45 protein-coding genes and 1 tRNA gene (2 of these 46 running past the window's edge) are annotated in these 57,671 nt (G+C 55.8%); 22 read left to right on the top strand and 24 right to left on the bottom strand.

The features are described from left to right. The 11 genes from rpe to CA54_RS09970 all read right to left on the bottom strand — a co-directional run. Positions 1 to 314 carry the 5' portion of a ribulose-phosphate 3-epimerase gene (gene rpe, locus CA54_RS10020; RefSeq protein WP_146370637.1) on the bottom strand. Its footprint begins 391 nt before the window's first position, so the window shows 314 of its 705 coding nt (coding positions 1-314); the start codon lies at positions 312 to 314; its stop codon lies beyond the left edge, outside the window. 551 nt (positions 315 to 865) lie between these two features. Beyond that, the gene (gene gap / locus CA54_RS10015; RefSeq protein ID WP_146370636.1) at positions 866 to 1,888 is read right to left on the bottom strand and encodes a type I glyceraldehyde-3-phosphate dehydrogenase; all 1,023 of its coding nucleotides are present in this window, start codon (positions 1,886 to 1,888) and stop codon (positions 866 to 868) included. 774 nt (positions 1,889 to 2,662) lie between these two features. Next, on the bottom strand, positions 2,663 to 4,315 hold the full coding sequence (locus CA54_RS10010) for a hypothetical protein (RefSeq protein ID WP_146370635.1): 1,653 nt from the start codon (positions 4,313 to 4,315) through the stop codon (positions 2,663 to 2,665). Beyond that, a complete protein-coding gene (locus CA54_RS10005) occupies positions 4,316 to 5,251 on the bottom strand; it encodes an ABC transporter ATP-binding protein (RefSeq protein ID WP_146370634.1) in 936 nt (311 codons plus the stop codon). Positions 5,252 to 5,254: 3 nt separating this feature from the next. Continuing rightward, on the bottom strand, positions 5,255 to 5,650 hold the full coding sequence (locus CA54_RS10000) for a GntR family transcriptional regulator (protein ID WP_146370633.1): 396 nt from the start codon (positions 5,648 to 5,650) through the stop codon (positions 5,255 to 5,257). A 104-nt stretch (positions 5,651 to 5,754) separates the two neighbouring features. Continuing rightward, complete coding sequence (locus CA54_RS09995) at positions 5,755 to 6,852, bottom strand: sialate O-acetylesterase (protein ID WP_146370632.1); 1,098 nt, start codon at positions 6,850 to 6,852, stop codon at positions 5,755 to 5,757. Positions 6,853 to 6,890: 38 nt separating this feature from the next. Continuing rightward, a complete protein-coding gene (locus CA54_RS09990; protein WP_146370631.1) occupies positions 6,891 to 7,463 on the bottom strand; it encodes a cob(I)yrinic acid a,c-diamide adenosyltransferase in 573 nt (190 codons plus the stop codon). Between the two features lie 12 nt (positions 7,464 to 7,475). After that, on the bottom strand, positions 7,476 to 10,232 hold the full coding sequence (locus tag CA54_RS09985) for a HEAT repeat domain-containing protein (protein ID WP_146370630.1): 2,757 nt from the start codon (positions 10,230 to 10,232) through the stop codon (positions 7,476 to 7,478). A gap of 155 nt (positions 10,233 to 10,387) precedes the next feature. After that, positions 10,388 to 11,341, bottom strand: a complete 954-nt coding sequence (locus CA54_RS09980) for an aldose 1-epimerase (RefSeq protein ID WP_146370629.1) — start codon at positions 11,339 to 11,341, stop codon at positions 10,388 to 10,390. 238 nt (positions 11,342 to 11,579) lie between these two features. Next, positions 11,580 to 12,146, bottom strand: coding sequence for a YqgE/AlgH family protein (locus CA54_RS09975; protein ID WP_146370628.1), 567 nt, complete (start codon positions 12,144 to 12,146; stop codon positions 11,580 to 11,582). 189 nt (positions 12,147 to 12,335) lie between these two features. Then, positions 12,336 to 13,184: a 3'-5' exonuclease gene (locus CA54_RS09970; protein ID WP_146370627.1), complete on the bottom strand. Its 849-nt coding sequence runs from the start codon at positions 13,182 to 13,184 to the stop codon at positions 12,336 to 12,338. Between the two features lie 190 nt (positions 13,185 to 13,374). Here CA54_RS09970 and CA54_RS09965 point away from each other — a divergent pair, with 190 nt between their 5' ends. Then, positions 13,375 to 14,439 carry an AAA family ATPase gene (locus tag CA54_RS09965; RefSeq protein ID WP_146370626.1) on the top strand — a complete coding sequence of 355 codons (1,065 nt, stop codon included), beginning with the start codon at positions 13,375 to 13,377 and terminating at the stop codon, positions 14,437 to 14,439. A gap of 53 nt (positions 14,440 to 14,492) precedes the next feature. On the opposite strand, the gene CA54_RS09960 is transcribed toward CA54_RS09965, so the two are convergent. Continuing rightward, positions 14,493 to 15,785: a PcfJ domain-containing protein gene (locus CA54_RS09960; protein ID WP_146370625.1), complete on the bottom strand. Its 1,293-nt coding sequence runs from the start codon at positions 15,783 to 15,785 to the stop codon at positions 14,493 to 14,495. Between the two features lie 254 nt (positions 15,786 to 16,039). Here CA54_RS09960 and CA54_RS09955 point away from each other — a divergent pair, with 254 nt between their 5' ends. The 6 genes from CA54_RS09955 (at position 16,040) to CA54_RS09930 (ending at position 23,601) form a co-directional block, all read left to right on the top strand. Next, the gene (locus tag CA54_RS09955) at positions 16,040 to 17,491 is read left to right on the top strand and encodes a hypothetical protein (RefSeq protein WP_146370624.1); all 1,452 of its coding nucleotides are present in this window, start codon (positions 16,040 to 16,042) and stop codon (positions 17,489 to 17,491) included. Between the two features lie 117 nt (positions 17,492 to 17,608). Further along, positions 17,609 to 18,580 (top strand): alpha/beta hydrolase, encoded by a 972-nt coding sequence (locus CA54_RS09950; protein WP_146370623.1) that lies wholly within the window; start codon positions 17,609 to 17,611, stop codon positions 18,578 to 18,580. Between the two features lie 336 nt (positions 18,581 to 18,916). Beyond that, positions 18,917 to 20,479, top strand: coding sequence for an AAA family ATPase (locus CA54_RS09945; RefSeq protein ID WP_146370622.1), 1,563 nt, complete (start codon positions 18,917 to 18,919; stop codon positions 20,477 to 20,479). A gap of 119 nt (positions 20,480 to 20,598) precedes the next feature. Continuing rightward, positions 20,599 to 22,374, top strand: a complete 1,776-nt coding sequence (locus CA54_RS09940) for an ABC1 kinase family protein (protein ID WP_231963022.1) — start codon at positions 20,599 to 20,601, stop codon at positions 22,372 to 22,374. A gap of 374 nt (positions 22,375 to 22,748) precedes the next feature. Further along, the gene (locus CA54_RS09935; protein ID WP_146370621.1) at positions 22,749 to 23,240 is read left to right on the top strand and encodes an ATP-binding protein; all 492 of its coding nucleotides are present in this window, start codon (positions 22,749 to 22,751) and stop codon (positions 23,238 to 23,240) included. A gap of 31 nt (positions 23,241 to 23,271) precedes the next feature. Then, positions 23,272 to 23,601 (top strand): STAS domain-containing protein, encoded by a 330-nt coding sequence (locus CA54_RS09930; protein WP_197532345.1) that lies wholly within the window; start codon positions 23,272 to 23,274, stop codon positions 23,599 to 23,601. 53 nt (positions 23,602 to 23,654) lie between these two features. Here the strand turns inward: CA54_RS09930 and CA54_RS09925 are convergent, their stop codons facing one another. Then, entirely contained in the window at positions 23,655 to 24,575 is a 921-nt protein-coding gene (locus CA54_RS09925; RefSeq protein ID WP_146370619.1) for an alpha/beta hydrolase, read from the bottom strand. A 114-nt stretch (positions 24,576 to 24,689) separates the two neighbouring features. Further along, the gene (locus tag CA54_RS09920) at positions 24,690 to 27,023 is read right to left on the bottom strand and encodes an alpha/beta hydrolase family protein (RefSeq protein WP_146370618.1); all 2,334 of its coding nucleotides are present in this window, start codon (positions 27,021 to 27,023) and stop codon (positions 24,690 to 24,692) included. 284 nt (positions 27,024 to 27,307) lie between these two features. Between CA54_RS09920 and CA54_RS09915 the strand changes: the two genes are divergently transcribed. From CA54_RS09915 to CA54_RS09905, 3 genes are all read left to right on the top strand, one after another. After that, positions 27,308 to 29,008, top strand: a complete 1,701-nt coding sequence (locus tag CA54_RS09915; RefSeq protein ID WP_197532344.1) for a serine/threonine-protein kinase — start codon at positions 27,308 to 27,310, stop codon at positions 29,006 to 29,008. Positions 29,009 to 29,299: 291 nt separating this feature from the next. After that, entirely contained in the window at positions 29,300 to 29,953 is a 654-nt protein-coding gene (locus CA54_RS09910) for a type III secretion system chaperone (protein WP_146370616.1), read from the top strand. A 422-nt stretch (positions 29,954 to 30,375) separates the two neighbouring features. Next, a complete protein-coding gene (locus tag CA54_RS09905) occupies positions 30,376 to 30,954 on the top strand; it encodes a hypothetical protein (RefSeq protein ID WP_146370615.1) in 579 nt (192 codons plus the stop codon). 26 nt (positions 30,955 to 30,980) lie between these two features. On the opposite strand, the gene CA54_RS09900 is transcribed toward CA54_RS09905, so the two are convergent. Further along, complete coding sequence (locus tag CA54_RS09900; RefSeq protein WP_146370614.1) at positions 30,981 to 31,772, bottom strand: SDR family NAD(P)-dependent oxidoreductase; 792 nt, start codon at positions 31,770 to 31,772, stop codon at positions 30,981 to 30,983. Next, complete coding sequence (locus CA54_RS09895; RefSeq protein ID WP_146370613.1) at positions 31,769 to 32,869, bottom strand: sialidase family protein; 1,101 nt, start codon at positions 32,867 to 32,869, stop codon at positions 31,769 to 31,771. The genes CA54_RS09900 and CA54_RS09895 overlap by 4 nt, the downstream gene beginning before the upstream one ends. Before the next feature lie 209 nt (positions 32,870 to 33,078). Here CA54_RS09895 and CA54_RS09890 point away from each other — a divergent pair, with 209 nt between their 5' ends. From CA54_RS09890 to CA54_RS09880, 3 genes are all read left to right on the top strand, one after another. Continuing rightward, positions 33,079 to 33,552 carry a MarR family winged helix-turn-helix transcriptional regulator gene (locus CA54_RS09890; RefSeq protein ID WP_146370612.1) on the top strand — a complete coding sequence of 158 codons (474 nt, stop codon included), beginning with the start codon at positions 33,079 to 33,081 and terminating at the stop codon, positions 33,550 to 33,552. A 65-nt stretch (positions 33,553 to 33,617) separates the two neighbouring features. Next, positions 33,618 to 34,316, top strand: coding sequence for a pirin family protein (locus CA54_RS09885; RefSeq protein ID WP_146370611.1), 699 nt, complete (start codon positions 33,618 to 33,620; stop codon positions 34,314 to 34,316). 64 nt (positions 34,317 to 34,380) lie between these two features. Beyond that, positions 34,381 to 34,818: a DoxX family protein gene (locus CA54_RS09880; protein WP_146370610.1), complete on the top strand. Its 438-nt coding sequence runs from the start codon at positions 34,381 to 34,383 to the stop codon at positions 34,816 to 34,818. A 51-nt stretch (positions 34,819 to 34,869) separates the two neighbouring features. On the opposite strand, the gene dapA is transcribed toward CA54_RS09880, so the two are convergent. Beyond that, on the bottom strand, positions 34,870 to 35,757 hold the full coding sequence (dapA, locus tag CA54_RS09875) for a 4-hydroxy-tetrahydrodipicolinate synthase (protein WP_146370609.1): 888 nt from the start codon (positions 35,755 to 35,757) through the stop codon (positions 34,870 to 34,872). Between the two features lie 335 nt (positions 35,758 to 36,092). Between dapA and CA54_RS09870 the strand changes: the two genes are divergently transcribed. The 3 genes from CA54_RS09870 to CA54_RS09860 all read left to right on the top strand — a co-directional run bounded on the left by CA54_RS09870 (position 36,093) and on the right by CA54_RS09860 (position 39,846). Further along, complete coding sequence (locus tag CA54_RS09870; protein WP_197532343.1) at positions 36,093 to 37,286, top strand: S1C family serine protease; 1,194 nt, start codon at positions 36,093 to 36,095, stop codon at positions 37,284 to 37,286. A 296-nt stretch (positions 37,287 to 37,582) separates the two neighbouring features. After that, positions 37,583 to 38,008 (top strand): hypothetical protein, encoded by a 426-nt coding sequence (locus CA54_RS29230; RefSeq protein ID WP_197532342.1) that lies wholly within the window; start codon positions 37,583 to 37,585, stop codon positions 38,006 to 38,008. A 209-nt stretch (positions 38,009 to 38,217) separates the two neighbouring features. Then, on the top strand, positions 38,218 to 39,846 hold the full coding sequence (locus tag CA54_RS09860) for a tetratricopeptide repeat protein (RefSeq protein WP_146370607.1): 1,629 nt from the start codon (positions 38,218 to 38,220) through the stop codon (positions 39,844 to 39,846). A gap of 260 nt (positions 39,847 to 40,106) precedes the next feature. Here the strand turns inward: CA54_RS09860 and CA54_RS09855 are convergent, their stop codons facing one another. Continuing rightward, the gene (locus CA54_RS09855; protein ID WP_146370606.1) at positions 40,107 to 41,903 is read right to left on the bottom strand and encodes a DNA methyltransferase; all 1,797 of its coding nucleotides are present in this window, start codon (positions 41,901 to 41,903) and stop codon (positions 40,107 to 40,109) included. 631 nt (positions 41,904 to 42,534) lie between these two features. Between CA54_RS09855 and CA54_RS09850 the strand changes: the two genes are divergently transcribed. From CA54_RS09850 to CA54_RS09825, 6 genes are all read left to right on the top strand, one after another. Beyond that, complete coding sequence (locus CA54_RS09850) at positions 42,535 to 43,926, top strand: sigma-54-dependent transcriptional regulator (protein ID WP_146370605.1); 1,392 nt, start codon at positions 42,535 to 42,537, stop codon at positions 43,924 to 43,926. A gap of 404 nt (positions 43,927 to 44,330) precedes the next feature. Next, positions 44,331 to 45,821: a M81 family metallopeptidase gene (locus tag CA54_RS09845; protein WP_146370604.1), complete on the top strand. Its 1,491-nt coding sequence runs from the start codon at positions 44,331 to 44,333 to the stop codon at positions 45,819 to 45,821. 275 nt (positions 45,822 to 46,096) lie between these two features. Continuing rightward, on the top strand, positions 46,097 to 48,703 hold the full coding sequence (locus CA54_RS09840; RefSeq protein ID WP_146370603.1) for a PSD1 and planctomycete cytochrome C domain-containing protein: 2,607 nt from the start codon (positions 46,097 to 46,099) through the stop codon (positions 48,701 to 48,703). Between the two features lie 2 nt (positions 48,704 to 48,705). Further along, complete coding sequence (locus CA54_RS09835; RefSeq protein ID WP_146370602.1) at positions 48,706 to 50,157, top strand: DUF1501 domain-containing protein; 1,452 nt, start codon at positions 48,706 to 48,708, stop codon at positions 50,155 to 50,157. A gap of 384 nt (positions 50,158 to 50,541) precedes the next feature. Beyond that, positions 50,542 to 50,754, top strand: a complete 213-nt coding sequence (locus CA54_RS09830; protein WP_146370601.1) for a hypothetical protein — start codon at positions 50,542 to 50,544, stop codon at positions 50,752 to 50,754. 474 nt (positions 50,755 to 51,228) lie between these two features. Then, positions 51,229 to 51,402, top strand: coding sequence for a Lacal_2735 family protein (locus tag CA54_RS09825; RefSeq protein ID WP_146370600.1), 174 nt, complete (start codon positions 51,229 to 51,231; stop codon positions 51,400 to 51,402). Between the two features lie 11 nt (positions 51,403 to 51,413). On the opposite strand, the gene CA54_RS09820 is transcribed toward CA54_RS09825, so the two are convergent. The 6 genes from CA54_RS09820 to CA54_RS09795 form a co-directional block, all read right to left on the bottom strand. After that, the gene (locus CA54_RS09820) at positions 51,414 to 51,812 is read right to left on the bottom strand and encodes a DUF2177 family protein (protein WP_146370599.1); all 399 of its coding nucleotides are present in this window, start codon (positions 51,810 to 51,812) and stop codon (positions 51,414 to 51,416) included. 404 nt (positions 51,813 to 52,216) lie between these two features. Continuing rightward, positions 52,217 to 52,813 (bottom strand): SOUL family heme-binding protein, encoded by a 597-nt coding sequence (locus CA54_RS09815; protein ID WP_146370598.1) that lies wholly within the window; start codon positions 52,811 to 52,813, stop codon positions 52,217 to 52,219. A 132-nt stretch (positions 52,814 to 52,945) separates the two neighbouring features. Continuing rightward, positions 52,946 to 54,109 (bottom strand): fasciclin domain-containing protein, encoded by a 1,164-nt coding sequence (locus tag CA54_RS09810; RefSeq protein WP_146370597.1) that lies wholly within the window; start codon positions 54,107 to 54,109, stop codon positions 52,946 to 52,948. A gap of 201 nt (positions 54,110 to 54,310) precedes the next feature. Further along, complete coding sequence (locus CA54_RS09805; protein ID WP_146370596.1) at positions 54,311 to 54,766, bottom strand: SRPBCC family protein; 456 nt, start codon at positions 54,764 to 54,766, stop codon at positions 54,311 to 54,313. A gap of 2,064 nt (positions 54,767 to 56,830) precedes the next feature. After that, positions 56,831 to 56,915: transfer RNA gene (locus CA54_RS09800), tRNA-Leu, on the bottom strand. A gap of 457 nt (positions 56,916 to 57,372) precedes the next feature. Continuing rightward, a protein-coding gene (locus CA54_RS09795; protein WP_146370595.1) for a DinB family protein crosses the window boundary here: on the bottom strand, positions 57,373 to 57,671 show its 3' portion. The gene runs 199 nt beyond the window's last position; only the last 299 of its 498 coding nucleotides appear in the window; the start codon falls outside the window, past its right edge; the stop codon is at positions 57,373 to 57,375.

The following is a 57,671-nucleotide window of genomic DNA, read 5'->3' as shown; positions in this document are numbered from 1 at the left end:
GCTTCAATATGAATTGTGATGGAGTCGCAGCCGGCCGCGACATAGTCATCCAAATACCGCTCCGGCTCGGAAATCATTAAATGGGCATCGAATGGCAACTCAGTCAATTCACGCAGCCGCTGTATCACCATCGGGCCATAAGACAGGTTGGGAACGAAATGCCCATCCATCACATCCAAATGCAACAAAGGAACATCCGCCGATTCCAACAGCTCCACCTCTCGGTGAAGGTTGCCGAAGTCACATTTCAACATCGACGGCGCAATCAGTGGGGCGCTCTTGAGCAAGTTAAGAAAGGTGGTTCTGCGAGTCATATCAATAAATCAATTATTCGATCAAACCGAGGGATCATCAAGCTCTGCGTCAAGCAATCGGGTCAGAGCGGATTCTGGGGCAATTACGCGGTCGGGCACAGACGGTGCAAACCGGTCCTCAACAACAGGAGGTTTCGAGTTGGATGCGACTCAAGTCATTTGCCGCCGCATGGACACCCAGAAGTTCCCGTTTTGTCGGCATCTTCCCGCAACGTGTCTACGGCGTGACGGATAGTGTCTCTCCTAGCCAGAAACTTGTAACCCAGGAGAGAGTCTGCCTCCAGAAATGTAATGAAAATGCTGTCGCGATTTTCCGCTACTTGAACGCGGACCAACCGCACCGACCAGCAGGACTTCAGAATCGGGTATTCTGACCGTTGTCACGCCTGACGTCCAGCGAAATCACCGATTCGCACCCGCCGACTGATGGGATATTTGCGTAACCACAGTATATAAAAAGACTTGCGACACAGAGGAGTTTTGCGTCTCATCCTCCGTGCCGCAAGGAATTTGGCGAAACCCGCAGCAAATCGCAGCCGCGGACGTTTCGACTACAGTTTCGCAATTCTGGCAATCAGGTCCGAGGTCCTGCAGGAATAGCCGGTCTCGTTGTCGTACCAAGACAGGACTTTGACCATGTTCCCGCCCAGTTCGGTCGTCCAGCTCGCATCGAAAATGCTGCTGTGACGATTGCCGACGATGTCGCTGGAGACGATGGGATCGGTATTGTATTCCATGATCCCTTTCAGCGGTCCTTCGGCGGCTGCTTTCATGGCCGCGTTGATGTCCTCTTTGGAGGCCTTTTTGTCCAACGTGGCGACCAAGTCGGTCACACTACCGGCCGGCACAGGCACCCGCAGGCTCAGGCCAGTCAATTTGCCCTTCATCGCCGGCAGTACAATGCCTACCGCTTTGGCGGCGCCGGTGGTGGTGGGAATGATGTTGATCGCCGCCGCACGTGCCCGCAACGGGTCGGCGTGCAACTGATCCGAAACGCGTTGGTCGTTGGTATAAGCGTGCACGGTCGTCATCAGCCCTTCGGAAACACCGAAGTTTTCGTGCAGCACCTTCACCATCGGGGCCAAACAGTTCGTCGTGCAACTGGCGTTCGAGACGCAGTCGTGTTCCGACGAAAGTTGATCATCGTTCACACCAAGCACACAGGTCAAATCCGGTGCGTCTTTGCACGGCGCGGAAATGATCACCTTGCGGGCACCGGCTTCCAGATGGCTATCGAAACCCGGTTTTTCCGCCGTTTGGCGATTTGTGAAAAATCCGGTCGATTCCAATGCGACTTCGACACCTTCTTTTTTCCACGGCAAATTCCGCGGATCCCGTTCGCTGCAAATCAGCACTTTCTTGCCGTTGACGATCAGCGACTGCCCCTCGCACTCAACAGTGCCGGGGAATCGGCCTTGGACGCTGTCGTATTTCAGCAACCATGCCAACTTCTGCGGATCGCCCAAATCGTTAATCGCGACGACGTCGAATTCCTCGGGTCGTGAAGCCAACTCGCGAAACACAATCCGCCCGATCCGACCAAAACCGTTAATTCCAACTTTTACTGCAGCCACGACGGCCTCTCTTTCTGATAGAACTCTATTTCCGTTGAATTGCTGAAACCAACCGGCGCGTCATGCGCGAATTTGCGACGTCTCACCGCAACCGCAGCGGTCAGTCCGCCCGGCGACGAGCCTCGCTGAGGATCCAGCCATTCTCATGGACCAGTACCCGCACAGCTGAGTCTCAGCGTAAAAAATTCAAGACACTTCCATATCATTATTCTCCCCCATCCAAGAGGGAGATTTTGCGCGCTCGACCCATTGCACGCTTTGCACAAGGACCGAGAAATCATCATTGGGGAAGATCGCTGGCCGTCCGGCCCTCGTCTTATTCCGAGAATCGCGGGCGCTTTTTAATGATCCGCGACTTCACCGCAGTCACGGCGTTTCCGATTCGTCACACACCCAGGGCGATCATCACCGCAGCTGTGCAAAACCGGTGCCCGTAATCCGCCGTCTCAGGGTTCCGGCGGCAGGGTGAGATTATACTGGTGCCGGAAATCATCGACAAGGAAGCAGCATGACTGGCCGGTGATATCCCGTAACATCCTCAGGATGACGCAAAGAAATCGCGCGTAACTCACTATTCAGTAAAGCGTTACATTCATCGCGGCCCGGCAACTCTAGTCAGACGGCACAAGTGGGGCGCGGCAGGTTGCCCCTTGGTCACCTCGCACATCGACGATTGCCGACAATCACCGTGAGTTTTCAACACCCGCCCCACAGCCACTTCCCCGGTGCTCATAGTCACAGCAATCGCTTGCCAAATTTGGTGAAATCGAGGCGTTAACGGTGTCGGTTCCAAGACAAAGCCGGCACCGCGAGAAGCAAGCGGTTGATCGGTAGCAGCAGTGTCGTTGCCAACATGATTTCAACACCCGTCACGATCTTGACTGGCAAAATCCAATAGAGAAACGCCACTACCACGGCCCAAATCGCCAACCAAACCCAAACCCACCTTTGCAGCACGGCTGCGGACAACAAGCGACTTTTTAAAATCCCCCGCACTACGAACAGAGCTGCCGTCAGTTTGATCGTTACCAGACTGACCACAATCCAACCGGCATTACTCCAGAAGGTGGGAATCTCCGGTGGCCAATTCACGGAGGAATAATGTAAAGCGGCATAGATGCCGCCTAAAAAACCGCCGCCGACCAGGATGCCCATCACCCCTTCCAGCCACCGTCGTCCGCACAGTTTGACAAACAAGGCTTGCACGGACAGCAACCACGTCAGTCCCAGATAACCCGTGACGGCAAATCCCGCTAGCGCGACGATCTGTAGCGGAGAAAATGCATCGGTCAACTCCTGCCAATTAGTCAGCCCTCGTGTCTGCGGCCCGCGGATCAAGATCGTGACAACAATTCCGAGCACCGCAATGCCACATGACGCGGAACAAGAAACCAGGGCCGCTTGCATCTTGGCCCCCACAAATCCCGCCGAACTGAGTGGTCGCGCGGCAAGGAACGGCGACATTTCGACCTGTTCCCGCCGCAATGCCACGCTGCCCAGTGACATACCGGCGATACATGCGATGTAGGGAGGGACCAACAAGATCAGCAACAAAAAACTGCCACGGCCAATGTCCAATACGGACATCAAGGACAAAACAAACACGCTTCCCAATGTCACATACACCACTAACCGCCCAGACCGCCGCCATTCCAGCCAACGTTGTGCAGCGTATGGTGATGAAAACTGTCGATACTGATGGGGCTTCTTCACAGTCGAGATGCCTGTCCGCAAAGTCGCAGTGCGCCAATGCAGGACATCGCCCCGCCGTGAACGGCCCACGGAGATCACGGCGACCATATACGCCAAGGGCAAGCTCCCGCCCAAGACGACCGCCGTCATCCAGAGCGGCACACTCCCTTGAGCTGCGAGCGCGACGCCAGTGGGAATGCCGGCAAGCACCGCGATTGCCGCCAATACCCGCATCAAGACCAGCGGAAACGTAGTCCACAAAACGGCCTGCAACCAGGCAAGCATGGCAGCCAGCATCAAGGCAATCAAAACCGACCACGCAATCCAATCGGTCACGCGCATGGCCGGCGCAATTCCAATTGCAGAGAGAGTCTGCGGCAACACAAGCCCGGATGTTGTCAGCCAAAAAGCGGCCAGGGTCAAGCCCCCCAAAACCATTGGCCAACCAGCCAACGCCCGGGATGAGACTGGGAGCGTGAACAAGTAGGTTGGAAAGGCGGATTCCTTGACGAACACGTCGGCGCGATCGCTATAAGAAAACACCAGCAATAGATACAACAACACCAGCAACAGCGGGCCAAGAGTAATCGCCGCTATCGCCGGGTGCCACGTCTCCCCGGCTATCACCAAATGCGCAATGGAAAGCGCAATCAAATAGATGCTGCCGCCGGTGGTGACAAGTGGGTAATGCCGCCAAAACTGCCAAGCAAAGGCTCCTGTGGGCGAGGACACCATTTAAGTCGCCTCCCGAATGGTTGCCAACGGTGGCTCGCTGCCGGCGTGCGCCACAAAGATTTCATCCAGCGACAGTTGCTTCTCCTCAACGATCTCACCGCCGGCCATGGTGGCGGCTGCCTGGAGTTCGTCTCCTTGCCCGCGGTAAATCGCCGTCCATTCATAGCCGCCCCCCGCCCATCCGATGGCGTCTGGCAACACGGGTGGGACGTCCTGCGGTCCCTGAAAGCGGACCGTCACACGGCGAAACTTTGCTCGCATTTCGTCGAAAGTCCCACTGTACAACAACCGTCCCTGGTGCAGCATGGCGATGTGATCGGCAACCCGTTCGACTTCGTCGAGTAGGTGCGATGAAAAAATTACCGTCCGTCCCTCCTCGGAAATCGTGCGGATGATCGCTGCCAGAATGTCACGGCGGACGATGGGATCCAAACCGGACGACGGTTCGTCCAAAACCAGAATCTCTGGCCGATGCGCGAGCGCCAGCACCAGCCCCACGCGGGCGCGTTGCCCTTTGGATAATGTCTGGACCTTGGCGTCGCGACTTAATTGGAACGACTGCACCAACTCCGTGACGTAAGCATTGCTCCAGGTTGGATAAAACGAACCGGTGTACGCCAACAGTTCGCCAATCCGCATCCAATCGGGCATCTCGTGCTGTTCCGACAGATATCCTAATCGTGCCAGTACCCCAACAGGATCACGAACCGGATCGCGGCCTAAGATAGTCACCGTACCTCGTTGCGGTTTGAGCAGGCCCAGCACATGTTTGAGCAGCGTTGTCTTACCGGCACCGTTGACTCCCACGATGCCATACACCGCCCCGCGAGGGACTTGAAGCGAAACGCCATCCAGTGCTTTGACGTGACCGAATTGTCGCACGAGGTTGCGGATGTCGACAACACAATCGGTTTCGTCGTTGAGCGGCGATTGCATGGGTTATGTCTCCTCGAGAGCGGATTGAAATGCGCGCTGGCGATCGCCCAGCATGTTCACGATTTCGTCTGCGGAGAAGCCCAACTGCCGACCTTCGACGAGCAGGGCGTCGAGACGTTCATTTAGCAAGCGGCGACGTTCGCGGAGCGCGAGCGGGGACTGGGCATCGGCGACGAACGTACCCGCCGTCCGCCGCTTAACAACAACCCCAGCGGCTTCCAGTTCCCGATAGGCACGAGCCACCGTATTGGGATTCACCAACAACTGTTCGGCCAGCGCGCGGATCGAGGGCAATTCCTCACCCGATTTCAGCCTACCGGAAGCGACGAGGAACTTGATTTGGTTGACGATCTGCAAATAGATCGGCACTCCGTCTTGTGGTGAAATGTGCAGCTGCATAACGGCACAGGGCCTCAGAGCGAATGAACACCGACTGAATGAATTGTATTATTCAATTAATACAGTCGTTCACTCGCAGCGTCAAGCTCAACTCTGTGACGTGTTCATTTTCCGGCCCCGTTGGCCGCAGCTGTGGGGGCATCTTTGAGGGCATCACCGGTCGCGACCGGGATCTGAACGGCTGGGGCGCGATTGCCTGCTTCGTCAACCAAACTCGCTTTGGGATTCTGGCCGAAGCCGTAGATCAACCGTGCCGGCAGTCGCACGATTCGTTCGGGGACCAGTGTGACGGTTGTCTTGCCCGGCGTCGCCATCGTGCAACGAATCGTGCCTTCCTCGTCGATCAACGCAAAATCGGCTGCGTCGCAACCGGCTAGTTCATCGACTTCGGCAAAGTGCGCCACAATCGATTTGCGATCTTCATCGATAACCGCAGCATCCAAGACGGGACCGGGCCAAGCGATGTCGGTTTTTCCAAAGCGGTGACGCAACAGCGCGCGGCCGATTTCGGCGCCCAATTCGCGGTAGCCGGCATTGTTCAAATGCACTGTATCCATGAGCGTGCGGCCCAGCGCGGGGACGAGTATTGCCCGCGAGTCGCCGGCCACGTATTGTCGCTGTGCTTCACGGAGCGTCATAAATCCGCTGTTTCCCGGTGTCGTGGCGGGACCGAGTTGCACGACGACGACCAGCATTTCCGGATTGTCCGCCGCCTTTCGCACGCGGGCGATGTGTTCCTGCAATTCTGTTACGTAATCAGCCCCTGACGTTCCGGGAGCGGAATTGTTTTCGCCCTGGTACCACAGAAACACGCCCGCGCCTTGGCCGGCGCGTTTGATGCGGGGCATCAAGCCGACATACCCCGGCTTGCCGGGATGCCAAAACAAAATCGGTTTGCCGCCGTTGGCATATCCTAACATCGTAATGTCCCCCGCAAGCGGCGCGACAGCCTGTGCGGTGGCGACCCACGGTCCCGTTCCGGTCGTTCCCATACCGGGCAGTGGATCTTGGGCAACAACAAATTCGCCAGTCTTGGGGTCAAACATGGTCACCCGTTCATCCGCAGCCGGTCCGGGTAGTTTCGCCCGTCCGCACGCATTGGATTGGCCTGAGAGAATCCACAGCTGCGGGTTATCGTCCGCATTGGCTTTCGCTGAGATCAAAACGAATGTCAAACAAAGAAGATAGCGCAGTCGATGCACGGTTTGCTCCTGGAGAGTTGCTCAAGAAAAGACATGGACTACCGCTCGCCGCCGGGGACCCACAGAACGTCATTGTTGCCGGCGTCATTGCAATACCGGGCCCAAACAAACAGCAAGTCGGAGAGTCGGTTGAGGTAGGCGAGCGTATGCTCGTTGATCACCTCCGCTGCGGCTAAATGACAGACGCCGATTTCGACGCGGCGGCAAACAGCGCGGGCATTATGCAAATGCGCCGCTGCCGGGGATCCGCCAGGGAGAACGAAACTGGTCAGTGGTTCCAGCGAGGCGTTGGATTCGTCGATCCAGGTTTCCAATTGCGCCACCTGTTTTGCCGTCACACGCAGCGGAGGATGTTCGGCAGGCGTATCCGTTTCGGGCACACACAAATCGGCCCCGAGATCGAACAGGTCGTTTTGAATGGTCGCGATCCGCGCCGCAAACGCCGGCGGAAGTTCGACGTTGGCGGCGGTCACTCCCAGCAGCGTGTTGAGTTCATCGACCCCGCCATAGGCGGCAATCCGCGCATCGGTTTTGGGGACTCGGCGTCCATCCCCCAGTCCAGTTTCGCCGCCGTCGCCGCTGCGGGTGTAAATGCGATTGAGAAAAACCATGCGTCTAATTATCTATTCTTCAGCTGGGTCCTTGTCGGTCTTCGGCTCTGCTGAACCCATGCCGGCGACTTTGCGGAACTCGGGGACTTCGTGGAGTGTTTTTAAGTCGGGGTCTTCGCGCATCCAACCGAGGTCTCCGAACCCTTGTTTGACGGACTTTTGCAAGTCGGCGATTGCTTTGTCGGTGTATTCTTTAATTTTCGCCTTGCGCTCGTCGGTCGATTCCTGTGTCTTGAGATGTTCGGCGGCGCGCGAGTAAACGCAGGCGGCGTTGTAGGAGAAGATGGCTTCGTCGTCGTAACGGGCGCGGTTTTCTTCGAGCCGTTTGACCGCTGCTGTCGTATCGTCGCCGTCCATCACCATCACCACACAGGCGCCGGTGAGCGCTTGAGAATTCCAGCGGTCCAACTCCAAAGCTTTGTCAAAGTCGGGCCGCGCCTCGGCGAATTTTCCTCTGCGAATATTTAAGTTGCCGCGGAAAATGTAACCGTCGGGCATTTTGGGATCGGCTTTAATGGCTTCGACAAATTGAGCCAACGCTTCGTCGAGTTTATTCGATTTTTCTAATTCGTGCCCCTGTCTGAGGAATTGATACGCGGAGGAACGTTCATAAATCTGTTGCAAGGCATTGCGGGCGTAACGGCGTTTTTGTGGATCACCATCGTCGCGCGCCTCTTCCAGCGCCGTACGTGCCTGCGGTGTAGCCAGTTGTGCCAGGACGTTACAAACCGCGCTCAATGTGCTGTTGTTGCCCGTTTTTTTCAAGGCGTCTGTCAGCACATCGACCGATTCAGGGCTCCCATCCTGCTGCAAGACCTGTGCTGCGGCTTGCGCCACGGATTGGTTTTCGTTGATCAACGACGAGGTGGCGAGTTCACGAAATTCCGGGGCGTGTAGCGTCAGCAGCGCTTTGAGGACTTCACCTTTTTCGTGCGATTTCATTCCCTCAAAATGTTCGACAAAAAACGCGGCAACGTCCTTATCCCCAATCATCGTCAACGTACGAATCATGGCTTGTTTGTTGGACTGCTTGGAGAAATGCTTAAGCAGCAGCGGAGCGGCCCGTTTGTCTTTCACGCGATTCAACAAATTGAGCGTGACGTTCAAGGTATTGGGATCGATCGTCTCCTCTCCCAGGAGTTGGAGGGCGTATTCGATAGCAATCTGTTCGCTGTCATGATCGGTCCGCGCGGCCAGAATCGTGTAGGCTTTATTCCGAAACGCCATGTCTCCGGCTGAGAGCGCGTCCTTGAGGACCTCCAGCAACTTGGGATGTCCCACTTGTGTTAGCGCTTGCAGTGCCTCTTGGTTTAAACCGTCGCGGGGATCTTTAACAAATTCATAGATCGCTTCGGACCAAATCGGCCGCGGATGCGCTGCCAAGATCCGCACGATATTTTTTTGCGATGCAGGCGGCTCGTTTTTTAAAATCGTCAACAGCGCGTCATGCGCGGCGGAATAGCGTGATCCGGCCAATGACTCAATCGCAGCGCTGGCCAACGGCTCGTTGTTCTTTTTTACATAGAACACCAATTTCTCCACCGCTGCCGAATCACCGAAATGCCCCAGGGCTGTCAGTGCTGCGCGTTGCAGTTGTGGTTCTGGAGCATCGGCGTACTCCAGAATGATCGGCAACTTGTCTTCGCCCAACCGGCCGCCGCCGCTGGCAAGTGCGGCGACTCGAGAGAGCAGATGGCCTTGTTCGATGTTCGTTAAAATCTCGTCGCGGGGTAACGACTGATAGGCCGATGCGAGCGCCGCTTGCACGGCTTCGTCGGCCGTATCATGCACGCGACGCGTAGTCCCACGGCCTGACCGATACCGCGAACTGTGCGAGTTATTGCTCTTAGGCAGGTCGCTGAGATGGAACTCACGCATGGTTGCGGGAATGGGCGGGAATTGTTCGCTGGTTGCGCCGTTGGCGCCCAACGAACTCGCGTTTTGAATGATCCAAGCCATCACCTGCTGGTCGGGTTGCGCCGCCCCTTCGGACCACCGCAGGACAACGCGTATCACCTGCTGGGTTGCAAGCTGATCCAGGTCATCCATCATGCCGCCGATGTTGATGGTATTCAGTTTGCCGTTGATCGTGGCCAATCCCAACGACCCCCGCGGACCGATGCGCTCGATTTCCATTTCCAACGCCTCTTTCTGCGAAGCATTGACATCAATTTCAACCGGCTTGTCGTTGATTTGGACTTTGAGCGTCATGTCGGGAACATGCGTGCCGTCGTCCAGTTTATCAAAGACCACCCAAGTGCTTTGCATCCCACCGGGGGAGAGCTTCAACTTTTTCGAGGGTTTCTTGTTGCGCAACTGCTGGTACTGATTGTCGATCTGAACCGATTGATTCAGCAGCTGTTTGGGAATTTCCTCCAGCTTGATCGATGTGCCGTCCGCTACCAGTTCAATTTGCTCGCGCTGGATCTCGATCGCCTCGGGCGTGAGATTGACGAGATTCAGCTTGGCGACAAAAAACCGCGCGTGCCGACTATTGGCACTGCGGTTGTAGTACCGCCCCAAATAGCAGGACTCCAACATCATCACGACGCGCTGTTGGCTTTTGTCTTCTGGAATTTTTGGACGTTGGTTCTTTTTCAGCGCGTTCAATTCCTGTTCGAGCCTGAGCAAGCGTTCGCGAAGTTCGTTGAGCAGCGGCGCATCGGCCGTCGGCTGGCTCTCTTGTGCCAGCGCGACTGTGGGAACACAGGTCACGCACAGCGAGCAAAGCAATAGTCCGGCGAGCAGGCGGCCGTCGATCATCTTCATGACCCAGGGTCCTTGTAACAGGTCCTAGTGGAAATCGTATGAGCAGCTCTTGGGTGGGAGATGCGACTGTTTTCGTCGCACCCCCTGAGACATTCACTATCGTGACCGTTATTGTGAGGAATGACTACCCCGAAATCCCCCACGCGCTGCGCCGCTTAAGCGTACACGCGTCCCAATTCGATGTTGATCCACGTCTGAATCTTTTCGCCCGGCGGCAAGACCAACCAACCGGTGTCATGCCCCGCTTCTTCGAGATTGACCGCGTCGGTGACACAGGTATACGGTTCCAGACAAACACTGCGTCCGGTAGGCGGAGTGTAGACAACCAGTTCGCGAAAAATCGAATCGGTTTTTTGTGAGATTTGTAGTCCCGCTTTTTCGTCCATGGCCAACGTTTCAATGTGACCGTTTTGCGGCTCAACACCGGTGAGTACGTCGTCCAAGGGGCGATCCCCCAGGCGACGTCCATCGCGCAGGTCGACATGCTCATCCACAGGGACTTTTTTCCCTGTGGGGAGGCAATTGATCAATTCCCACGACTCGGCTGCGGGAGCCTGGACGAGGCAATCGGTGGCTCCGCTGTCGCCGGCCAGTGGCATGCGAAAATAGGCGTGCGTGCCAAATCCCCAGGGAAGCGGATCCTGGCTGGGGTTGGTAATCGTGATTAGGCAACTCAATGTCGACCCGGCGACTTCGTAGCGAAGTTCTAAAATGAAATCGGTCGGCCAATGCGGTAGGCGGTCCGGTGCATCAACGCTCAATTGGAATTCACCGACGACGAAATTGGTGCCCGACGATGTGACCCGCCACGGGCGGTCCAACACGAAACCGTGGATCGCATTTCCATCACCATCGAGTTCGGTGAGTTGAAAATCCTGATCGTTCCACCGATAGCGGCCTTCGCGGATTCGATTGGGAAACGGGAACAGAATGGGAATCCCGTTTCCACTGGCCCGCCCGCCACCGGCGGAAAAACCGGGTTCCGCGTCGAGCACTTCAATCAGTTCGCCGTCGACCGGAGCCTGGAAGGAAAAACAATTGAAGCCAAACTCAGCCAGAATTTTCGCTTCTGCGCCGGAGTTTGGATCACGAATAACGATGGGTTCCATGGGCAACTTTCGTCAGTTGATAGCAGTTGTCTTGATACGGTAGCGGGGTGTGGCGGCGTTCCTAACAGAGCACAAATCTCTGAGTCGCCCCCATTCCACCACACGTAAGTGGCACCGGCATTCTTGCAGGGTCCATTGTTAAAAATTGTAAGTTGTGTTCGGTTACGTGAGCACGAATCCTCGGGGGGCTTCCTAGGGGAACAGCCGTCGGCCGGATGCTCAACAGACGGCGATACCGCTAATTCAATTCGGGGTTTCCGTTGCTGGCGGGAACAACGCCCGATTGACGTCCGGCGATCTCAACCAATTGTTCCCAGAGATCATAAGGATTGTCGTGCAACACATGCTCGGCAGTGGCTGGTACGGTTAACCAATCGCCGCGCGCCAATTCCCCCTGTAGTTGAAAGGGCGCCCAACCCGCGCACCCGCGAAAAATCCGAAACTTGATGTCTGTATCGCCATCGGCAATCCGCTGCACCACATCCTGAAATGCGTTGGCCGTACTGCCCACATACAATCCGGGAAGCAACGGTCGCTCGTCGTAATCCACGTCTCCCACATTGTGTAAAATAAACAGCGCCGATGGCTCGACCGGCCCGCCGGTGTAGACTAAGTCCTTAATGCCCGACAGATCAAAATGGTCCGTTAAGGCGTCCTGCACGGAGGTTTTCGACGGTTGATTCAAGATCAGCCCCATCGACCCGTTTTCGCCATCCTCGACCATCAACACGACCGTTTTGAAAAAATTCGGGTCCCGCAATCCCTTCACAGCCATCAGAAAATGCGCGCGTAGCGATTTGGGCATGATGCTCCTGACTGAGTGAAGACGAGGAAACCTAGGATGGGACTACCCAATTATAACCACGAATTCCCGCAAAATGTAAGCGCCGGGCAACCAAAGTTTTGCCCGTCCAGTCATTATCGCCGACCGGTCACCGCAACAATGTTCGACGAGTCACTGGAGGGTGCTGGGCATAGGTACAGTAATGTGCGGCTAGCCCGGTTCTTCGGCCGGTTTCCAGTCGCCCCAATGCTCTAAATAGTGCGCATAAGCCGGGCTGTCGGCCGATCGTTCGCCAAGCCATTGCTTGGTCGCCGCCACGATCTCCTGTTCACGGTCCAATTTGAGTGCCCCGGTCATCACCTGGCTGCGCAAAAAGACGAAAAAAGTGTCCAATACGTCGCAACGGCAGTAATCGTTAATTTCGTCGGCACGGCCTGCTTCGTACATGTCCTGAACCTGCGACCCGTCGATGCCGGTTTTTCCCGGTTTTCCGATCAAGTTGGCCAACAAATTCAGCCCGCCGGTCATCCGCCCCGCACCGAAGTTCGTGAAAAAGTCCATCAAATCGAAGTGGGACTCGAGATTGTAGCGATTTCGTGACTGTTCGAAGGAACGTTCATGGATGTTGTACCAGGTTGGAAGACTGATCCCGTAGCGATAGGCGGCCAATTCCATCACCGGCATGTCATAGCCCCGACCATTGAACGTGACAAATGTGGGACGTCCGTAATGTGACCAGCCGTCCCAGAACAATTTGGTGATCACATGCGGTCGATAGGCGGGAGCGTCCAGTACAACCAAATCGATCAGTTCAAAATCGCCGCTGATTTTTCCGACAGCCACCGAGATGGGTAACATGAACGTCGGCGGAATAAAATCCTTACCGTCGCCCCGCTGTTCAATCAATTCATCACGATACGCCCGCACCGCTTCGGCCGGTGTGTAGTCTTTACCCGGATACCGGACCTTCGCTATCAAGTCGCCATCGGCGATTGCTTCGACGTCGAAGACCAAATACTGAACCGGCTGCCCCATTTGCGCCGCTCGTAAATTAGCCATATTGGTTTTTCTCCTCGCGAGGAATAATACCCAGTTGCCGCACGAATGGCACGGGTGAATGATAGAATCGGTCGCCACTTGGCCTCACTTCCAACTGTCTTTGCATTCGGCCGCCCGGTTCGGCTAGGATGAGAGAAGGCTGGTGCAACGCGCCAGCGACGTTTCTCAATGCCGCAAGTACCGAATCACCATGACCGACGCTGCCACCACGAATTCGCCGACTCCCCCGGAGTTGCATGGGGGAGAAGAACAAGCCCTTGAGCAACTGGCTGGCGCCTATGGGCGGATGCGGACCGAGATTGGGAAGGTGATCATCGGCCAGGAACAGACGGTCGAGGAAATCTTGATTGCCATGTTCTGCCAAGGGCATTGCTTGCTGGTGGGCGTGCCTGGATTGGCCAAGACCTTGTTGGTCAGCACGATCGCCGAGATTTTAGAACTGACTTACCACCGCATTCAGTTCACGCCCGACTTAATGCCTTCGGATATCACCGGCACCGACATTCTGCAAGAAGATCCGCAAACAGGCCGCAATTCGTTTCAATTTTTAGAAGGTCCGATTTTTGCCAACATGCTGTTGGCCGACGAGATCAACCGGACGCCGCCCAAGACACAAGCCGCGCTGTTGGAAGCAATGCAGGAACGGCACGTGACGGCCGGTTCGCACACCTACCCACTTCCGCATCCATTTTTTGTGTTGGCCACGCAAAATCCGATCGAGCAGGAAGGGACCTATCCACTGCCCGAAGCGCAACTCGATCGGTTCATGTTCAACATCGTCGTCAACTACCCATCGGCCGACGAGGAATTGTTGATCCTCAAACAAACCACTGGCGCCGAGACGCCAAAGCTGGCTCAAGCGCTCAGCGGCGAACAGATTTTGGAACTGCAGTCACTCGTCCGCCAAGTGCCGGTGGCGGAGCATGTGTTTGTCTATGCTCGCAATTTGGTGCGGGCGACGCGGCCTGACGAAACCGAAGCACCGGCGTTCATCAAGGAATACGCCTCGTGGGGCGCCGGTCCTCGTGCGGGGCAATATTTGATTTTGGGAGGTAAGGCCCGCGCGTTGTTAGCGGGCCGATTTCACGTCACCACCGAAGACATCCGCGCCATCGCCCATCCCGTCCTACGGCACCGCCTGCTGACAAATTTCCACGCCGACACCGAAGGGATCACCGTCGACGACATCATCGACATGCTAGTCAAAGAGATCCGCCCCCCGCAGGAAACGCGTGCCGAACAATTGTTGCGTTAGACGGTGGCAGCGGTGGAAAGTGATCGTGGCTAAAGCCGGTCGTCCGCATGGGGCTACATGCACTCAGATAAAATCAATTGTTCCTGTGCGGCCCACTTCTGGAGAATCTCCTGAGCTGCGGAATTTGGGCGCGCATTTCGCTTCCCTTGGGCCTGCCAGATTGTTTTGGATTCCGGCTCGACTTCAATCGTCATGACCCGCCGCCGTACATCGCCGCGGAGGACACGCATTGACCAGATTGAGGTTTTTCGCGTGGCGCATGCTTCAATGTAATCTGCCACGCAATGATGCATGTTGTCTCCCTCAACCCGTAACTCCCGATCGGTGAGCAATTCGCGGATCGTCCATACGGCGTCGTTACCCCGAAAATCAAAGGTACCAATAGGCGTTGGTTCCCACGATTTCGTCTCGATTGGTGGTGGTAAATTAGGTCGTACCTCATCCCGCCAGTTGGCCATATGTCGCCTCAGTGACATCAAGGACCGGCCACGTACAGAAAAATTGGGTTGCAACGGCGCTTCGCCCCCGCCGGGACCCCAAGTGTACTCGCCCGGTACGAAACGTTGGCAACGAATGAACCAGATGATGGTCGTGATTTCGTCGTTGCTGATCGGCATGTTCCGGATTAAAAAACGCAGTACCGATTCCCAAAATGGCTCGTCTTCAAGTAGCACACCAAGGATCGTACGTCTCACAATTTGGCAACCCAATCGGTCGTCACCACCGAGTGCCCGGACTTGCGACCAACGCAATGCTTGAAATGGTGACATGCCATCCGGCGCTTCCACAAACCACCGCGCAACCGGTTTGGTCAACGGGAAATCAAACGGCAATGGAAAGCTACGAATGCCGGCGCCGCGTGCGAGATGCAGATACAGCTCCCGGGGCCACCGCTCCTCGCCCTCGGCCCACCACACGTTGGTCATAAATGACGGGACCAAATATCGATCAAACAAGTGGTGCACCAACGAAGACAACTGTTTGTGCGCATTTCCACTGGGCGGACGCCAATGTTCGGGCGACTGTTCCCATTGATCGGGATGCCAAACGTAACTATGCAACGCGATACGCGCGCAGACGGTGACAACGCGCGCAGCTTGCTCCCGGGTCGAAAAACCCCATACAGAAGTTGGACGCAACAGATCGGTCGAACGGCGTACGGCGTCAATGATCTGCCAATAGTTTCGCGCATGACGAGGGCTGCAGTCGGCCGATTCGCGGATCAGGCGATCCAGCCAAACCTTCGAACTCCGACGGCCGTGATGAATGCACATAATGCGGGCCTGGGTTGAAAAATGGAGGGGCAACGTGGCTGCGCGGACCATCCGCGCGGCAATCGTCGGCAACCATTTTCAACCGTTGCCGGCGCTTCACGTACTGTGTGAGCGTGTCATGACCTTCGTCCTCTTTCTGTCCAGGATCGCGCAAAAGATACGGGCCGCTTCAGCAGCCTGCATTGGCAAAGACATCGCTGAGTGGGACACCGTTTTTACGGTTGGGTTCGCCGATTTGGCGACATGCAATTCTGCGCTACCGCTGCGAATGGGTTGGCAGTACGATAAAGGCCTATTCGACTGCAACCGAGAAAGGTCTACATAGCATGAGAAGACTCTCAACACTTGCCGTAACGTGCCTATTCTTGGCCATTCCGTTTTTCACCCGCGCTATGCCCGTGCAAGCGGCTGACAATTCCGCACCGCTGCCATTTACCGCCGGCACCGCAAAAGCTGTGATTACCCCTGATGAACCGTTGACGTTGGTGATGGGGGGCAAGCCAAGCGGGAAGGATCACGACATCTATGCGCGGGTCTTGGTGTTGAACGATGGGCGGCAGCGGTTGGTGATTGTGACGTATGACCTCAATTGCTTGGACGTGGCGACACCCATTTTGCGTAAACGCTGTCGCGATGAGTTGGGGATTGATGCGGCGCATTTGATTTTGTTGGCGACCCACAATCATGCAGCGCCGATTCAAATCGTGCCGGAGAACTTTGCGTACGGGCGGAAGTTGGCGGATCAAATTTTTGGATTGATTGAAGCTGCGATTGCCGGTGAACAGGGTCCGGCGCAAGTCTCCGTCGGATCGGGACCGGGACACTTTGTGCAGAGCGTCGGCCACGCGCCGACCGATTATGAGATTCAACTTCTCAAAGTCACCGTCAACGACAAACCGGTCGCGCTGTTGTTCAATCATCCGACGCATCCGCTGCAGTCATCACAGACACGGATCGACGTGGGGCATCCCGGCTATGCCATCGACGATGTCGAACGGGCGTTCCCCGGCGCGCTGGCAATGTATGCCGATGCCTGTGGCGGAAATCAGTTTCCCGATCGGGGCGTGATCATGTTCGGGACGAAAGAACAGGTCCGCGCATTGGGAGGAGAGTTGGCGACAGCGGTACTCAAGATCGCGCGAGGTAAGATGCGAGACGTGACTGGCGAAATCCAGGCCAAACTGGAAGTCATCTCGCTGCCGTTGGCCGATCCCATCCCCTTAGACGAAGCGCGAAAACTGGCCGAGGGGGTGCCCATGAATATCGGCTACGTGCCCTACCCGCATCCTGATCGGGGGACAAATTGGATTCGCGCGTTGATGAATCATTATGACGAAAACATCCCCTTCCCCAAACGGACCACCGACCGAGTTTGCACTGACGATGCGTTTTTGATCCGCGAATACGAAACACCGCGCGAATTTCCCTGCAAGTACGAAGAAGTGATTGTCGCTCGCATCGGACCAATGGCATTTGTGGCGATGCAGGGGGAGGTCTGCGCGCCGATCGGCATGCGGATCAAAGACCAATTGCGCCGCGTTGGATTACCAATGATGGTCTTCGCCTATATGGGGGAACACAATCTCTACATCCCCACTCGCGAATTGGTACGGATCGATGCGTATCAAGCGAAAGTCATCCGCACCCAATACGCCTCACCGGTCGGTTGGGCGCCGGAGGTCGAGGATGAAATGGTCCGGGGCGTACTGAAACTCGTCCGCTCGATGTTCGAGGATGTCCCAGCAACGAAGACATTGGGCCTGGACGAGGTCCGGTGACGGCCAACTGCCGAATCAATATTGACTGGTGAGTCCATCGCTGTTAAAGACGCGCTCGCTTCTCTCTCGATCCCCTGACAGTCCATCCATTTCATCTCGCAACATCGAGGTGCTGTTATGCCGCGCGCTCGTCTTGAAACTCTATTGCGGCGCGGATTCTTAGGACTCCTCACAGCGATGCTGTTTTTCCCGGTCACCGGATGCGCGTCGTTGCTTTCTGAGATCATGGTCAGCGCCCCGAATCGGTTCAATCCGTTTGGCTCGAAAAACATGCTTTCGCCTCCCGAACGGAAACTGTTAGGAGTTGATCAACAGTTTCGCGTCGAGGTCGGGCCGCCGGATGCCAAGCTTGCCGTTTCAGTGATTGAGCCAGAGAACTTTGCCGAACCGCGCGGGACGATTCTTGTGCTGCATGGTATTTGGAACCGCAGCATTTGGATGCTGGGCACGGCGCAGATGTTCGCCGACGAAGGTTACCGCGCGGTGCTCGTTGATTTGCGTGGGCACGGGGCGTCGACCGGAAAATGGTTGACGTACGGACCGCGTGAATCGCGCGACATCTCGCAAGTGATCGATGCTCTAGAAGATCGCGAATTAGTTGTTGGCCGGTTGGGCGTGTACGGAATTTCTTATGGGGCGACGACGTCGATCCATGTGGCCGGCGGCGACCCGCGGATTTCTGCCGTGGTGGCCGTTGCGCCGTTTAGCAAAATGCGAGACGAGGTGCCCGACTATTCACGGACCGTCCTGCCGGGCATCGAGGACTGGGTCTCGGACGATACGTTCGAAGAAGCCGTCGATGCCGCCGGCGAACAGGGGGGATTCGACCCCGATCTATCCGACGCCCTTGCGGCGATCCGCAAGACCGAGGCCCCAGTGCTGATCATGCATGGGCAGGACGATTGGTTGGTTCCGCCGTATCACTCGATGCGGCTTTATGAAGCGGGGCGGGATCACGCCGAATTGGTGCTGATGCCCCGCTTGGGACACATCTCCATCTGGTTTGATGCCGAGGGCGAAGTGGCCGCCAAGGCGAAGAATTGGTTCGAGCGGCATCTGGCAAGTGGGGCAAAGTCCGCAGCGCCGTAAGCGGCGCTTGTGCGATCCGATTCGATCAAAGTCATCGGTCGTCACGGCTGTGACGGCTGGTTGCGTTGCAACGCAAAATTGGCCGCATAGTCGGCACGTTTCGATTTGGCAACGTTGAATTCCCGCAACTTGTACGAGATGCCCTCGCAAAATTTGACTCCGAGGCATGTGGGGTCTAGTTTTTGGTGCCCTTCACTCGAGTAACGTTCATGAGCGCAAATAGGGCTTGAACCGCTACTCGGGAGGGATCGCGCCTCCCACGTCGTGATTGTATTTTCAACTTGGCCTTCCCCCCGAGCCCTGAAGTAGGGCGCCTGGATTGAGATTTCAGACAGCATGACCGACAGCTCCGACAAATTGACTCCTGCCCAGTTCCTCTCGCAACTGAAACGGGACACCTCGTCCGCAGACGATTCCGTCGCAGCGGAGGATGAGGGCACTCCGAATTTTGACGACCTCGATTTTTCCGACCTGGAGCAAACCAACGCGACAGAGCAGGACGAATCCGACAACGACGAGGGACAAGATTCAGCGGAACACAACGAGGGCGAGGAATCGCCCCGCGACCACCAACAACTCAACGAACTGTTCGAGCGGGTGCATACCCTGTTGGGTTCGGAACATCATCAGGAAGGCGACATCTGGTCGCCACCCGAACCGGAAACCATCGAGGATACGGGACTGGGTTTCGAAGAGATCGAACGACTGGTCCTAAAATACCTGATGGCCCGCGGCGCCGCCGCCGGACGCGCGGTTGCCACGCACATCTGCGTTCCGTTTCAGATCATCGATCCGCTCTTGAAAAGCCTCAAGGCCGACAAGCTTGTGATTTTCAAGAACTCGGCCACGATGGGGGACTACGAATATACGCTCACCGACCTCGGACGCGAACGTGCTCGACGGTATAGCGAAGAATGCACTTATTTCGGCTCCGCGATGGTGCCGTTGCAGGACTACCTGATTGCGATGGAAGTCCAAAGCATCGCCAAGCAGGAGGCGACTGAAGAAAACCTCAAAGAAGCATTTTCGGATCTGATCATCGAACAAGCGATGCTCGACCAACTCGGCCCGGCGATCAACTCGGGACGCGGGATGTTTCTGTTTGGATATCCTGGTAACGGAAAGACTAGTATCGCCGAACGTGTCACCGGCTGTTTTGGCTCCACGATTTGGATTCCCCGGACGCTGGGAATCGATGGCGACATCATTCGATTGTACGACCCGGCCATCCACGAAAAAGTCGACGACGATAACAAGTCGGAGGGAATTCTCTCCATGAGTTCCTACGATCGCCGCTGGGTGCAAATCGTGCGTCCCACGGTCGTCGTCGGTGGTGAATTGACGATGGAAGAATTGGAAGTTCGGCAGAATCCCGCCAACAAATTGTGCGAAGCCCCGCTTCAATTAAAAAGTAACTGCGGCACGCTGGTCATCGATGACTTCGGTCGGCAACGGATGTCGACCGATGAGTTACTCAACCGCTGGATCGTTCCGTTGGAAAAACGCTACGACTTTTTGAATCTCCCCTCAGGCAAAAAGATCCAAGTCCCCTTTGATCAATTGATTATTTTCTCCACAAACTTGGAGCCAAAGGACCTAGTGGACGAAGCGTTTCTGCGGCGGATTCCCTACAAAATCGAAGCCACAAACCCCAGCCCGGACATGTTCCATCAACTGTTTGAATTGATGGCGCCGATGCAGGGCTTCCAATACGACAAAGGGGTCGTGGATTACTTGATTCAAACGCATTACGTCGAAACCGAACGCGAAATGCGGGCTTGCCATCCTCGCGACTTGTTGCTGCAGATCCGCAACTTTTGTACTTATAAAGGGTTGCCGAAGAAAATGACCGCCGAAGCGATCGACATTGCGTGTTCTAACTATTTCACCGTGATGTAGGCGGCGATCCGCCTTGCAGCCCGCGCTGCCGAGTCGCCCGATTGATTCTCCGCCGCCAATAGCGGATAGTAACAACCCGTCCGGCCGAGGAACGGCGATCCTAAGGTTGTTCCTCTCCGGTGCAAGACATCGCACGACGGTCGGCATCCGTATTGGGGGACGAACTGTCGCACAACGATGTGCAGCATCGACGATCTTCCGTCCCGGCTCACTGGAGGGCCATTTTGTTCGAAGCCCGTCCCATCCGATTCCTGCGTAATCTGGGGCGCAGCCGTGAAATCGCAACCGTGCTCTTAAACCACGGTTTTGCCGATGTCGTGGAACGACTACGGTTGATGCGGTACTTCCAATGGTGGCGGCGGGTTGTCTTTCGTCGCCGGCAACCGGTCGAACCCCCTGCCACACGCGCGCAGCGCCTTCGCCGTGCGCTTGAGGAGTTGGGACCGACATTCATCAAGTTCGGACAAGTCGGCAGTACCCGGCCCGACTTGCTCCCGGCTGATGTGATTGCTGAATTAACGAAACTTCAGGAACGCGTCCCCACGTTTTCACCGGAAAGGGCCATTAAGCAGTTCGCCGACGATATCGGCTGCCCGGTCGACGTGGCCTTCGATGATTTTCAACGGACGCCGCTCGCATCTGGGTCTCTCGGACAAGTCCATCTCGCCAAATTGAAAAACGGCAAACCGGTCGCGGTCAAGATTCGCCGACCGGGAGTAGTCGACGAAATCGAACGTGACCTGTCCTTGTTGCTGGAATTGGCGGCGCTAGCGGAAAAATACCTGCCGGAATTCGAAGTGTTCGACCCGACCGGTTTGGTGAACCAATTTGCCCGCACCATTCGCCGTGAAGTCAATTTCATGCGCGAGGCGCGGACGTTGGATGAATTTCGCCGTTTGTTTCGCAACGATGCTACGTTGTTCGTGCCGAGCGTGCATTGGGACTACACCACCGAGAGCGTACTCACAATGGACTTCGTCGATGGCCTGCCGGTCAGCGCGCATGAGAAAATGCTGGCGCGGGGAATCTCACCCATCGACATCGCAGCCAACGGCGCGCGGATCTTCATGAAACAGGTCTTTGAACTGGGCCTGTTTCACGGCGATCCGCATCCGGGAAACATTCGTGTCATGCCCGACGGCGTGATTTGCTTGTTGGATTACGGCATGACCGGGCGGCTGGACGACGACAAACGGGAACAACTGTTGGATCTGATGGTGGCCGTTGCCCGGCAAGATGTCGGAGGAGTGGTCAAAATGGTTCTCAATATCGGCGTGCCCTTCCGCGAGATCGACCATCAACTACTGCAAAGCGATGTTCGCGATTTTGTTGAGACCTATTACGGGGTCGATTTGGAACGCATCAATATTGGCAACATGCTCACCGATTTTGTCAACGTGCTGGCGATTCACGGAATTCGCTTTCCGGCGGACATGATGTTATTGATTCGCGCGCTGGTCACCTTAGAAGGAGTCGGCCGCGATTTGGATTCCCACTTCAACATGGCCGAACATCTGGCCCCGTATGTGCAACGACTTGTCCGCGAACGGTATAACCCGCGGAACATGATTGCCCGCTTTTTCGATGAAACACAAGCGATGGGCAGCGTGCTGTATGACTTGCCCGTTAATCTCGGCCGGACGCTAGAAAAAATCAGCCATGATGATCTGCGTGTTAAAATCGAATTCCAAGACATTGACCAGCTGACCACCGAGGTCGATCGCAGCAGCAACCGCGTTGTCATTGGCATGGTGCTAGCTGCGTTGATCGTGGCCTCATCGCTCATCATCCGCACCGGGTCGGACCACTTTTGGATCAGCGTGCCGGTCTACTTGCTCTCCAGCTTCTTGGGGCTGTGGCTCATCTACGGCATCTTCCGCAGCGGCTCGCTTTAGTTGGATGGGTCAATCAAACGGCGTGCCCCCCCGCCCGGCAGAGCCGGGGGGTATTCTGCACCACCCCCGCTTCTCTCCGGCTCGACCGGTGGTATCGCTTAGTCGGGTCACGCTAGGCCTGCGGGCTTGTATTGATGAAATGGTCTCGTGAAAAGCTTTTCTGAATCTCTCGCTAGTTCCCATGAGGTAGTTTTGAGAGACAGGGGCACGGTTGCCGATTAGGTAACTCTAGCTGCTTGTGTCATCCTCGATACGGGTTGCAAAACACTCCGAGGCGCGCTTTGCCGCGTCGGGACTTGAGTGGCAACAACTTTTGCCGACCGGTAATGCAACCCGTTTCCTCTTTTCATAATTCGCATTAGGGCCGAGAACTGATGACATTACGTTCCACACCCTCGCGACGGATCGCCAACGTCTATGGGGCACCGGAAAAGCCTCTTGTTGCTCATGCCAAGCTTGCCGTCTCCAGCGACTTGAGCGAATTGGCCCGCGTGCGGGACTTCGTACGGCACGTTTGCCGGGAGTTGGATGGTCACGCCTTGGATGAGCCCAGCACCACAGCGGTGCAATTGGCGGCAACCGAAGCGGCCAGCAACATCATGCGACATGCTTATCGCGGCGAAACCGGACGCAGGATCGATGTCAGCGGAGAGGTCCTGGACGACCGGGTTCGCATCGCGTTCGCGCACGATGGGGACGTCTTCGAGCCGGACGAGATCGCTGAGGTTGCCGAACCAGACGTCGACGCCACCACGCGGGGCGGCCTGGGGATGTACATCATGCAGGAGTTTCTCGACGAGGTTGTGCATGCCGAAGACGCTGCGCAACGTTCGTCTACCACGTTAATCAAAAATCGACAGCGCTGAAACGCAACGGAGCCTGAATCGGATGGAAACTATGCGGGATAAGAGAATCGACGTGGCCGTCTTGACTGTCAATCAAGATTACATGGATGCCAGCAACGCGGCTGCGGTGAAGCAGGACATTCTTCGGCAACTCGATGGACGGACGCAGGCGATTTTGGATCTGAGCCGTGTTGCATTTGTCGACAGTGCGGGATTGAGCGGACTACTCGCCTGCCTGCAACAAGTCGCTCAAACCGGTGGGGATTTGAAGTTGTGCGGCATCACCGACGAAGTTCGTGTGTTGTTCGACCTGATCAAGATGCAACGGCTGTTCGAGATTTTCGACAGCACCGAACAAGCCGTGCTGGCCTGCGAAGGGTAAAACCCACGGCGGCCCCCCGGCACAATCCGGGGGTGCGGGAAGAACGTGGACAGTTATTCCCGCGACAACCAATCACGCACCCGAGCAAAGGGCACGTCCCACAGCCCCGTGTAATTGGTGTTCGCTTCCTTAACGGTTTGGAATTCGATCTGCGGATATTCCTCCGACAGCGCGCCGACCTCTTCCGGTTGATTGCTAAAGACCGGTGAGCGCGTGATCGACTCAGTTCCCACCAGCAGCAAGACCGGACGGCCGACTTGCGGCAGATGCTTGACGATGTCGTAGGTATCCTCCGGCCCGTATTTCTCCAGAAAATTACGTGCCGTGATCAGCATGGGCAGCGGAAGCGTGATCGACATCAACCGGTCGGGCATGCCGTCATCAACAAATGCACGGGCAGCTTCATAATCATTGCGGAATTTTTCCGCTTGCGGATGCGCCATATACGCCGCATGCTGAAACCGCGGCGCGGAGAGCGTGACCACATGACTCACTGCCGGATGAGTCGCTTGGGCCATCGTATAAATCGCCTTCACGCCCCCCATGCTGTGCCCCACCAGCGCAATCCGCCGGTAACCTCGCCGGAGCAGTTCGTTAATCCCCGCATGCAGATCACTGCGGCAATCCGCAATCGATTCATAGGCAGCACCACCGCGCAGCGCCCCAAAGGGGCCGGGATTGGAACAAATCGCATCATGCCCTCGCGTATTCATCCGCAAAGCCGGCACCCCGGCTTGAATCGCTTGCTCCGCGAATGATTCCAGCACACCCGGCGCATAAAAATTGCTCCCGGTTCCGTGCAAGAGCAGAAACGCATCAACAGGAAGTGAAGACTCGACTCCAGCTTCGGGCAGCGCCAGGGCGCCGTCGAGGTAGATTTCGTCGTTTGTGGTTACGCGGACAAGTTCCAACGGCATTGCAGCGGGGCTTTCTCTCGATCTGTCCTTGGTGGGGGGGGTGATGACGAACATCATAGACAGTTCACCATCAGCGGACTACCGCCGCAAAATCGGCAACGACCGTGGCACCCAAGCATGCCAGGAGTCGCACCACTCGGCGTTTTGCTTTGAGTAACACAACCTACGAGATTACTTGCGATCCTTGGGCCAATCCAAATGCCGGTGCAGGAACTCGAACGTCCCTACGCCGTTTATCGAATGCGGGCCTTTGAAGTATTCGATTTCGGTCTTCTCCGGAATATCCAACTCCGCATAGTGCCGGCGGACCTTGGCGTATTCCCAGGCGACCCATTCGTCCGGGGCGACGCCGTCGTAATGGCCTCGTTCAACCATAAACGGACGCGGCGCCATCAGACTGGACAGTTCGGCATAGTTGGCGACGTGCCCCATGTTCCATTCAAACATCTCGTACTCGCCGGTGAACATGTAGCTGTAGCGGTCCGAGACACTGGTATTTTTCAAAATCCATTCGTCGTAGTCCGCTGAACAGATCGACAATGCATATCCCGGCAGCAGCGGCGGCACGCGGACGGCTGTTTTTCCGCCGTACGAAAGTCCATAAAACCCAATCCGCTGCGGGTCGACGTTCGGCAATCCGGCCAGAAATTCCAGTGTCCGTTCGTGTTGCCGTAGGATGTAACTAAACAGCGAGCGCTTCACCGGATTCGACTTGCGCTGCAATACGCGAAACCGGTCCTTACCGCGATAGGGATTCTGCGGCGAGTACGTGATGAAACCGCGGTTGGCCAGTTCATGGGCATAGGCGCTGTAATATTTAAATCCGCGGCCCTCCTGGGTGATCGTGTCCATCGGCACCCCTTCGAGGCCATGTTGGCAAACCACAACGGGCCGTTTGTCTCCCTCCTTGAGATTTTTAGGCAGCAGCAAAATCCCGGCAGCGATCACATCGGGATAGACATCCAGCACGACTTCGTAACCGGTGTATCCCGGGGTATCGAAAATCTGTCGCGTCCGTGGATGAAGCGGCATGTCGGGCGGCGGGATTTTTCCGATCAACTCGTCCCAGACATACTGCCGGTAAAATTCGGCGGTCTTTTCCCAACTCTCGATCGAACTGCGATCGGCCTGGGACCAAAACTTGTCACGTACGCTGGAACTGCGGCGCGATAATTCCTGTGTGAACTCCACGAGCTGCGCGACTTGTTGCTGCTGGCGGGTTTGCGGATCAAACAATCGCCGTCGATCCGCCGTTGCCGGCGCGGCGGGTGGGTTGAGTTTTTCAATCGACAAGCCATTCAGAAACGGGGCAAGTGCCGCGGGGGTCCCCGAGGGTCCATCCCCTTCACGGCTGCTGGTGAAGAAAAACTTGTCGGTCGCGTTCAGCTTGTCGTATTGCACAGCGGCGCGGTCGACCTCTTTACGGACATGCGCGAGCGTACAGATTTCAATCGCTCCCGGCGCCGCTCCCCCGCTGCGGCCTGCCGTCGGTTCTGGCGGCCCGGCCACTTCAGGGACGGCCGCTGCTTCGATCGTCAGTGAACGCGGCGCGATCAACCCGGCCAACTCCGCATCGCCGAATTCACTCAATTGGCTCCAGACGTTGCGGTAGATCGGTTCCTGCCACACCTCTTCGCGGGCTTCGAAATATCCGCTCACCAACACCGCATCGATCCGCGTATCGGCGGCGCCGCTATGCAGCGCCAGCAAACCCCCTTCGCCGACCCCCAACACCCCGATCGGCAAATCGACGTTTTCCATTTCATTCATCCGCTCAAATTGATCGACGGCCGCCATGACTTTTTGAACTTCATATCCGATCACATGCCGTCCCATTTCGAACGCCTGTCGATAAATCCATTCGCGGTGCGTTTGATTCGTCATGCGGATGTTGGGATTACCGGAAAACGTATCCGCGCGGCTGATCAGCGTGGGAATCAACACCTGGCAACCGCTGGCGACCAATTGCAGCGGCGAACGTGCGGGAACGTCGACCCCTTTGGCTAGACCGATGAACATTTCCGGCGTCCAATCAGCATCGGGCAGCGCGATCACGCGGGCCAGCGGTTTCGATTTCGGTTGCAGGAGCAGGCCTTCGCCATAAACTCCCCGCAGAGCCGGCCAGCGGACGGCGAGAATTTGATACGTATCGGTTTCGGCAACAACCGCCGCATCGGTCGTACTGGCGATCAACTCAATCCCAAGCGGCCGCGGCCGCTCATCGACAGCACCGATGATCGTGCGAAACCCAGCCCGGTTTTTAGCGACACTTTTAAGATACGCCGCTTCACTACTGTAATCACGATTCCAATGGGCCGCTCTCCCTGCGACAGAATCAGCCAGTGCACGCAAAGCAAATCGATCAATCCCATCGACCATTACTTCGTCCAACGGCTCGGCAATCGTCAACGGTTCCGTCCCAGGCAATACCTGAGCAGCAGCCGTCGTCGTGATTCCAACGACAAGTAGCCAAGAACAAACAACGGCAAACAAGCGAAGCGCCATGATCAAATACCTCGGTAGGAACCCGTTAGAACACTGTATCGTGGCGGTAGTTCCGGGTGGAGATTGTAGGAAGGAGATCCATGCCCGCGACTTTTGTAACCGTTTGTAACAGAACTCCGCGACGGCACTCCCACTGTAACTGACCCTGCGGCACTTTCAAAACCATTGGGCTGCGACCAGGTCAAAACACCGAGGAATTGCCCCCACCTGGGCGGAAGCGTATGATACGTGAGCGCTTGTCCTCTCACGTTCCAGGAACTGGTGTCCCGAAACCCGTCTCATCTATGCCAGACTCACCGCAGCCCAATGACCCGTCAGAACGACCTGAGCCTGATGTTGGGCCGACGCGCGCCTTGCCGAATCTCAGCAACACAGGAGTCTTTGCGCAAAACGGCGGAGCGGGTGGCCAATTCCAGGATCTGACCGAGCAGACGCTGGGGGAGTTTCGCGTCCTAAGGCGAATTGGCCGCGGCGGCATGGCGGAGGTCTACCTTGCCCAACAGACCTCGCTGAATCGGAACGTCGCCTTAAAAGTCCTGCGCCCCGATTTGGTCTCCGATGAAACGCACGTCAAGCGATTTCGCACCGAAGCCTTGGCCGTAGCAGGCTTGAATCATCCGAATATCATTCAAGTCTTCTCCGTGGGCACGGAAAACGGTTTCGAGTATATCGCGCAGGAATACGTCCAAGGCTACAATCTGCGGCAATATCTGGTCCGCAAGGGGCCGCCCGATCTCCCGATGGCGCTGCACATCATGAAACAGGTCGCGTCGGCGCTTTCGGCGTCAGCCCAAGCGGGAATCGTGCATCGCGACATCAAACCCGAAAATATTATGGTGACCCCCAAAGGACGGGTCAAAGTCGCCGACTTCGGACTGGCACAATTGACGCTGCAAGGCGAACGGGTGAACCTGACGCAAGTCGGCATCACCATGGGAACGCCGCTGTACATGAGTCCCGAACAGGTCAACGGCAGCAACGTCGGCCACCAAAGTGATCTCTATTCCTTTGGCGTGACCGCCTATCACATGTTGGCCGGTTCGCCGCCGTTTCGCGGAGAAACCGCCGTGAGCGTGGCGGTGCAACACATCAAAGGCGAGGCCACACCACTGGAGCAATCGCGGCCGGACTTGCCCATACTGCTGTGTCGTATCGTTCATAAATTGATGGCCAAGGAACTGACAGACCGGTATCGCACGGCTAATGCGGTGCTGAAAGATCTCAAACGCGTGGTGGAGGAACAGGACAACGAACATCCACTGCGGGGCGAGGCGGCGATGCCCACCGTTGAAGTCGGTCCGCAACCCTCTTCGACGCTCTCCACAATCTCGCTACCGGTCCAATCGCTCGTCCGACTCCCCGACCGTCCGCTGCATAACCAACTGAAACCACTGCTCTACGCAGCAGCGGCGCTGTTTCTGCTCGGTTTCGGCGCAGGCTGGTTGGCCCTGCCAGCCGACCCGCTGAAGACCTACGAAGTCATCCCGGATCCTGACGTACCTCTCCAAAACACCGTCCAGGAACAGGTTTTCTATGCCCTCAAATTGGGTAAGTCGGAAACTGCCTGGAAAGCGGTGATCGAAAACTTTGAGGACGAACTGTACTATCACGATGTCGCCAATCGACGTTTGGCGCTGCTCTATCTTGATGAAGCAAAGTACTCCGAAGCGGAGGCGATCTTTCAGGACTTCATCGAAGCCCCGGCATCTGAACCGGAAAAACAAGCGTTCGGCTATGCCGGCAAGGTGCTGTTGCTCAACGAACAAGGCAAATTTGAGGAATCGCTACAAGAATTCCTCAAGCACCTGGCTCCGTCCGATTCAAAGTCGATGGTCGATGATCTGGACGACGGCGAGATGCGAAAGAGGCTTCGGGCAGCGGTCAATCTCAACTTGTCCAAGTTGAACAAACCTCCTGAGGACAAGTTGAAACCATTTTTGAACGACGCGCCCGAAGGGCCGGATGAGGGAGCACCCGCCCCGTAAGGCAGTTCGGGTAACCTGGGCAGCGACTGCCGATTAATCCGCCTGCAGGGTGTCGTCCTAAAAAAAGGAATGCACTGGCGCACTTTCGACCAAGGTCTAACGATTGTCTGGACGATGATGGTTGTGCGGCCGATGACTGATCGAGCCGCTGCGATGACAACCTGAGAATGCGCACCCGATTTTGACCCGCTGCGGTGCCCGGCCGAAACATCGACCTGGATGCAAACACCAGCCGGAACGCATTCCACGCCCCCGTCGACCGTCGTAGACGATTAAAGGAGTATCTACTCGATGAAGATCAACGTAAGCAAATTCGTAGCCCTCACGGCCTGTTTGGCATTGTTCTGTGCGATCGGACAAAAGCCGCTCGCAGCCGCCGATACTCCCGCCAGCGGACAGCTCACGCAAGAGTCCTTGGGAAATCTGCTCAAAGCACTCGGACTAAAACCGAAGACCCTCGAAACACGCTACGACTTCAAATTCCAAGCCAATCACGAAGAAGCATGGGTCCTGTCCATGTCAGCTGTGCTCAGCAATGACGGTGAGACGGTCTGGATCATGGCTTGGCTCGACGAACTGCCCAGCTCGCCCCGCGAAATTCCCCGCGTCGCCTTGCTGCGATTGCTGCACGATAACGACAAAATGGGCGGCGGAAAATTCTTCTCCTTCATCCCCGGCAACCGACGCTTCGTATTGCAACGCGTGGTTGCCAACCGCGGCATGTCCACCAAAAAGTTCCGCGGACTGCTGACCGACTTAGGCAAGACGGTCGCCGAAACTCACGGCCACTGGAACGTTGCTTCCTGGACCGATGCCCCGGAATCTTCCGCACCGGCTGCCAAGCAAGCCGCCGCGTCCTCGACGGACAATAAGCCCGCCAAAGCGACGCCCGCATCCGGAACCCGGACACGCACTGCGACCAAACGCCCGACCACCAAAAAGTAACTGTGGTCGGCCGGTTCTCGAAATTTGCAGCTCAGTCTCCGCAGAACGCGTTAGAGAGTTCTGAAACGACTGAAGACCCACGTTGAAAAACGTCTAAAAAACCAACCGTCGAAAATCGCGATTGACCCAGCCGGTTTTCGACGTTCTAAAGCGGCAGCTAAACTCGTGATGCTTCTTGTCCGTGCAATGGCATGATCAGCCAATTGTGATGAGAAGGCAACCGAGTTTGGCTGCCGCTCATATATTCTTTGGCCGCACAATCGGGTGGCCGCGATTGAGAAGCAATCGGAGAGGGTGAGGAGTTTTGTTCCTTTACGCATTGCCTACGGCCAATTTCCCAGCGATGATGGCTCTTAATACGTGCCACGGATGCCGACACTTCTCCGAGCACTCGTCTGTAAGTCAAACGCGAGGGGTATCTGATGTTCATCCAACCGTTTCGTCGCTTAGCTGTATTGTTGTTGGTCAATCTGTGTGCAATTCCGGTGCTTTCCGTAGGTTGCCAGAACGGGGAACCACAAAACCAGAAATCAACAGAACCGATTGATGTCGAACTTGAATACGCATTCGCTGAGCTGGGCCGAAGATCGACGCCTGAGGCCTACCGCAACACGGCGTTTGAGAGGATTCAAGCAAGCGCGCCGCTAGAGAATCCAAATGTTTGGTGCCCGATCCTCATGAACAGTAGCGCCGGGCCGGAGGAGCGGTGTGCTTATGTCTGTGAATTCTTCCGTCGTCATGTCCGAAAGGGAACCAGGATTACAACAATTCAAGGAATGGACGCTTTGAAGATTGCTTCGCGAGACGAAGTCCTGTGGCATGATGTCACAAATGCGTCGAACCTTGGACCAGGAATCGACCGTGAACGCGCTGAACTCGTATTGAAGTTTCAGGCTGATTTCATGAGACCGCTTGAGTGTGCCATTTTCCTTGAATTCCGTCAAGCGAAATTATTCGGCAAGCCCGTTGTTCACACACCAAGCACGAGAACAGCCCCTTGAGAGACAAAGTGTTAGGAGGTGAGTACTCAACCGTTTTTCTTCGCCCACATCGGCAAACTGATCCCGCCATCGACTTTCATGAAACTCCCCGTCATGTAATCCGCATCGTCGCTCAACATGAACAGGATCGCACGGGCGACCTCGTCTGCTGTCCCCAAACGGCCCCAAGGTAATTCGGCCGCATGGCGCGCCAGCGCCGCTTCGGAAAGAAACTTCCGCTCACCCGGTGTATCAATCCAACCAGGATGAATGCCGTTCACGCGAATTCGCTCGGACGTCAATTCCGTCGCCGCCGTGCGGATCATCTGATCCACCGCCGCTTTGGCCATGTTGTAGGCCATCGAACCGGGATGCGGCATGAACGCCCGTGGGGAACTGACAATCACAATCGATCCCCCCTGCCCTTGCGTAACCATCTGCGCCGCGGCCGCCCGCAAACCGTGAAACGCGCCCCACATCGTCACATCAATTGTCCGCTGAAAGCCCTCCATCTCAGCAGCCAACATCCGCTGTCGATCGCTGTAACAGGCACAAGCAACAAAATGATCCAGCCGGCCAAACGTCTCAACTGTTTGCGCCACGATTTCATCCACCGACGCTTTGTCGCTAACGTCCGCTTCTAAGAGCAATGCCCGCCGACCTAACGATTCTATTTCAGCTGCCACATCGGTAGCCTCTTGTTGCTGGATATCATCGGCCGCCCAAAAGTTAATGGCCACGTCCGCACCCTGTCGCGCAAGTGCAAGTGCCGTCGCACGGCCAATGCCCCGCGAAGCCCCGGTGACCAAGACGCTGCGTCCTGCGAATTCTAATGTCATACCACGGCCAATCGCGCCCAGCGCGTATGGGTGACTCCGCCCGCTGTACACCAATACCACGTCAGCAGCGTGTCGTCCGCCAATCGGATGCCTCCCGGTTTGCCAAAGCCGATCAACATATGCTCCGCTAGAAAGTTTTCGTGCTCCGTCGTCCCTAAGGTTGCTTCAGCGCCGGCATCGAACAGAACCGTTCCGCGATCGACGTCGAAATTCGTTAGGTCCTCGCTCACGGCGATGCGGACCCCCTGCGGATCGTGGCGATAATTATAAATCGCCGCCACCCGGCCATCGGCCAGTGCGATGGGGCAACAGACTTGTCCCCGCAGATTCGTAGCGACCGGAGCAGACCAAGTGCGGCCCTCGTCTTCGGAAATCACCCAATGATTAGCGATGTCTTCGGAGGTCCCATAACGATGCGTCCACAACATCACATAGACCCGCCCATCCGGCAACCGCGTGTTCATTTGATCCCAATACAACAACGCGCCGGTCGGGTCGTCGGCGAACGGGGTGAACTCGCCCCAGGTTTTTCCGCCATCGGCGGAAAAGACCGCTGCCGCCTTTTGATCCGGTGCGCCGTCGTACCCCTCGGGCTTCCACGTTTCCAGCGGATACATCCACCGTGTCGCCGACAACTGCTGGAATTGTCCGGCGCCGTTCCAGGTGTATTTCTCCGGCGGCAAATCGACGGGGACCACCTGCGGCGCGGACCATGTTGCGCCACGATCTTCGGACCAGTACAACAACATCTCCGGCCGCTGCAGTGCTTCGGTCTGGGCGTCAAACAGGGCAGAGTCGGTAGTCTCAAACCGCGTCGCCGTCAGCACCAGCCGCCCATCGGGCACCTCATAGATATACGGCCCGCGATACGCCCAGCCGTCATCAGGCGGACCGCCATGAATGCTGCCTTGATTCTGCCACGTCTGCCCATCATCGGGCGTCGTGAGGACCTCAATGTCATTATCGGCCGACGCCAACTCCTGCCCGATATGCTGACAGGCAATCAGCGAACCATCACTCAACTGTGAGATGGAGGGCATATACGCCCCACGTCCCGGTTCGCGCGACAGAAGACCTTGGTCGGTGATGCGGAGCATGGAGAGTTTCTATGGAGAATCAGGGAATCGCGTTCAGTTCCGGCAAACGTGCAGTTGTCCGAACGTAATCAAGAAACGGCGCAAAATAAAGTGACTAAGGCTTATCGCTTTATCGTGAAGGCGACCGATTCGAAAAGACTAGCCACACCCAGAAAAATACTTGACATGAAGACTATTTCCGCGTAAAATAATCAGCGAAAGAGAAAACTATGGCTAGCAAACTCCAAAATGAAATCAAAAAACGAAAACCGTTCGACCGGTTAGAAGAGGAAGTTACGCTCAATTTCCTCCGCACCGTGGATTACATTCAGAGTCGATCGGGGAAGCTGTTCCGTCGGTTTGGACTGACCTCCTCGCAATACAACGTGCTACGAATCCTGCGTGGAGAAGCAAAGCCGCTGCCGTCGTTGGAAATCGCCAGTCGCATGATTCAACAGGTGCCGGCCATCACCGGTTTGATTGACCGACTGGAAAAAGCGGAGTACGTCAAACGGCACCGCTGCGAAAAGGACCGTCGAGTCGTCTATGTGGAAATCACCGACACCGGGTTGGACGTCCTGAAAAAAATTGACGAACCGTTGGTCGAGTTGCAAACACAGTTTTTCGCGCATATGCCGCGGAAGGATCTGCGGGAGTTGATCCGCTTACTGGAACAGATCCGCAGCGGAATGTTAGAGGACTGAGCCGTTTTTTTGGCCAATTAGTTGACCAATCAACCATTCTTGTAAAAACAATCCCAGAGAGTGTCATGATCAATATCCGAAAAGCTGATGAGCGCGGATTTGCCGACCATGGCTGGCTGAAAGCGCGGCATACTTTTTCTTTCGCAGGCTACCGCGATTCGCAGCAGATGGGCTTTCGTGCCTTGCGGGTGATGAATGAAGACCGCGTCCAACCCGGTCGCGGCTTCGGCACGCATCCCCATCAGGATATGGAAATCGTGACCTACGTCCTCGAAGGAGCCATCGAGCACAAGGACAACATGGGAAATGGCGAGGTCTTGTGGCCCGGCGAATTTCAACACATGTCCGCCGGCACCGGCATTACGCATAGCGAATTCAATCCCAGCAGTGATGAACCGTTGCACCTGTACCAGATTTGGCTGAAGCCTCGCGAAAAGGGGATCCAGCCCAGTTACGACCAAAAACGGTTTGATGATGCGGGGATGACGAATCGGTTGCGACTCGTCGCTGCGCCGGACGGAGCGGATGGTTCTTTGGTGATACAACAAGACACGCAGATTTTCTTATCCAAACTGGGTCAGTCGCAACGCGTGACACACAACATTGCCCCGCAACGGCATGCCTGGTTGCAAGTGCTGCGGGGAAGCGTGACGCTCAACGGACTCGACCTACAAACCGGCGACGGTGCCGCTGTGAGTGAAGAGCAACAACTAGAGATCGTCGCCGCAACCGATGCGGAAATCATGTTGTTCGATTTGAATTAACACATCACAAAGTCAAAGTGCCATTCATCTACTAACGAAAACTCACCACTACGGAGCAATTGCGATGTTAGGTCCCGTCAACGTTCTCGGCCGCGTGATGTTGTGCACGATCTTTTTGATGAGTGCGGTGGGGAACAAGATCCCCAAATTCAGCGGCGTTGTGAAATACATGGAAAGCGCAGGAGTCCCCGCACCGCAAATCATGTTGGTCGGTGCGATCGTGTTTTTGATCGCCGGCAGCCTGTCGGTAATCCTCGGCTACAAAGCCCGCATCGGTGCCAGCCTGCTGTTGGTGTTTTTGATTCTGGCGACCTATTACTTCCACGCCTTCTGGAACATCGAGGACGTTCAACAAAAACAAACGCAGACCATTGCGTTCATGAAGAACCTATCCATGATGGGCGCGATGCTGATGATCATCGCCAACGGCGCGGGCGCCATGAGTCTCGACAGAAAATCACCCGCAGCCCAACCCGAAGCAAGTAAAACCGAATCCGCGTAGAAGTAGGGTGCGTCGTGACGCACTCTACGGTCGGACATCGTTTTCGCACGTCTACAGCAAGCCGTATGTCCGCAATGTTTCGGCCAATTCCTGTTCCTGCGATGCATCGAGCGGTGTCATCGGCAACCGTAATTCGCCGTTGTCGCGGCCCAGGATTTTCATGGCCGCTTTGATCGGAATTGGGTTGGTCGCCATCGAGAGCAAATCGCGGCAGAGCGAAAACAACTTATAATGTTGCGCGCGGGCAGCGGGCAGATCGCCCTTTTCAAACGCCGTCAGCATGGCTTTGACGTCTTGGGGAACAATGTTCCCCACCACCGACACCACACCGCGTCCCCCCAGCGCCATGAGCGGCAGCGTGAGGCTGTCGTCGCCCGAAAGCACCGTCAGGTTCGATTCGGCGATGATCTGCGAAGCCTGATCCATTGAACCGGTCGACTCCTTGACCGCCACGATGTTGGGGATCTCCGCCAAACGGACGATTGTTTCCGCTTCGATATTCTTCGCGGTCCGGCCGGGAATATTGTAGAGCACAAGCGGAATATCGACCGCTTCGGCAATGGCCTGATAATGCAAGAAGAACCCCTCTTGCGTCGGCTTGTTGTAATACGGTGCGACGAGCAGAGCGGCATCTGCGCCGGCGTTTTTGGCGAACCGCGTGAGACGGATCGCCTCAGCTGTGCTGTTCGAACCGGTGCCCGCCATGACTTTGATCCGTCCGGCGGCTTGGTCGCAGACGGTTGAGATGACCTGTTCGTGCTCTTCGTGCGACAACGTGGGGCTTTCGCCCGTGGTGCCGACCGGGCTGACGCAATCGGCCCCCTGCTCGATTTGGAAGTCCACCAGTTTTCGCAGGGCGGCTTCGTCTACTGCGCCATCGCGAAACGGCGTGACTAACGCCACCGTCAAACCTGCAAATTGCTCACCCTTGGTCGTCATGCGTCCTCTCCTCGTCGGTCAGCGGTGATACCGCGCCGTATTTTTCACTCCGTCAACTTCACCGACCTGCATGCATCCACGCAGGGGCGAATTCTTACTTGGATCGCAGCAGACCCAATTGGTTCACACAAAATATCAACAATTCTCGCTGCTGACCATCAATCGCCCGACAATTCCGCCATTCCTGCTGCAGCCGGGGCCACATACTACCGGGTCGTGCGTAACATTTCATCTCATTTTTCGCTTGGGAGGCTATGCAGGCCGGGAACAAACCTTCTCCCCGTGCCAAACCACACAAAAAACCAAACACACAAACACAAGGAAACGGTGCAACCATGAAAACTTTGAACAACAGACTTGGCGGAAAAACAGTTGCGACAACAATCGCCTTGATCATGATGCTGGCGGCGACACAAACAGCGTTCGCCGATGCCGAAGTCTATCAGCGGACCCTCAAGTCGACGACATGGATCATTGCCAAAGCGGAGAATGGTTATTCCACCGGCTCAGGCGTGCTGGTCGATGCGGAAAAGAAGTGGGTTGTTACCAATTTTCATGTGGTCGGCGCCTCAACGGAAGTCCTGATCTTCTTTCCACAATTCCAGGACGACCAACTGATCGCCGAACGGCAACACTACATCGACGGAGCCGACACGTTCGGAATCCGCGCCCGGGTGGTGATGGTCGATAAAAAACGGGATTTGGCGGTCGTGGAACTCGATTCGATTCCCGAAAACACCCCCGCTATCGAAATCGCCGAAACCTCGATCGGACCGGGGGAAACGGTGCATTCAATCGGAAATCCCACCGCTGGCGGCGTGCTGTGGACATACACTTCCGGCTCGGTCCGTTCGGTCTATCGCAAGCAATTTCGCACACAGGCCGGTGAACATGATATGCGGGTCGTGGAAACGACATCCCCGATCAACCCCGGCGACAGCGGCGGGCCGGTGGTCAATGCTGCTGGCGAATTGGTGGCAATTTCACAATCCTTAGACCCCAAGGCTCGTTTGATGAGCTACTGCGTCGAGATTGCCGAAGCGAAGGCATTCGTCGCCGAAGTCATTGATTACACCACAATTGTGGTTCCTGATGTCTTAGCCAAATCGGGCCTGACGATCGTTCCGCAAGGAAAAACAGCCTTTTCCGCGGATTTGCAGGCCGATGGCGGCGAAACTCAACGTGTCTTTATCTCCGCCAAACTAGAGAGCTTCGGTAAAGCGGAAACGCGAAAAGTTTGGTCTCTGGCGACGGTTTCGCAACAGGCTCCGACCTTGGAAATGCTCACGGCGTTGATGGAGCAAAGTGCCCGCACCAAATTGGGTGCCTGGGTGATTGAGAAGAACGAAGCGGGGCAATATCTAGTGATCTTCTGTGCCAAAGTCGATGCGGGATCTTCGCCCGAATCCCTCCGAAACTCGGTGGAATTCGTCTCGAAGGTAGCTGCTTCGATGAAACAACAAATCACCGCCAACGTGACGGTCAGCCAAACCAAATCCTCCTCCAGCGACTGGCTGGGAAGTCGGTAAGCAGACAGACGGCACACGATCAAAAAGAGTGAATCACAAGTACTTACAGGCGGTTGAAGCGACACGGGCAGGTCGTTTCAACCGCCTGTTTTCGTCTCTACAGCAGGCAATTGTGAGCGGGCAATCGTGCGGGGATCCTGAGCTGTTCGACAGGATGGACGGAGCGAAACAGCGGCTTTTCCAGAATTCGGCCGGAAATGCTGTAACAGATGGACGTTGCTTTCGCTTGGACCTGTAGAGGGATGAATCAAACAACTCAACTATCACTACGGTAAACAATTCGAGGAGATTTTTTGATGACGAAGTTAACCAAATTTTCAGCTTTCGCAGTCCTATTGGCAGCCTTCCTGTTTGTTGCCGAACCAAGCATCGCGGAAGCGGGACGTGGCGGCGGTGGCGGACATCGCGGCGGTGGCGGGCATCGTGGCGGAGGCGGGCATCGTGGCGGAGGAGGACATCGCGGCGGTGGGCATCGTGGTGGCGGGCACCACGGCGGTGGACATCATGGCGGACATCGTGGTGGTGGTCATCACGGCGGACATCGCGGTGGACACCGTGGACATCATCACGGGCACCACGGCCACCATGGTCACCATGGACACTGGGGCGGACACCACGGCGGGCACTGGGGTCACGGCCACTGGGGCGGACACCACGGCGGGCACTGGGGTCACGGCCACTGGGGTCACTATCGTCCTTACTACGGCGGGTACTGGCGATAGGGCTGAGACAATCGCAGAAAAACGAAACGCGACCGGGCGAACCACATTGGGAGCCGCCGGTCGCGTTTCTTATTGCGCCGTAACGACTTAAGGAAATCCTACAAAATTGTTGTAACAAAAGCGGTCGTTGCTCGCTTGGCCCTTTATACGAGAGACAAACACACAACACTCTCCCACAACAGATACATCACGACCAAGGAACCAAAACGATGAAAACTTTCCAAAAAACACTGATTGTTGCCAGCTTGGCACTCACAATGACCTTTGCCGCAAACCTCGAAGACGCCGCAGCACGCGGGCGTAGCGGTGGCGGAAGCCGCGGTGGAAGTCGCGGTGGCTTCAGCCGTGGTGGTGGTAGCCGCGGCGGATCGAGCCGGGGTGGTTTCAACCGGGGTGGCGGAAGTCGCGGCGGATCGAACCGGGGTGGTTTCAACCGCGGTGGATCCAGTCGCGGTGGCAACCGCGGTGGGACGCAAAGCCGCGGACCGAGCAACGGTGGGCGTCACAACGGCGGTCGTCACAACGGCGGATTCCAGAACGGTGGACGGCACAACAACGGTGGATCGCAAAAGGGCGGGCGACAAATCGGTGGATCGAAAATGGGTGGACGTCATATTGGCGGACGCCACAACGGCGGACGTCATAGGGGGGGACAACACAAAGGCCATTGGAACCACGGTGGACACCACCACAAACATGGCAAAGGGTTTGGAAAATGGCACGGTGGGCACTTTGGACATCGCCACGGACGCCGTCACCACCACGGGTGGGGTTTCGGTCACAGACGTCACCGCCGCTACTTCGGTTGGGGATTCGGTCTCTACAGCAGCTTTGTGAATGTGAGACCGACCTACACGTACTGCAATCCTTACTGCGTGGCTAACGTCATCTCGGTATACGACTACAACCAGCCGCTCGAAGTGGCGGGCGAGGATCCGCAACTTTCGGAAATCGCTTCAAACTACTTTGCGGAAGCTCGTGAAGCTTTCTATGCCGGCGACCTGAAAACGGCGATGGAGAAAATTGAGTTGGCGATCAAAGAGATGCCCAGCAATTCGGACCTGCATCAGTTTCGTTCGCTGGTTTTGTTCTCGATGAAACAATACGGACAAGCGGCTGCCTCTGCTCATGTGGCGTTGACAGCTGGACCGGGTTGGAACTGGGACACGCTCAAAAACTTGTACCCTTCAGCGGACATTTACACGGCACGACTGCGAGACTTGGAGGAAACTCGCGACCAAAACAAACAAGACCCGGCGATTCGCTTTCTGTTGGCCTATCACTACCTGATGCTGAACCACATCGAATCGGCAGCGAAGGAATTGACGCAAGTCGTCGCATTGGAACCGCGTGATGAGTTGGCGGCCAAGATGCTGGGGACGATCACCGGACAAGAAGTCGAAACTCAGCAACCGGCTCAATACCAACAACCGGCCGAGCAGCCGCAAACCAGCGTTGAAACCAACTCGACCGGTTTGGGAGCCTTGAGCAACGCCGGCAATGCGGGTCCGGCTTCGACCGACCCAGTGCAACAGCCCAAAGAAGCGAAGTTGCCTGAGCAGGCCAAAATCGTGGGTGAGTTCCGGGCCAGCCCGGCAGAGGGTGTCGAGTTTCAATTTGTACTCAACGCCGACAAGACTTTTGTATGGACCTTTAAGTCCAAAGACGAGACGAGCAGTTTTGAAGGGACGTACACGGTCTCGGGCAACGAAATGACGCTGGTCCGCAAGAAGGACGGCGACAAGTTGGTCGGAATCATGACGCCCACCGAGAAGGGTTTTGACTTCAAGATTCAGGGTGGCGATCCCAAAGATCCCGGCCTGAAGTTCACGAAATAACCCGCTACCCCGGTCGCCCGCGTCATCCTGGGCCTGATCAATTTCCCCTGGCAACCCGTCAGGCCTTGGAAGGTCACCGCGTGGCGATCGGGAATCTGTGCGACGGCCCTCCCGAGCCGTCGGCTGTGAGAGAGCCACCTGTGCCGTTGTTTGGCACGGGTGGTTTTTTTTGCGCTGCGGGAGATGCAATCCTGGTCCAGCTACGTTGAATGGTTTTGCATTGGGCAGCGTCGGCAAGGAATGAATTGCGCGCAACGCGATCAAACCGTCGTGCGCAATTCGTGGAAATTTAATCGCGGGTTGTATCTGTCGATCAGACAACTTTGCCACGCCAGCATTTCCGCCGGGGCCGTTTCGGTGCGGAAGGTTTGGATCGTCAGCGTTTTAGAAAAACTGGTCCAATTCGCATGCGCGTCTGCGTCGCCAAATTGTGCGGTCAATCGTGTGTGTAGATTCAAAGCTTCGCCGACGTACAACTTGTGCTTGGCCTTGCCGGTAATCACATAGACGCCCGGCTGCTGAGGAACGTCGGTGGCGATGTAGTCTTCGACCGATTGCATTTTGCTCATGCGCGGCGGATCTAAAACCGAGCCGCGGCTGCGGGCCAATTTGGCCTGCTTGCGAAGTTTCAACGCCGCCCAACGATATTGTAGTGACGAAAAACCAGGAGCGAACCGTCCGGCAATCGCATCGAACTGCGCCGCTAATTCCGGATCGCACAAGATCTCATCCAAACTCCCCGCCTGTTGTTCGTCCAACAGCATCTGCAACGCGATTTCGCTGGCAAAGAGATACGCATCGCAATCCACCCACGAAAGCGACGTTTCTCGTGTCGTTTCAATGTGCGACAAATGCCCCGATTTACGGAGCCGAAACAGCAAACGGTTCCAATGTCGCGGATCGCCCACCAGCCCCAAACGGCGACAGGCTTCGAGAAACGATTCGTTGAGTTGCGGGTCGGCAATCAGACGATCAACCGAGTAACCAGCGTGCGTCAAACGATACGCTTCGCTCACCCCCAACTCAGTGAGATGTTTCTGAACTTCACTATAACGTTGTTCGGTTGCGCTGCGTGGCTTCGCCGACTTGTCCTTTTTGTCGCGTTTCCCGGTTGCCGGGGCACTGGCGAGTGGTTCTTCTGCGCCATCGAGGCGGTCGCCGACACGAATTCCATCCAACCGGCTCATCCCATGTTTGACGTATTCCGGGGAGAGCTCGAATCCCAAATGCCGGCGGCCCAGTTTTTTGGCAACGGCCAATGTCGTTGCACTGCCGGAGAAGGGGTCGACGACGAGGTCGTTTTCATGCGAGCAGGCGCGGATGATACGGCCGAGCAATTGTTCGGGCATTTGACAGCCATGAAACCCGGCGCGTTCCTTGAATGTGCCGGCGACGCGGGGGAAGTACCAGGTGTCTTCGTCCGATTTGAAGCGGTCCGCCAAGTCTTGCGGGCGGAGCGTCCAGGTGTTGTCGTCGTCCGCCGGTGATTCAATCTCAGGCAGCGTCCAATTCTCATCGTCGGGAGATAACTCACCGATCGCGTCCGCTGGACGGATGATCCAGGTATCGTCCGGCAACCGTCCGCGGGGATTCGCGCGTTTGTCGTTGTAGACCAACTGCCGAGCGGAAGGGATGCGGTTGTCGAGGTCGTCGTCGCGAAACGTAAACTTCTCCGGGTCTTTCACAAAGTGAAACAGATGCGCGTGCGAGCGGCTGAATTTCTTGGTGCAGTTCACGCCGAACGTGTAGTACCAAATCACCCAACTGCGGCAATGGAAGCCGATTTTCTGCGAGGCAATTTTCAACTCCGCCGCATATTCATCGCCAATCGCCAACCAAAACGTGCCGTCCGGCTTCAGTGCGCGGTGGGCGGCAGTAATCCATTCGCCTGACCAGTCCAGATATTGCTCGGCGGCAACGGAGTCCTGATAGACGTCATAATCGTACCCGATGTTAAACGGAGGATCGGCGAATATCAGATCCACGCTCCCCGCTTCGAGAGCATTCATACCCGCAACGCAATCTCCCTGGCGGATGGTGTTGAAGCGATCGTCCATGGCGTGCGGTTCCGTCGTGTGTCGGTGGGCTGGAAGGTTGACTGTCCCAGCATATCGAATTTGACGACATCGCGCAAGCAAGACGCACCCTATTTGTTCATCCTGAACAGTAAGCAGAAATAGGAGTGGTCGGTGGTTAGTGGCCAGTGGCCGGAGAGTGGGTAGGAGCGCGGAATTGCGTGGATGGGCCAATCCTCCAGTCTAAGGCCTATAGTCAACGGTCTGGCGGCATGCCCTGCCGCAATGGCGGGGGTAAAAATAACCCCAAGTTGCATCCGAGCATCAAAATCGCATGGAATTTGTTGCCGCCTCGCAACTTGTGACCTATGTTTTTGTACCCCCTCGACAACAAGACTCCCGGCTGATTTCTTTTCGGCACATGGACGTGCCGAGGAATTCAGCGGCGAAGCAGGAAGGCTTCGCGGGCATGTAACCGCGATGTTCCTGACAACCCGTACATTCCGCACGAGACCCGCCACGACTGTGTAGACAATTTAATACTTGGGTCGCGTGTGCCAGAAACCTTGAGCGGAAAACGCTTCAGGTCCTAGGTGCCAGAAATACCAAAACCTGCCGACAAGATGAATCTCCTTTTCAACGAGAGTACGACATGACGACGGGCGCATCATCCATGACACAGGGATCACTGTTGGTGGTCGATCACGACCGCGATCTGGTCGAAGCCTTAGCCGACTATTTGCGCGGCTTGGGGCACCGTATCGAAACCGCCGACAGCTGCCGCGACGCCATTGGGCGGATGGCCGAATTCCCCTTCGAGTTGGTCATCAGCGAAGCCAATCTTCCGGACCAGGACGGGTTTTTCCTGCTGGAATGGGCTGGCGAAAACTGTCCGGATACGTCGGTGATCCTCACCACCGAATTCGGTACGATCGAAAACGCGGTCGAAGCCATTCGCGCCGGAGCTTTCGACTATCTGACCAAGCCGATGATCGACGAAGAGCTCAAATTCGCCGTCGAACGCGCACTCGGCCAACGGAAAATCTTGGCGGAAAATAAAAACCTCAAAGCACAACTCGATCAACGGTTCGGTCTGGGCAGCATCATCGGCCAAGACTACAAAATGTTAAAAATGTTCGACCTGTTGGAAAGCGTGGCCGACACGCGGACCACGGTGTTGATCCTCGGCGAGAGCGGAACCGGTAAAACAATGACCGCCCGAGCGATTCATCAACTCAGTTCCCGCGCCGACAAACCGTTCGTCGAAGTCGCCTGCGGAGCTTTGCCCGATTCGTTGTTGGAAAGCGAATTGTTTGGACACAAAGCCGGTTCATTCACCGGAGCGACACACGACAAAATCGGAAAGTTCCTCCAAGCCGACGGCGGCACGATTTTCTTAGACGAAATCGCCACCGCCTCCCCCAGCCTGCAAGTCAAATTGCTGCGCGTGCTGCAAGACCGGGAATTTGAATCGGTCGGCGGCTCGGAAACACACAAAGTCGACGTCCGGTTGGTCTTGGCAACGCATGCCAACTTGGAAGAAATGGTCGCCAACGGCGAGTTTCGCCAAGATCTGTACTACCGCATCAACGTGATCACGCTGACACAACCCGCGCTGCGAGAACGTATTGGCGACATCCCCGCCCTGGTCGATCACTTCTTGCATGAGTTCAACGAGCAGACCGGCAAACAGGTCGAACGCTTCAGCGAAGACGCATTGAATGTTCTGCAACAATACGATTGGCCGGGCAACGTCCGCGAGTTGATCAACGTGATCGAACGGGCGGTCGTGCTGACCAAGGGCTCGGTGGTGAACGTCGAGGACCTGCCGGAAAGCATCAGCCAAGCGTCGCGGATTCCCGGCAGCCTTCAAGCCCGAATCTCCGCCGCCAACTTGAAGTCCGCCCTAGCGGCCCCGGAACGCGAGATCATCATCGAAGCCCTGGAACGCAACGGCTGGAATCGTCAAAACACCGCCAAACTACTGGGCATCAATCGCACGACGCTCTACAAGAAGATGAAAAAGTACGGCATCGAATTCGAAACTCAGATGCTGAGCACCTAGACCCATTTTCAAAACCCGGTTGCGCCTGTCCAGGAATTTATAATACAAGCTTTTGCGTGACGCGTCAGAGGGTTTTGAATCTACTTGTAAACAACGCTCTCTCCCCTGCTCGAAGTTCCCCACTTCGGAAAGACTGTTGATAGGCACCGAAAAGGCCGGTCTGTCGCCCCCTTGCGACAGCCCGGCCTTTCTGCTGCGCTGATGGTAAGACTTCACCATAGTGGTTCTCTACATTAGTAAGATGGATAGAAAGAAAAGGGCTTTCAGACCAGTGGCGTCCCCCCTAGCAAAGGCTCCGTGTCACCTACGGTAAACCCCATTTTGTGGTAGCATACTTGCCGTAGGGCAGGCTCCCGCCTGCCGTGATTGCGCGAGAATCCAACCAGCAAATCGGAGCCAACACCATGCGGATTGCTATCGGGGGTGTCCTGCACGAAACGAGTACCTGTGTCGACACGAAGACGACGCTACAGGACTTTGAGCATGACCGAGGGATCATTCGCGGCGACGACGTGCTCTCGCGGTTTCGTGGGACGAACGTCTGCACGGGGGGCTTTATTGAGGGGGCGGAGACATTCGGGTTCGAAGCGGTGCCGCTATTACGGGCGTCGGCGTTTCCCGGTGGTCTGATTGACCGCGGGGACTACGATGCGCTCAAAGCAGAGTTCCTCCAGCGATTAACAGATGCCGAGGCTGAAGGAGGGCCGGTGGATGGGGTGTTGTTGGACCTGCATGGCGCGATGGTCGTTGAGGGGATCGACGATGGCGATGGGGATTTTATCGCAGCAGTCCGCACCGCGATTGGGCCGGATCGGCCAATTATTGTCACGCAGGATTTGCATGGCAATCACACCAAGTTCCGCGTTGCACAGGCAGATGCCTTGATCGGCTTCGACACGTTTCCTCACATCGACATGGCCGAGCGGGGCGTTGAAGCAGCTGAGATGATGGTCCGTACCGTTCGTGGAGAGATCCATCCCGTCACGGCGATTTATCAATTGCCGATGTTTTGGGCAACGCGCTGTCAGGTGACCGCTCACCCGCCGATGGACGAAGTCATCCGCTTGATGCACGACATGGAACAACGGCCGGGGATTTTGAGCATCACCATTGCGACCGGTTTTCCCTGGGCAGACGTGCCGGAGGTCGGCGGTTCGGTGATGGTGGTTGCCGACTGCGATGTTGATTTGGCGCAACGCACCGCTGATGAATTTGGAAACTGGATTTGGGAGCGTCGCCAACGTTGGTATTCCGCCCCGGTAACGATCAAGGAAGCATTGGCCGCTGGTGAAGCAGCAGGTCGCTATCCGATTATCGTAGCCGACCATGCGGACAATACTGGCGGCGGTTCGCCCGGGGACTCGACGGAAGTCCTGCGAACATTTTTGGAGCAAGGTTTAGAGGACGCGTTGGTGCTCTACATGGTCGACCCCGAAGTGGCCGCCCAGGCGCATGCAGCTGGTGTCGGCGCAAGTCTCGCGGTGTCATTAGGAGGCAAGTCGAGTCCGGTGCAAGGAGCACCCATTGAGGCGACGGCGGAAGTGGTCGCGATTTCCGACGGCCAGTTCGCTTATGACGGGCCGATGTTTGCCGGGCTGACCGGCAGCATGGGAACGTCAGCTTGGTTGAAAATCGACGGCGTTTCGATCGTTGTCGTTTGTGCCCGCGAACAACCCTTCGATCCAGCGTTCGCCCGCAGCCTGGGAATCGACTGCGCAGCGATGAAATATATTTCAGTCAAATCCGCAGCACATTTCCGCGCCGCCTTCGAACCACTGGCCGGCTCGATTTACAACGTCGACGCCGCCGGGATCCACACGCACAATTTTCGCGACCTACCATTTAAAAAACGAACCCGCCCCGTTTTTCCAGTTGAGATACCACCAGACACATAACATCGTCCTCCCCTATTCCCGTTGAATACTTTGCACTTAAAGAATTTTGAGTGAAGGGGCACTTTCTGTGGTGCGAAAACCCTCACCCCGGCCCTCCCCCTGAGGGAGAGGGAGACATATTACTGGGCTGCTACGTTGGCAAAATTGGGATGTCCATTCGATAAGAACTACCCACAGACCGGCCGATGGCGTATAATCGAGGTGGCTGTAGACCCGTTCTGAGCCACCCCCACCCCTGAATCCCTCCTAACTGTTTTTCCCGCCTGAAGTGAACAATGCGAAGACTCTCTTACGCGATATTGATCTGTCTGTGCGGACCGCTCACGATCTGTGCGGAGGAACCGCCGGCCAAGATCACTGCGGAACAGGAAAAGTTCTTCGAAACGAAGATCCGCCCCGTGCTCGTGCAGTCGTGCTACGAATGCCATTCGGCCAAAAAACAACAGTTCGGATTGCGCGTCGACAGTCGAAAATTTTTGGTAGACGGAGGCGACGGCGGCTCCGCACTCACACCGGGCAAGGTGGACGAAAGCCGGTTGTGGGAAGTGCTGCAACATGATCCCGACGACACACAGATGCCCCCTGACAGCAAATTGCCCGACGATGTGTTGGCCAATTTCAAGGCTTGGATTGAGATGGGCGCACCGTGGCCGGCCTCGGATGTTCCGGCTGAAGCCGCTGATGATGTGCATTCCAATTGGCGCGACCATTGGGCTTATCAGCCCATCAAGCGCCCGGCTGTTCCGAGTCCCGATAACGATGCCTGGAGCCTGACCGAAATCGACCGATTCATCGCCGCCAAACTTGCTACGGCCGGACTTGCCCCCTCACAGCCGGCCGACAAAGAGTCGCAGCTGCGTCGATTAAAATATGACCTGCTCGGCCTGCCCGCTGAATACGAAGAGGTCCAGCGATTCGTCAACAACAATTCACCAACGGCCTATGACGAGTTGGTCGACGAGTATCTGGCGTTGCCGCAATTCGGCGAACGTTGGGGACGGCATTGGCTGGATGTTTCGCGGTATGCGGACACGAAAGGCTATGTCTTTCAAGAGGATCGCAACTATCCGGATGCTTGGCGGTATCGCGAATGGGTAATCGGCGCGCTCAACCAAAATTTGCCATACAACGAATTCGTGATCAAGCAAATCGCCGCCGACCTTGTCTCGGACGACCCGGCCGATTTGCATGCAATGGGATTTTTGACTTTGGGTCGGCGATTTTTGAACAATCGCCACGACATCATCGACGACCGCATCGATGTCGTCACACGCGGGTTGATGGGACTGACCGTGACCTGCGCTCGTTGCCACGACCACAAGTTCGACCCGATTCCTGCAGCGGATTATTATTCGCTCTACGGCGTGTTCAACAGTTGCGATGAACCGAAGAACGAACCCTCAACGTTGCGGTTGGTGGATAAAGAAAAACCAGCCGACCCTGTGATTTTTCTCCGCGGCAAACCAGGGAACAACGGCCCCAAGGTTCCGCGGCAGTTCTTGCAAGTCGTGCACCGCGAAGAACGACAACCGTTTCAAAAGGGAAGCGGGCGATTGGAAATGGCGCAGGCGATCGTCGCAGCCGACAATCCACTCACCGCTCGCGTCTGGGCCAATCGTGTCTGGGGACATTTGATCGGCAACGGACTGGTGCGTACACCGAGTGATTTCGGCGTCCGCGCCGATCCGCCCACACATCCGGAATTGTTGGATTATTTGGCCGGCACGCTGATCGACAACAGCTGGTCGACAAAACAACTGATTCGCGCGATTGTCAAATCACAAACGTATCGTCAACGCAGCGATGCCACGCTCGAGATCATTGAGAGCGATCCGGAAAACGAATTGTTGACACACATGAACCGCCGCCGCCGAGATTTTGAGGGGCTGCGCGACGCGGTGTTAGCTGCCTCTGGCGAATTGGACCCCACCCTCGGTGGCAAGTCCGTGAAAATCACCGAACAACCCTTTCCGAAACGGCGAACGGTGTATGCCTTTGTCGATCGCCAAAATCTGCCGGGACTGTTCCGCGCGTTCGACTTTGCTGGTCCCGATACGCATTCCCCCAAACGCTACGAAACCGATGTTCCACAACAAGCGCTGTTTCTGATGAACAGCCCGTTTGTTTTGGAACAAGCGACGCAGTTGGTGGAATCAATCGCCCTCGATGACCCAGCAGAGAAGGTACGGCGGATTTATCAACAAGTCCTGGCTCGACAACCGACGGACAGCGAAATCGAATTGGCTGTGCGTTACGTCACCGGAGCGGTAGCGGATGATGATCCTGTGCAACCCAATCCATGGAGTTATGGCTACGGTGACCTTGATCCCGAAGCGGGGAAACTGAAGGCATTCACCCCCCTGCCCCACTTCACCGGCAAGGCGTGGCAGGGAGGCGCGAAGCTGCCCGATGACACGTTGAGCTGGACGATGCTCAATCCCAAGGGAGGGCACCCAGGTAAAAATTTGCAGCAAGTGACCGTGCGGCGGTGGACCGCTCCGGCCGATGGTCGCATCTCCGTCCGCGGGAAACTGAAACACCCCAGAAAAGAGGGCGACGGCGTGCGAGGCCGCATCTTGGTCGCCGGCGTTCAGCAGGGCGAAGCCTGGCACGTCCACAACGCCGAAAAGAAAACACCGCTCAAAGACATTCCCGTCAAAGCAGGCGAGACGGTCGAATTTGTGACCGACATGTGGGAAACGTTGAGTCACGATGGTTTCGAGTGGCCGGTCACGATCACGTTGCAACCGATGGCGGATGACTCTGCAGTCAAATATGGTGCGGAGGCGCAATTCGCCGGCCCGCCCCCCAGTCCGCTCACCGCATGGGCGCAATTCGCGCAGATTTTATTGCTTTCCAACGAGTTCCAGTTCGTGGATTGAACATGACTATCGATCAAGCACACAGTCCTGAACCTGTCGTCGACCGCCGTGACATGCTCCGCCGTTGCGGCATGGGTATGGGGGGATTGATGTTTTCGCAATTGCTGGCCGAAAGCGGTTCGGTACAGAAGACGCTCCAAGCGGCGACGTCCAATCCGCTCTCGCCCAAAATGCCGCAGTTTCCCGCTCGCGCGAAACATGTGATTCACCTGTTCATGAATGGCGGCCCCAGCCACGTCGATACATTCGATCCCAAGCCGAAGCTCGACGAATTTCATGGCAAAAAGTTGCCCATCGAAAACCTACGGACCGAACGCCCCACCGGAGCCGCCTTCAAGTCGCCCTTCAAGTTCCAGCAATACGGCGAAAGCGGCATCCCGGTCAGCGAACTGTTCAAACATACCGCCGAGTCAATCGACGAAATCGCCGTCATCCGCTCGATGCATGCCGATGCGCCAAATCATGAGCCGTCACTGTTGCTGATGAACTGCGGCGAAGCACGGCAAATCCGCCCCAGCATGGGATCCTGGCTGACCTACGGCATGGGAACGGACAACCAAAACCTGCCCGCATTTGTCGTGATGTGCCCGGGCGGATATCCGATTCAGGAATCCCAAAACTGGCAAGCCGGTTTTTTGCCGGGGATCTATCAAGGAACATACATCGATACCAAACACAAAGAGATCAACAAGCTGATCGCCAACGTCGAGAACAATCGGTTGGGCAAATCACAGCAGCGCAAACAACTCGACCTGCTGCAACAGATGAACGAAAAACATCTGCAGGAGCGGGGCCACGACCCCAAGTTGGAAGCGCGCATCCAGGCATACGAACTCGCCTACCGCATGCAAATCGAAGCCGCCGATGTCTTCGACGTCAGCAGTGAACCGAAACACATCCTCGACATGTACGGACCCGGCGTTCAAGCGCGACAGATTTTGATCGCCCGCCGCTTGGTGGAACGGGGCGTGCGGTTCGTGCAGGTCTGGCACGGTGCCGGCCAACCGTGGGACAACCACGACGATATCGAAGTCAATCACCGTCGCCTCGCCGGTCAATGCGATCAAGCCATCGGCGCACTGCTCAAGGATTTGAAGCAGCGGGGCCTGCTTGAAGAGACGCTCGTCATTTGGGGCGGAGAGTTCGGCCGCACACCGGTCGTCGAGTTGCCCAAAAAAGGTTCCAACGCCGGCAAGATCAACGGCCGCGACCACAACCACTGGGGCTTTACGACCTGGATGGCGGGCGGCGGCGTTCGCGGTGGTTACGTGCATGGTGCGACGGACGAATTCGGCTTCCGCGCCGTCGAGGACAAAGTCCACGTCCACGACCTGCATGCTACGATCATGAAGCTGATGGGGTTCGATCACGAAACGTTCACCTACCGTTACGCCGGTCGCGATTTCCGGTTCACGGACGTGCACGGCCGCGTTGTGAATGAACTGATCGCCTAACAGGGCAATTCGTTCCGTCACTCATCCGGTGCATAGCATTCCAACCCAGCTTGAGTTGGCGCGCCTTTCAGGTCAGACCCAAAGGAAAACTGTTCCACACTTCATGCTGGCAGGGAGCTGCTTTCGTCGGAGCCGGTTGTCGGTCGCTCGCCCCTGCGACAAACGACGGCCCGTGCAGAGGTTGGCAACTCCGGAAAATGCCGGTCTGGGTGGGGTTCGAGCGCGCCTTGCGCCGCCGTCTCGATATGCACTGGACTCAAAGGCTGAGTGTGCGAGTCTTTGAGCGGTTCTTTGACTTGTCGTTCATCGCTTGAGTTCTAGACTTCCTAAGAACCTCCCGACGTTGGATCGGGCACACGACAAACTCTGTTGGAGAGAATGATCATGGCAAACCAGACAGACACACGGACATGGCCTGAGTTAGCGACGAGCTTGTATGACAATTTGACGGGGCGCGATGCGGAAATTAGTTATGAGTTCGACAATTTCGAGGTCAATATCCCCAGCTCGACGGCTCCTGAGTCGGAACACGCACTCTGGAAAATGAACGGCACACTCCGTATTTCAACGCGTCAAGGTGAGTCGTCGGAGGCTTAAACGTGACGGACCTATCGCAATGCCAACTTCATGGCTTCTTACAATGCGAGCTTGACGGCAGCGGTTTTTCGATTTCCTGCACGGGTCGTTCGATCGTTGTTGACGTTTCCAAAATGGCAACTGGGTTGAAGCTCTTGCAACTCGGTTTGCCACCGGGATCGTACCTCAGAGCGGTTCGCAGGCTCAAGAAGCTGCTGGATGCCACATGCATGAATTTGGAGTTCCGTCTTCACGAAAAATCAATGGGTACAGTCGGACATGATCAGGGATCAGCTTGGGGGAGATTGTTCGGCTTACCCGCATTAAGTCTGGGTCTGGTGTCAATTGCCGCTGCATGTGTACGGGAATCGAGAAAGTAATTCATTCAATTAAAATGTGGACTTTTCGCTGACTGCGATTTCTGGTGACTAAAACCTCGCTGGTCATACAATACAGATCTCAAAGTCATCAGTATCTAAAATTTGGAGTATAATCATGTTTGGCCTATTCGCAAATAAAAAAAGCAAACTCGAAGCCAAGTACGCCAAGTTGCTCGAGGAGGCACATCGCTTATCTCACTCCAGCCGCATTCAAAGTGATCTCAAGACGGCTGAAGCAGAAGAGGTTTTAAAAGCAATCAAAGAGTTAGAGGCAAGCGAAGCAAAATAAACTCACTAGCTTCACTGCAACCACTTGCCAGCCAGGTAGCCCAGATAGCTGACTGACGTTGCCAAAACCCCGCCCCATATCATATCCACAACCGTCACAATCCACGGCCAATTCTTAACTGTGGCCAAATTGGTTAGGTCATAAGTTGCGTACGTGATTACGCCGTACAAACAACCCAAAATGAGTACCTTTTTCGTTGAGCTAGCATCTAGACTCGGGACGATGACGAAGATCAACAGCCCAAAAACAAACAAGAGATAGAACACGATGGCGGCCGGCCAATTGGGATTGTCCTTGAGCATGAATCCCAAATGTTTCTGGTAAAACCCACGCGCGATCAAGACCAACCAGACCATGTCGATCACGAAAAAGCACAGGAGAGTGCAGCAGTACAACTTGAGATAATACATGATCATTTCTTCCTCGAGTATCAGCTGAGTTTCGTGGAATTTGAAAATGTTGCATCAGTCGCTAAGTCAGACATCTGCATTGAGAACTGCGAAATCAAAGCAGTCTGCCGCAAATTCGATCAAGTGCTTCAAAAAGTTTACTTGCCCTAGGTCGAATCTGACCAGCGGCGGCCTGACGCTCTAATCTCAAACGCCGCCGAGCTTCCTCAAATTGTTCGGGCGTCGGGATATAGCCAGTCAGCCGATTGTGACGTGCGTCATTGCACATCGCGATGTTTAACTTGCTTCCCATGGCTGCAAACCTTTCTTCACTTCTAGGCGGTTCTCGGGATTGCCAGTCTAGCGGTCCAACTTCATCGCCAAGCAAATATTATTTCCCGAAAGCTGGGCAGAGATAAGTCACGTTATTGCAACCGGATCAAAATCTCATTGCGCCGCAATGGGCCAGGTGTCCAAGGGGGATCATATCCGGCAAGCTCAGGCGCGCCCTCTGCGACGAAGCCGCGGCTGTCCATCCACTGTTGCAGGTCCTTTTTTGCCTTTGCTACCGTTTCACTATTCATTCGACCGGCGAATCGCACGACAGCGAATTTTCCCCCAGCGCGTTTTTCGATTTCGACCTCTTCATCAGAGGGTTCCGGTACGCGTACTTCACTGACGTCCTTCGGCAGCACGAATCCCATTTGACCTGGGCTATCGGCGTTTTGTGATTCCATGAACACGGGCGTCGTCATTGCAACTTTTTGATCATTATCGTTGGCACCGCTGATGTACTGAAACAGTCGCATGAAACTACCATCGTCGTCTTCCGGTTGAACTTTCATGTTGGTTGTTGCCAGCATCAAGTCCGGATAGCTGCGTGTTTCGAATGAACCGTCGACTTCAATCACGGTGTACTTCGCTGTCTCGTAAGCGCTTCTGGCCGTCAACCGCCAGCCAAAATAGGCGACAGTGACCAAGAACGTGGTGAGACAGGCATAGATGACTTTTTTCCAGGACATCGTTTTAACTTTGCTTCTTCTGAATTTTGAATTCGAGCCGGCTAAGAAAACTGCTAGACAATGCGTGACTCAAAAAGCCAGCCCCCATTCCAAATAGAGTGGAGGCTGGCTACGCACGTTGAATGATGATGTTTATCGGACTTGGCTGTAGGCGACATCCAGAGCGCGACGCATGGTCCAGGCCTGGGTTTCGGAACTGTACGTCCGTTCCGCCATGTTGATCGCGGTCTCCAGCCTGTGTGCGGTCGAAGCACACATCCCGTGATTTTCCATCGCCAGGATTTTCTTAGCTGTCCTCATGTAAACTTGTGCGCACTCACTGGCATGTCCGGAGTTGTAAAGCGGCGCACCTTGGCCGATGGCCCGCTCGATCATCTTTCGAGGATGCACGGCCGACTGCTTAGCGGGAGGCAGCAGCACTGAGTCGATCACATGAATCACCCCATTACTGGCATCGATGTCAGTCGCAACCAGCTTGGCTTCATTCACCATGGCTGCTTGACCATGCATCGCGATTGAAACCGCGTCGCCTTGAAGCGTGTTTGCTTTGCCGGCGGCGAGCGCGTCTGACGAATAAACCCGCCCCTTCACCACGTGATACTTTAAAATGGCAGCCAACTTGGCTTTGTTTTCAGGTTTGAGCAGACTCTCGACGGTTCCGGCGGGGAGCTTGGCGAAGGCTTCGTCCGTAGGAGCGAACACAGTCAATGGTCCCGCACTCGAAAGAGCTTCGACAAGTCCAGCAGCCTTAGCAGCTGCGACCAGCGTACTGAAGTTGCAGGCCTTAACTGCGGTAGTAGGAATATCGTCCGTCGCTGGCAGAATGACCTGATCAATGACGTGAATGATACCGTTGCTGCAACGGATGTCGGTTTTCACGACGTTTGCATCATCTACCTTCACGTTGCCATCGGCCACAGCGATGTCGACCTGCTGACCGTTCAGCGTTTTCGCGCCGTTGAGTTTGACAACTTTCGCCGCGGGGACAATTCCCTTAGTCACGTGATAGGTCAAAATGCTGACCAGTTGATCTTTGTTTTCGGGCTTGAGAAGTGTTTCGACCGTTCCCTTGGGCAACTTCGAGAAGGCCGCATCAGTCGGGGCGAAAACTGTGAACGGCCCCTCAGATTTCAACGCCTCTACCAAATCAGCCGCTTGCAGGGCCGCAGCAAGTGTCTTGAATGATCCCGCTCTCACCGCTGTATCCACAATATCCTTTTCCTGCCCAACAGCCGGGCTGCATATAACGGTGACTGCGAACAGAGCCGACGCCAACATCGTGGTTCTTTTAAACATGCGACTAATTCCCTAACTTCTTTTTGTTTCTGGAGTTAAATACCGTAAACCGAGGGTTGATTGACTGAAACCTGTCATGAACGCTGGCCAAATTCGTTCAAAACGTTCAGTGAATTGAAGACGTACGCTCCAACATGGCAATCCCCCAATGGGGCAAATAGTTGAAATCGCTTCAAGAACGTTGGCGCGTCGACCGCCAAGTCAGTCGCGGAGTTGCCGTCGCAAATACCAGCGCGTGGCGAATTTTCGATAGGCAAACATCAAATACAGATTCGGACGAGCGAACAAAATCCGCGTGACGATTCCCCAAAATCCCGATCGATGCTCGTATTCGATGTGTTCATTGATTGCCGTGACGTCATCCGTCACACGAGTGAAGGAGTGCGTATGACGCCATTGCGCAGCGGGCCCTTCCTCCTGAACGTCTGTGAAACCGTGCTCCGAAACGTCATAGTGCACAGCCTTCCAGCGTAGAGGCAGCGGCCCCACCCAGAGCGTAAATTTTGAAACCGATCCTTCCATCAACGGCTCGATTTGATGTAGCTGAACAATCGTGGGGGGAGGAGTGAGACGCTTGAGCGCCCGGGTATCGGAATGAAATTGCCGAACGGCTGTCAGCGGTGCCTGAACCTGGAAATTATAATCGAACACTGGCATCGAATATCTATCTACCCTCGAATTGGTGGGTGTGCGGACTCATAGAGATGTTGAGGGCGTTGTAGTCTAATTCGCATGTTCGCAAAACAAAATTGAATCACACCGGCGAACCGCATGGGCGATTTTTCCTGGAACAGAATTTGATTTCGCCGGGTGGGGCGATGTTTCCAGTCGGTTCGTGGAGTATTCCGTATGGGGGGGGCTTGAGTGCGACCATTGACTCGAAAACTGTCGTTAGCCAGATTGTTTACCCCAGTGAAACGGACGCTCATTTAATGGTCAGTGACGAATGCCGACTGGCCGCCTAGAAACACATCGCGGAAAAAAACGCATAAGCAGCGAACTTGAGCAGAAGTGCTTGCGCTCAGTGACTGGTCTAACGTGCTGCGTCAGTACAGCCAGGGCAGACCGAATAGAGAAGGCAGGGAGCCGTTTCATTTTCCAATAAATTGAGCCGGGCAGCCATTATCTCAAGTTCGACCCAATCCGTCGGTTCGACAAGACATTTCTTGCAACAGCTACACATCGTCAACTCGTCCGTCGTTCGCTTTGTGCTGGGCTCGAGTAGTGTAAATCTTGGTTGCAATTCGACTCGCAGCAGCACACTTCGATAATACAATGTGCCTTGCGGTTCGCATGAAATCGTCAGTTGCATTTGACGTTTCAGGTTCGGCGAGTCACACCGAATGGGAATGACCGATGATCGGCCCGTTAAGCGAATTCGCCGATGAATCTCCTGGTACAAACTTTGCGTAGTCGCATCCGCAAAGAACTCCCAGAGGCTGCGCCCTTGGACGGACTTCTCGGTTAACTCCGCGGCACCGTTTTCGCGTGCGAAGGCTAACCAAGCAGCGTCAACCCACACCAAGTCATCGCAAGCATCGACGCGATAGCAATAAGTCGAAAAGCTTGGATTAATAATCATTGCGTACATGCCTGAATATCAAGCGATCGTGACACGCTTCCTTGTAATTGTACCCTTGGCAATCTCTATGTGCGAGACCTTTATCAAATCGTCTCTCCGCACAGCGGCGCAGCGGCAAATGACAATCACCGCCAACGGGCCCCTCAGACCCAAAGTGCATGAATGTGAGGTTTTGTTGTGGTCCGAGGATCGGTCCTGCCTACAAAACTAATTGAGTTGCAGACACGCACTTCATGGACTCAGTTGGGCAAGCACGTATGCCTTGCCCCTTTCTAATTCGACACGCACCGGTCTCCGAGGAATACACAATGTCACGGAAACAACTAGCGAAGTGGCTTTACGTAGCCGCCGCTGGAGCTTCTTTTTTACTCTCCGTTTCTCTCTGGTTTAGCGGCAGTAAAGAACAGGGCGCGTTCGTAGGTTTATGGGTCCCTTCGATCCTCTCGTTTGGCACGCTGATGATGGGAGGCCGCCATGAGTGAAACAGCATTATTTATCTTGGGCTTCTTAGTTTTTGGTACCTCAATTGCCGCCACAATGATCCTGACGATCGGGGACTAGTTGACGCCTGCTGATTCGGGCCACTTAAGCCGTGATCAATTGTCGTACCCGGCTCAAAGATCTCTGGACACGAGCACATGAAAGAATTCAGTTGGCAGCATGCGGGACCTGGGTTCGCCTGGCATCTTCCGGTCTAATCCAAGCCATCGCCTTGCGGCATCCGAAGCTAATCCCGCGACCGGCGAAAGAAATCTTCAATGACTTAAATGTCGAGAGTGAGAACTTTCGGTTGCATGGCATGGGCCAAAACGCATCAACCAATTTCGCCCCAGACTGCCTGCAAGCTACGATCGACAATTCTCTAACTTCAGCATGATGTGTGCTTCAGACGGCCGGCCAACTGATGCGTAGCACTTGGGCACTCAAACCCGAACACGACCTCACAGTACTATGTGAGCTCCCCAGACGCGGTGCAGGCGGCGGCTCGTCGGAAAGTCGTCGGTGATACCAGCCAGGCGGAAGAGGGTTGAGCATGGTCGGGGCTGGTCAGTGGAATTTTGGTGCTGCGTGGAAATGCGAAGAGGCTGCAGAAACGGCGGGGACCGTTTTTGCAGCCTGTTTTGAGGGTTTCTGTGAAGTAGCCGAGGGGGGACTCGAACCCCCACGCCCTTTACGGACTCGGGATTTTAAGTCCCGTGCGTCTGCCAATTCCGCCACTCGGCCTCGTGTTTCATACCAACAGGTTACGTCATTTCTCGATGGGTTTCAAACTTGCGTCCCCGCCAATTCGAAATCAACTGGGTCGCTTCAGTACGTCCGGAACAAACAAACGGTCAGTTTGATTCATCCGAGTCCTTTCGGCCATGTTAATGTATCTCTGAGTCGTGGAAAAGGCAGAGTGCCTCATCTGGGCTTGCAGTTCGACTGCTGACAGGTTGGCCGCATTCTCGGTGGCAAATGCCCGCCGCTCATCGTGGAATCCGTACCGATGGCAAGAGGGAATGCACTCGCCGTGCCGTGGATCTTCGGTGCGTTTCAATGTATGACCCAGCAGGTGACGGCGGTGCTAACTTACTAGTGCACCGACTCACGATTAATAACAGGCGATCAGTGGCTGTATCAGCCCCAGAGGATGCATTCGGGACTGGCCGGCGCAAACGACCGGACTTCAATAGGCCCCTCACGCCATCAACGGCCCGCGTCCGGCGGCGCGGCGGGCATCTGCTACTTGGCCAGCGTGAAAACTGGAGTGAATCGACATCGCCCCGAAGCACGCTCCCACCGTCCCGAAAAACGGTCCAAATTCTTCTGGAGCGTGACTCGGTTTGTCGAGGTCCGCGTCAGTCAGCGTGCCGAGATGCGCCAGCGTCGCGGCGCGGATGGTTTCGAATTTGACCATCAATTCGTCCATCGTCGGATATTGGTCTGCATCAAGCGTGGGAGTGCTGCCCATCGCGAACAGTTCCTGCAACTCCGGGA

The organism is Symmachiella macrocystis (genome assembly GCF_007860075.1).
GTDB classification, from domain to species: domain Bacteria; phylum Planctomycetota; class Planctomycetia; order Planctomycetales; family Planctomycetaceae; genus Symmachiella; species Symmachiella macrocystis.
Note: the sequence above shows the minus strand (reverse complement) of the source record. Positions and strands in the feature narration are given on the sequence as shown.

What these genes read in the sequence shown, in the direction of transcription:
- CA54_RS09845 (WP_146370604.1), top strand. Translation starts at nt 44,331, where the DNA reads ATGCGGATTGCTATCGGGGGTGTCCTGCACGAAACGAGTACCTGTGTC.
- CA54_RS10005 (WP_146370634.1), bottom strand. Translation starts at nt 5,251, where the DNA reads ATGCAATCGCCGCTCAACGACGAAACCGATTGTGTTGTCGACATCCGC.
- CA54_RS09965 (WP_146370626.1), top strand. Translation starts at nt 13,375, where the DNA reads ATGACCGACGCTGCCACCACGAATTCGCCGACTCCCCCGGAGTTGCAT.
- CA54_RS09830 (WP_146370601.1), top strand. Translation starts at nt 50,542, where the DNA reads ATGGCAAACCAGACAGACACACGGACATGGCCTGAGTTAGCGACGAGC.
- CA54_RS09910 (WP_146370616.1), top strand. Translation starts at nt 29,300, where the DNA reads ATGAAGATCAACGTAAGCAAATTCGTAGCCCTCACGGCCTGTTTGGCA.
- CA54_RS09915 (WP_197532344.1), top strand. Translation starts at nt 27,308, where the DNA reads ATGCCAGACTCACCGCAGCCCAATGACCCGTCAGAACGACCTGAGCCT.
- CA54_RS09860 (WP_146370607.1), top strand. Translation starts at nt 38,218, where the DNA reads ATGAAAACTTTCCAAAAAACACTGATTGTTGCCAGCTTGGCACTCACA.
- CA54_RS09880 (WP_146370610.1), top strand. Translation starts at nt 34,381, where the DNA reads ATGTTAGGTCCCGTCAACGTTCTCGGCCGCGTGATGTTGTGCACGATC.
- CA54_RS09890 (WP_146370612.1), top strand. Translation starts at nt 33,079, where the DNA reads ATGGCTAGCAAACTCCAAAATGAAATCAAAAAACGAAAACCGTTCGAC.
- CA54_RS09835 (WP_146370602.1), top strand. Translation starts at nt 48,706, where the DNA reads ATGACTATCGATCAAGCACACAGTCCTGAACCTGTCGTCGACCGCCGT.
- CA54_RS09840 (WP_146370603.1), top strand. Translation starts at nt 46,097, where the DNA reads ATGCGAAGACTCTCTTACGCGATATTGATCTGTCTGTGCGGACCGCTC.
- CA54_RS09920 (WP_146370618.1), bottom strand. Translation starts at nt 27,023, where the DNA reads ATGGCGCTTCGCTTGTTTGCCGTTGTTTGTTCTTGGCTACTTGTCGTT.
- CA54_RS09935 (WP_146370621.1), top strand. Translation starts at nt 22,749, where the DNA reads ATGACATTACGTTCCACACCCTCGCGACGGATCGCCAACGTCTATGGG.
- CA54_RS09855 (WP_146370606.1), bottom strand. Translation starts at nt 41,903, where the DNA reads ATGGACGATCGCTTCAACACCATCCGCCAGGGAGATTGCGTTGCGGGT.
- CA54_RS29230 (WP_197532342.1), top strand. Translation starts at nt 37,583, where the DNA reads ATGACGAAGTTAACCAAATTTTCAGCTTTCGCAGTCCTATTGGCAGCC.
- CA54_RS09990 (WP_146370631.1), bottom strand. Translation starts at nt 7,463, where the DNA reads ATGGTTTTTCTCAATCGCATTTACACCCGCAGCGGCGACGGCGGCGAA.
- CA54_RS09900 (WP_146370614.1), bottom strand. Translation starts at nt 31,772, where the DNA reads ATGACATTAGAATTCGCAGGACGCAGCGTCTTGGTCACCGGGGCTTCG.
- CA54_RS09980 (WP_146370629.1), bottom strand. Translation starts at nt 11,341, where the DNA reads ATGGAACCCATCGTTATTCGTGATCCAAACTCCGGCGCAGAAGCGAAA.
- CA54_RS09805 (WP_146370596.1), bottom strand. Translation starts at nt 54,766, where the DNA reads ATGCCAGTGTTCGATTATAATTTCCAGGTTCAGGCACCGCTGACAGCC.
- CA54_RS09850 (WP_146370605.1), top strand. Translation starts at nt 42,535, where the DNA reads ATGACACAGGGATCACTGTTGGTGGTCGATCACGACCGCGATCTGGTC.
- CA54_RS09955 (WP_146370624.1), top strand. Translation starts at nt 16,040, where the DNA reads ATGAGAAGACTCTCAACACTTGCCGTAACGTGCCTATTCTTGGCCATT.
- CA54_RS09950 (WP_146370623.1), top strand. Translation starts at nt 17,609, where the DNA reads ATGCCGCGCGCTCGTCTTGAAACTCTATTGCGGCGCGGATTCTTAGGA.
- CA54_RS09925 (WP_146370619.1), bottom strand. Translation starts at nt 24,575, where the DNA reads ATGATGTTCGTCATCACCCCCCCCACCAAGGACAGATCGAGAGAAAGC.
- CA54_RS09945 (WP_146370622.1), top strand. Translation starts at nt 18,917, where the DNA reads ATGACCGACAGCTCCGACAAATTGACTCCTGCCCAGTTCCTCTCGCAA.
- CA54_RS09810 (WP_146370597.1), bottom strand. Translation starts at nt 54,109, where the DNA reads ATGTTTAAAAGAACCACGATGTTGGCGTCGGCTCTGTTCGCAGTCACC.
- dapA (WP_146370609.1), bottom strand. Translation starts at nt 35,757, where the DNA reads ATGACGACCAAGGGTGAGCAATTTGCAGGTTTGACGGTGGCGTTAGTC.
- CA54_RS09930 (WP_197532345.1), top strand. Translation starts at nt 23,272, where the DNA reads ATGCGGGATAAGAGAATCGACGTGGCCGTCTTGACTGTCAATCAAGAT.
- CA54_RS09820 (WP_146370599.1), bottom strand. Translation starts at nt 51,812, where the DNA reads ATGTATTATCTCAAGTTGTACTGCTGCACTCTCCTGTGCTTTTTCGTG.
- CA54_RS09815 (WP_146370598.1), bottom strand. Translation starts at nt 52,813, where the DNA reads ATGTCCTGGAAAAAAGTCATCTATGCCTGTCTCACCACGTTCTTGGTC.
- CA54_RS10010 (WP_146370635.1), bottom strand. Translation starts at nt 4,315, where the DNA reads ATGGTGTCCTCGCCCACAGGAGCCTTTGCTTGGCAGTTTTGGCGGCAT.
- CA54_RS09970 (WP_146370627.1), bottom strand. Translation starts at nt 13,184, where the DNA reads ATGGCTAATTTACGAGCGGCGCAAATGGGGCAGCCGGTTCAGTATTTG.
- CA54_RS09985 (WP_146370630.1), bottom strand. Translation starts at nt 10,232, where the DNA reads ATGAAGATGATCGACGGCCGCCTGCTCGCCGGACTATTGCTTTGCTCG.
- CA54_RS09825 (WP_146370600.1), top strand. Translation starts at nt 51,229, where the DNA reads ATGTTTGGCCTATTCGCAAATAAAAAAAGCAAACTCGAAGCCAAGTAC.
- CA54_RS09975 (WP_146370628.1), bottom strand. Translation starts at nt 12,146, where the DNA reads ATGCCCAAATCGCTACGCGCGCATTTTCTGATGGCTGTGAAGGGATTG.
- CA54_RS09870 (WP_197532343.1), top strand. Translation starts at nt 36,093, where the DNA reads ATGAAAACTTTGAACAACAGACTTGGCGGAAAAACAGTTGCGACAACA.
- CA54_RS10000 (WP_146370633.1), bottom strand. Translation starts at nt 5,650, where the DNA reads ATGCAGCTGCACATTTCACCACAAGACGGAGTGCCGATCTATTTGCAG.
- CA54_RS09905 (WP_146370615.1), top strand. Translation starts at nt 30,376, where the DNA reads ATGTTCATCCAACCGTTTCGTCGCTTAGCTGTATTGTTGTTGGTCAAT.
- CA54_RS09885 (WP_146370611.1), top strand. Translation starts at nt 33,618, where the DNA reads ATGATCAATATCCGAAAAGCTGATGAGCGCGGATTTGCCGACCATGGC.
- CA54_RS09895 (WP_146370613.1), bottom strand. Translation starts at nt 32,869, where the DNA reads ATGCTCCGCATCACCGACCAAGGTCTTCTGTCGCGCGAACCGGGACGT.